At 68.2% G+C, this 56,319-nt stretch carries 52 protein-coding genes and 1 pseudogene (1 of these 53 only partly in view); 21 read left to right on the top strand and 32 right to left on the bottom strand.

All coding sequences use genetic code 11. The features are described from left to right. The 8 genes from ABD54_RS04795 to ABD54_RS04760 all read right to left on the bottom strand — a co-directional run. Positions 1-609, bottom strand: partial view of a phosphotransferase enzyme family protein gene (locus ABD54_RS04795; protein WP_047868198.1) — the 5' portion only. It extends 279 nt beyond the left edge of the window; the window shows 609 of its 888 coding nt (coding positions 1-609); the start codon lies at positions 607-609; the stop codon falls past the left edge of the window. A gap of 55 nt (positions 610-664) precedes the next feature. Next, positions 665-1,336 (bottom strand): HIT domain-containing protein, encoded by a 672-nt coding sequence (locus ABD54_RS04790; RefSeq protein ID WP_047868197.1) that lies wholly within the window; start codon positions 1,334-1,336, stop codon positions 665-667. A 29-nt stretch (positions 1,337-1,365) separates the two neighbouring features. Further along, the gene (locus ABD54_RS04785) at positions 1,366-2,298 is read right to left on the bottom strand and encodes a DUF2797 domain-containing protein (RefSeq protein WP_047868196.1); all 933 of its coding nucleotides are present in this window, start codon (positions 2,296-2,298) and stop codon (positions 1,366-1,368) included. Continuing rightward, positions 2,295-3,314 carry a hypothetical protein gene (locus ABD54_RS04780; protein WP_047868195.1) on the bottom strand — a complete coding sequence of 340 codons (1,020 nt, stop codon included), beginning with the start codon at positions 3,312-3,314 and terminating at the stop codon, positions 2,295-2,297. Before ABD54_RS04780 ends, ABD54_RS04785 begins: the two co-directional genes overlap by 4 nt. Further along, entirely contained in the window at positions 3,311-3,970 is a 660-nt protein-coding gene (locus ABD54_RS04775) for an AAA family ATPase (RefSeq protein WP_047868194.1), read from the bottom strand. Before ABD54_RS04775 ends, ABD54_RS04780 begins: the two co-directional genes overlap by 4 nt. Beyond that, positions 3,963-4,862 (bottom strand): hypothetical protein, encoded by a 900-nt coding sequence (locus ABD54_RS04770; protein ID WP_047868193.1) that lies wholly within the window; start codon positions 4,860-4,862, stop codon positions 3,963-3,965. Before ABD54_RS04770 ends, ABD54_RS04775 begins: the two co-directional genes overlap by 8 nt. Continuing rightward, positions 4,859-5,551, bottom strand: a complete 693-nt coding sequence (locus ABD54_RS04765; RefSeq protein ID WP_047868192.1) for a pyruvate, phosphate dikinase — start codon at positions 5,549-5,551, stop codon at positions 4,859-4,861. Before ABD54_RS04765 ends, ABD54_RS04770 begins: the two co-directional genes overlap by 4 nt. Positions 5,552-5,798: 247 nt before the next feature. Then, positions 5,799-6,761, bottom strand: coding sequence for an AraC family transcriptional regulator (locus ABD54_RS04760; protein WP_047868191.1), 963 nt, complete (start codon positions 6,759-6,761; stop codon positions 5,799-5,801). A gap of 44 nt (positions 6,762-6,805) precedes the next feature. Here ABD54_RS04760 and ABD54_RS04755 point away from each other — a divergent pair, with 44 nt between their 5' ends. The 4 genes from ABD54_RS04755 to ABD54_RS04740 all read left to right on the top strand — a co-directional run bounded on the left by ABD54_RS04755 (position 6,806) and on the right by ABD54_RS04740 (position 10,671). After that, positions 6,806-7,699 carry an NAD(P)H-binding protein gene (locus tag ABD54_RS04755; protein ID WP_327136499.1) on the top strand — a complete coding sequence of 298 codons (894 nt, stop codon included), beginning with the start codon at positions 6,806-6,808 and terminating at the stop codon, positions 7,697-7,699. Positions 7,700-7,825: 126 nt separating this feature from the next. Then, positions 7,826-9,352, top strand: a complete 1,527-nt coding sequence (locus ABD54_RS04750) for an MFS transporter (RefSeq protein WP_047868189.1) — start codon at positions 7,826-7,828, stop codon at positions 9,350-9,352. 28 nt (positions 9,353-9,380) lie between these two features. Continuing rightward, a complete protein-coding gene (locus ABD54_RS04745) occupies positions 9,381-10,103 on the top strand; it encodes a hypothetical protein (RefSeq protein WP_152692005.1) in 723 nt (240 codons plus the stop codon). Between the two features lie 10 nt (positions 10,104-10,113). Then, positions 10,114-10,671 (top strand): GNAT family N-acetyltransferase, encoded by a 558-nt coding sequence (locus tag ABD54_RS04740; protein WP_047868188.1) that lies wholly within the window; start codon positions 10,114-10,116, stop codon positions 10,669-10,671. 111 nt (positions 10,672-10,782) lie between these two features. On the opposite strand, the gene ABD54_RS04735 is transcribed toward ABD54_RS04740, so the two are convergent. The 13 genes and pseudogenes from ABD54_RS04735 to ABD54_RS04670 all read right to left on the bottom strand — a co-directional run bounded on the left by ABD54_RS04735 (position 10,783) and on the right by ABD54_RS04670 (position 28,634). Continuing rightward, complete coding sequence (locus ABD54_RS04735; protein ID WP_235431982.1) at positions 10,783-11,448, bottom strand: hypothetical protein; 666 nt, start codon at positions 11,446-11,448, stop codon at positions 10,783-10,785. 499 nt (positions 11,449-11,947) lie between these two features. Further along, complete coding sequence (locus tag ABD54_RS04730) at positions 11,948-13,669, bottom strand: PQQ-binding-like beta-propeller repeat protein (RefSeq protein WP_047868187.1); 1,722 nt, start codon at positions 13,667-13,669, stop codon at positions 11,948-11,950. Between the two features lie 38 nt (positions 13,670-13,707). Then, entirely contained in the window at positions 13,708-16,236 is a 2,529-nt protein-coding gene (locus ABD54_RS04725) for a hypothetical protein (RefSeq protein WP_053063541.1), read from the bottom strand. Between the two features lie 45 nt (positions 16,237-16,281). Continuing rightward, the gene (locus ABD54_RS04720; protein WP_047868186.1) at positions 16,282-16,623 is read right to left on the bottom strand and encodes a hypothetical protein; all 342 of its coding nucleotides are present in this window, start codon (positions 16,621-16,623) and stop codon (positions 16,282-16,284) included. A 323-nt stretch (positions 16,624-16,946) separates the two neighbouring features. Beyond that, a complete protein-coding gene (locus ABD54_RS04715) occupies positions 16,947-17,342 on the bottom strand; it encodes a hypothetical protein (protein ID WP_235431981.1) in 396 nt (131 codons plus the stop codon). A gap of 615 nt (positions 17,343-17,957) precedes the next feature. Then, positions 17,958-19,346 (bottom strand): FG-GAP and VCBS repeat-containing protein, encoded by a 1,389-nt coding sequence (locus ABD54_RS04710; protein WP_160313074.1) that lies wholly within the window; start codon positions 19,344-19,346, stop codon positions 17,958-17,960. Between the two features lie 668 nt (positions 19,347-20,014). Continuing rightward, positions 20,015-20,287 (bottom strand): hypothetical protein, encoded by a 273-nt coding sequence (locus ABD54_RS04700; RefSeq protein ID WP_047868184.1) that lies wholly within the window; start codon positions 20,285-20,287, stop codon positions 20,015-20,017. Between the two features lie 1,220 nt (positions 20,288-21,507). Next, entirely contained in the window at positions 21,508-21,834 is a 327-nt protein-coding gene (locus ABD54_RS27765) for a hypothetical protein (protein WP_152692004.1), read from the bottom strand. 83 nt (positions 21,835-21,917) lie between these two features. Continuing rightward, positions 21,918-25,160 carry an RHS repeat-associated core domain-containing protein gene (locus ABD54_RS29335; protein ID WP_082166691.1) on the bottom strand — a complete coding sequence of 1,081 codons (3,243 nt, stop codon included), beginning with the start codon at positions 25,158-25,160 and terminating at the stop codon, positions 21,918-21,920. A gap of 516 nt (positions 25,161-25,676) precedes the next feature. Then, positions 25,677-25,895, bottom strand: a pseudogene (locus ABD54_RS04685) (site-specific integrase); the annotation flags it as partial. Positions 25,896-26,070: 175 nt separating this feature from the next. Then, positions 26,071-26,631 (bottom strand): DUF4865 family protein, encoded by a 561-nt coding sequence (locus tag ABD54_RS04680; protein WP_047868181.1) that lies wholly within the window; start codon positions 26,629-26,631, stop codon positions 26,071-26,073. Positions 26,632-26,896: 265 nt separating this feature from the next. Further along, the gene (locus ABD54_RS04675) at positions 26,897-27,460 is read right to left on the bottom strand and encodes a TetR/AcrR family transcriptional regulator (protein ID WP_152692003.1); all 564 of its coding nucleotides are present in this window, start codon (positions 27,458-27,460) and stop codon (positions 26,897-26,899) included. A 286-nt stretch (positions 27,461-27,746) separates the two neighbouring features. Further along, entirely contained in the window at positions 27,747-28,634 is an 888-nt protein-coding gene (locus ABD54_RS04670; protein WP_200904043.1) for an aminoglycoside phosphotransferase family protein, read from the bottom strand. 258 nt (positions 28,635-28,892) lie between these two features. Here ABD54_RS04670 and ABD54_RS04665 point away from each other — a divergent pair, with 258 nt between their 5' ends. From ABD54_RS04665 to ABD54_RS04650, 4 genes are read left to right on the top strand one after another with little or no spacing between them, the layout of a single operon-like run. Then, positions 28,893-29,537 (top strand): HemK2/MTQ2 family protein methyltransferase, encoded by a 645-nt coding sequence (locus ABD54_RS04665; protein WP_047868203.1) that lies wholly within the window; start codon positions 28,893-28,895, stop codon positions 29,535-29,537. Then, positions 29,530-29,745: a CDGSH iron-sulfur domain-containing protein gene (locus tag ABD54_RS04660; protein ID WP_047868179.1), complete on the top strand. Its 216-nt coding sequence runs from the start codon at positions 29,530-29,532 to the stop codon at positions 29,743-29,745. The genes ABD54_RS04665 and ABD54_RS04660 overlap by 8 nt, the downstream gene beginning before the upstream one ends. Continuing rightward, positions 29,742-30,758: an iron-containing redox enzyme family protein gene (locus ABD54_RS04655; RefSeq protein WP_047868178.1), complete on the top strand. Its 1,017-nt coding sequence runs from the start codon at positions 29,742-29,744 to the stop codon at positions 30,756-30,758. The genes ABD54_RS04660 and ABD54_RS04655 overlap by 4 nt, the downstream gene beginning before the upstream one ends. Further along, a complete protein-coding gene (locus tag ABD54_RS04650) occupies positions 30,755-31,150 on the top strand; it encodes an L-histidine N(alpha)-methyltransferase (RefSeq protein ID WP_327136495.1) in 396 nt (131 codons plus the stop codon). The genes ABD54_RS04655 and ABD54_RS04650 overlap by 4 nt, the downstream gene beginning before the upstream one ends. 188 nt (positions 31,151-31,338) lie before the next feature. Here ABD54_RS04650 and ABD54_RS04645 read toward each other — a convergent pair whose 3' ends face one another. Beyond that, entirely contained in the window at positions 31,339-33,162 is a 1,824-nt protein-coding gene (locus tag ABD54_RS04645; protein WP_047868177.1) for a calcineurin-like phosphoesterase family protein, read from the bottom strand. 812 nt (positions 33,163-33,974) lie between these two features. Further along, positions 33,975-34,121: a hypothetical protein gene (locus ABD54_RS28280; RefSeq protein WP_160313073.1), complete on the bottom strand. Its 147-nt coding sequence runs from the start codon at positions 34,119-34,121 to the stop codon at positions 33,975-33,977. A 329-nt stretch (positions 34,122-34,450) separates the two neighbouring features. On the opposite strand from ABD54_RS28280, the gene ABD54_RS04635 reads away from it, so the two are divergent. The 7 genes from ABD54_RS04635 (at position 34,451) to ABD54_RS04605 (ending at position 42,298) form a co-directional block, all read left to right on the top strand. Further along, on the top strand, positions 34,451-34,975 hold the full coding sequence (locus tag ABD54_RS04635; RefSeq protein ID WP_047868175.1) for a PadR family transcriptional regulator: 525 nt from the start codon (positions 34,451-34,453) through the stop codon (positions 34,973-34,975). Further along, positions 34,972-35,685: an ABC transporter ATP-binding protein gene (locus ABD54_RS04630; protein ID WP_047868174.1), complete on the top strand. Its 714-nt coding sequence runs from the start codon at positions 34,972-34,974 to the stop codon at positions 35,683-35,685. Before ABD54_RS04635 ends, ABD54_RS04630 begins: the two co-directional genes overlap by 4 nt. Further along, positions 35,682-37,985, top strand: a complete 2,304-nt coding sequence (locus tag ABD54_RS04625) for an FtsX-like permease family protein (protein WP_047868173.1) — start codon at positions 35,682-35,684, stop codon at positions 37,983-37,985. The genes ABD54_RS04630 and ABD54_RS04625 overlap by 4 nt, the downstream gene beginning before the upstream one ends. A gap of 579 nt (positions 37,986-38,564) precedes the next feature. Further along, a complete protein-coding gene (locus tag ABD54_RS04620; RefSeq protein WP_047868202.1) occupies positions 38,565-38,849 on the top strand; it encodes a hypothetical protein in 285 nt (94 codons plus the stop codon). Next, a complete protein-coding gene (locus ABD54_RS04615; protein WP_047868172.1) occupies positions 38,842-39,894 on the top strand; it encodes a polyprenyl synthetase family protein in 1,053 nt (350 codons plus the stop codon). The genes ABD54_RS04620 and ABD54_RS04615 overlap by 8 nt, the downstream gene beginning before the upstream one ends. A gap of 17 nt (positions 39,895-39,911) precedes the next feature. After that, a complete protein-coding gene (locus ABD54_RS04610; protein WP_047868171.1) occupies positions 39,912-41,126 on the top strand; it encodes an oxygenase MpaB family protein in 1,215 nt (404 codons plus the stop codon). A 194-nt stretch (positions 41,127-41,320) separates the two neighbouring features. Beyond that, positions 41,321-42,298, top strand: a complete 978-nt coding sequence (locus ABD54_RS04605) for a PfkB family carbohydrate kinase (RefSeq protein WP_047868170.1) — start codon at positions 41,321-41,323, stop codon at positions 42,296-42,298. A gap of 228 nt (positions 42,299-42,526) precedes the next feature. Here ABD54_RS04605 and argG read toward each other — a convergent pair whose 3' ends face one another. Beyond that, the gene (gene argG, locus ABD54_RS04600) at positions 42,527-43,975 is read right to left on the bottom strand and encodes an argininosuccinate synthase (RefSeq protein ID WP_047868169.1); all 1,449 of its coding nucleotides are present in this window, start codon (positions 43,973-43,975) and stop codon (positions 42,527-42,529) included. A 345-nt stretch (positions 43,976-44,320) separates the two neighbouring features. On the opposite strand from argG, the gene ABD54_RS04595 reads away from it, so the two are divergent. After that, positions 44,321-44,728, top strand: a complete 408-nt coding sequence (locus tag ABD54_RS04595; protein WP_047868168.1) for a MerR family transcriptional regulator — start codon at positions 44,321-44,323, stop codon at positions 44,726-44,728. 337 nt (positions 44,729-45,065) lie between these two features. Beyond that, positions 45,066-46,565, top strand: a complete 1,500-nt coding sequence (locus ABD54_RS04590; protein WP_047868167.1) for a SulP family inorganic anion transporter — start codon at positions 45,066-45,068, stop codon at positions 46,563-46,565. 104 nt (positions 46,566-46,669) lie between these two features. Here the strand turns inward: ABD54_RS04590 and ABD54_RS04585 are convergent, their stop codons facing one another. From ABD54_RS04585 to ABD54_RS04575, 4 genes are all read right to left on the bottom strand, one after another. Further along, a complete protein-coding gene (locus ABD54_RS04585) occupies positions 46,670-46,870 on the bottom strand; it encodes a ferredoxin (RefSeq protein WP_047868166.1) in 201 nt (66 codons plus the stop codon). Further along, the gene (locus tag ABD54_RS27760) at positions 46,867-47,013 is read right to left on the bottom strand and encodes a hypothetical protein (protein ID WP_235431980.1); all 147 of its coding nucleotides are present in this window, start codon (positions 47,011-47,013) and stop codon (positions 46,867-46,869) included. Before ABD54_RS27760 ends, ABD54_RS04585 begins: the two co-directional genes overlap by 4 nt. After that, complete coding sequence (locus ABD54_RS04580; protein WP_082166690.1) at positions 47,007-48,227, bottom strand: cytochrome P450; 1,221 nt, start codon at positions 48,225-48,227, stop codon at positions 47,007-47,009. The genes ABD54_RS27760 and ABD54_RS04580 overlap by 7 nt, the downstream gene beginning before the upstream one ends. 112 nt (positions 48,228-48,339) lie before the next feature. Then, complete coding sequence (locus ABD54_RS04575; RefSeq protein WP_047868165.1) at positions 48,340-49,104, bottom strand: SDR family NAD(P)-dependent oxidoreductase; 765 nt, start codon at positions 49,102-49,104, stop codon at positions 48,340-48,342. 237 nt (positions 49,105-49,341) lie between these two features. Between ABD54_RS04575 and ABD54_RS04570 the strand changes: the two genes are divergently transcribed. Together ABD54_RS04570 and ABD54_RS04565 are read left to right on the top strand one after the other, a co-directional pair. Further along, positions 49,342-50,514 carry an RNA-guided endonuclease TnpB family protein gene (locus ABD54_RS04570; protein ID WP_047868164.1) on the top strand — a complete coding sequence of 391 codons (1,173 nt, stop codon included), beginning with the start codon at positions 49,342-49,344 and terminating at the stop codon, positions 50,512-50,514. Positions 50,515-50,707: 193 nt separating this feature from the next. Further along, positions 50,708-51,343, top strand: coding sequence for a TetR/AcrR family transcriptional regulator (locus ABD54_RS04565; RefSeq protein WP_047868163.1), 636 nt, complete (start codon positions 50,708-50,710; stop codon positions 51,341-51,343). A gap of 103 nt (positions 51,344-51,446) precedes the next feature. On the opposite strand, the gene ABD54_RS04560 is transcribed toward ABD54_RS04565, so the two are convergent. Together ABD54_RS04560 and ABD54_RS04555 are read right to left on the bottom strand one after the other, a co-directional pair. Further along, positions 51,447-51,947, bottom strand: coding sequence for a hypothetical protein (locus ABD54_RS04560; protein ID WP_047868162.1), 501 nt, complete (start codon positions 51,945-51,947; stop codon positions 51,447-51,449). A gap of 103 nt (positions 51,948-52,050) precedes the next feature. Further along, positions 52,051-52,608: an ATP-binding protein gene (locus ABD54_RS04555; RefSeq protein WP_047868161.1), complete on the bottom strand. Its 558-nt coding sequence runs from the start codon at positions 52,606-52,608 to the stop codon at positions 52,051-52,053. Positions 52,609-52,822: 214 nt separating this feature from the next. Here ABD54_RS04555 and ABD54_RS04550 point away from each other — a divergent pair, with 214 nt between their 5' ends. Beyond that, positions 52,823-53,686 (top strand): helix-turn-helix transcriptional regulator, encoded by an 864-nt coding sequence (locus tag ABD54_RS04550; RefSeq protein ID WP_013154508.1) that lies wholly within the window; start codon positions 52,823-52,825, stop codon positions 53,684-53,686. Continuing rightward, positions 53,683-53,922, top strand: a complete 240-nt coding sequence (locus ABD54_RS04545) for a DUF397 domain-containing protein (protein ID WP_047868160.1) — start codon at positions 53,683-53,685, stop codon at positions 53,920-53,922. Before ABD54_RS04550 ends, ABD54_RS04545 begins: the two co-directional genes overlap by 4 nt. 370 nt (positions 53,923-54,292) lie before the next feature. On the opposite strand, the gene ABD54_RS27755 is transcribed toward ABD54_RS04545, so the two are convergent. After that, complete coding sequence (locus tag ABD54_RS27755) at positions 54,293-54,841, bottom strand: hypothetical protein (RefSeq protein WP_152692002.1); 549 nt, start codon at positions 54,839-54,841, stop codon at positions 54,293-54,295. 75 nt (positions 54,842-54,916) lie between these two features. Next, positions 54,917-55,501 carry a hypothetical protein gene (locus ABD54_RS27750; protein ID WP_152692001.1) on the bottom strand — a complete coding sequence of 195 codons (585 nt, stop codon included), beginning with the start codon at positions 55,499-55,501 and terminating at the stop codon, positions 54,917-54,919. Positions 55,502-56,319: the final 818 nt, after the last annotated feature.

Below are 56,319 nucleotides of genomic sequence, written 5' to 3'. Positions count from 1 at the left end.
GCCGTCCAGGTCGAAGAGCACGACCCCGTGGTCGGTGGCCAGCACGTTGCCGATGTTCGCGTCGCCGTGGATGACACGTCGTCCCAGGACCGGGCGCACCGTGGGAAGGCGCTGGGCCAGGTCGTGGTGGACCCGGTGCAGTCGGTCGCGCTGGGGACCGGTGAGCCGGGGCGCGGTGTCGATGCGCTCGCGGATCCGGTCGAAGGGATCGAGGTCGGGCAGGTCCAGGTCGGACGGCGGAGTGAGCCGGTGCAGGGAGCGCAGGAGCACGGCCAGTTCCCGGGGGACGGTCCACTCCCCGTCCACGGCCTCCCAGAGGGTGACGACGGTGCCCTCGGCCGGGACGGGCTGCCCACCGGGGAGGGGGCGACTCACCGGTAGACCCTGGTCGGCGAGCCAGCGGGCGGCGCGCACCTCGCGGGCGGCCTCCGGGGACCTGTCGGCGGAGCGCTCGACGCGGGCGATCACCCTGCCGCCGTCGAGGCGGAACACGGCCCGCTCCCCCGCCCGGATCAGCTCGGGTTCCTGGGACGGGGTGAGGCCCATGGAGTCGGCGGCGGTGTGGACGGCGCGGGTCGCGCGCCGCACAAAGTCCTCGGTGTGAACCACGCGCCCCAGCCTACGCCGGGGCGCCGGTTCCTCCCTCATGGGCAGGGATTGGGTGTCAGCCCGCGGCAAGGAGACTGCTCATGCGCTGGACCCGGTCGGTCTGGGGGAAGGTAAGCCAGTCCCATTCACCTTCCTCGGCGCCCATCCAGGACGCCAGGCAACGGCGGAAGAACTGCGAGGGCGCTCCGGTGGCGGCGCCGATCCAGTCCTGTCCGGGTGTGCCCAGGGCGAGGTAGGAGCGCTGTCGGTCCTCCACCAGGTGGCGGGCGGCACCGATCCAGTCCGGGCAGGGCCGCATGGCGACGGGTGCGGGGATCTGATCGAGGAATGCCTGGGGATCGCGGTCGGTGGCCACGACGTGGATGTGGGTGTGGTCGTAGCAGGCGCCGCCCTTGTCGCGGAAGTCGAGGCTGCCATGTTCGAAGACGAGGCTCTCCAAGCCGCTGCGCCTGCGGACGAGGTCGGTGACCTGCGGGATGAGGGCGCGCAGGTCGGCGCGTTCGGCGTCGTCGAGCCAGCCCACGGACAGGGTGTGGCGCTTGGAGACGATGAGCAGGTACCAGTCGGTCAGGGCGCCGATGCAGGGCATGACGGCGAAGTGGTCGCTCTCGTGGACCACGTAGTCGGAGCGGGCGCGTGCCAGGCCCAGGTCGTAGAAGAGGTTGGAGTCGTCGCCGCCTTCGACTTCGCAGCAGAAGGTGCAGATCTCGCGCAGGGTGTCGTCCACGGATCTCCTTTTCACAGGCAGGGGCGGGTTCAGAACAGGGTCGGGGCGCTGGTGGGCGCGTCCTCGGGGGTGGTGGGGACGAGTCGGCGGCCGATGAGCGCGGTGAGGTCGGCGCAGTAGCGGGCGGCGCCGGTGCCGGGTTCGGTGGTGAACAGGGCGACGGGGCCGCTGGCTCCTGTGAGGCGCAGGTGGTGGGTGCCCTCGGTGAGGGCGGCGGGGTAGGCCAGGACCGGGGCGGTGTCGAAGACGGTTGTGGCGCACGCGGGGCGGACCCACGGTTCCGGGTCGGGGAACACCTCGGTGCCCGGCTGGTCCGCGGTGATCGTGGCCAGGTAGGCGGTGGCCTCGGCGGCGAGTTCGGTGAGCCGCATCGTGAGCGCGGCGGTGTCCACCCGGTCCTGGAGGCCGAGGACCTTGCGGCGGGTCGGTACCTGCTGGGGCAGGCCGAGGCGCTGGGAGACGGCGGCCTCCAGGGTTCGCACGGCGATGCCGTCGCAGGTGCGTGCGATGTAGACGGCGGCGACGGGGCCCTGTTCGGCCAGACGGCTGCGTCGGCGGGATGCGGCGGCGGTGCCGACCTTGGTCATCCCCTTGGCGAAGACGTCGAGGTAGAGCCAGTGCGGCTGCTGGAGGTAGTCGCGGATGTTGTCCGGCAGGGCGTGCGGGTTGTGGTGGGCCTGGTGGGCGGTGACGAAGCCTTCCTTGTACTGGCAGCGTCGGCACTGCCTTCCTCTGGTGACGGTCTCGTCGGTGCGGCACCGCACGTGCCTGCCCTCGGAGCCGGTGAGGTCGAACCAGCCGACGCAGTAGCGCTCGTTGCCGTCCACACGGAAGGTGTGCTCGCCCAGGAGGGGGAGGAGCTGGCTGCCGTCAGGGGCGACGGGGTCGGTGGTGCGCAGGCGCGGTGTGTCCGGCGCGCTCCAGTCCAGGCCGAGGACGGTGACGGGTGCGGTGATGGTCATGCCAGGCTCCGGTGCAGGATGGTCTCAATGTCGTGCAGGCAGCGACGGCGCCCGTTGGCCACGGGTGCGGCGCGCTCGCCGTAGAGGCCGTGTTCGTAGGTGCCGCACAGGTTGTCGGTGACGATGTGCAGGTAGTCGAAGGGAACGCCGGCGGTGGTGGCGGCGCGGGCCATGTGGCCGATCTCGGGGTCCACGACGTCGAAGTCTGCCCTGTTGGCCTCGAACCAGGTGCGGGTTTCGTCCAGCACGCTGGGAACGGTGGCGTGCCGTACGCCGGAGCGGAGGGTGGCGGGAGCCTGGGTGAGGTCCAGGGCGCTGTTCCAGGTGAGGCGGCGGCCCTCGATGCGGGTGGTGGTGCCGGTGACGACGAGGGTGTTGGGGGCCATGTCCGGCTGGAGCCCGCCGAGTTTGCCGACGTAGACCACTCCCCCGGTGTGCCCGCGTGCGGCCAGGGCGGTGACCAGGTCTCCGGCGAGGTCGCCCCAGAAGCTGAACTCGCAGCCCAGGAGGAGGACGGTGGCATCACCAACGCGGGCGGTGCGCCAGCCGAACCCGGGCCGGTAGGTCCAGTCGGTGCTGCGGTCGCGGAGGAGGGGTTCGACGTAGCCGAGGATCACCCGGTCATTGGCGGGCAGGTGCGCGGGAAGCCAGTGATCCATGAACTCCAGGCCCTGCCCGGGAGCCGGGGGTTCCGTAGTGACGTCGGCGGGGAGCCCGGTGAGTGCGCAGGCCTCACGGATGAGCTGGGTGTAGTGGTGGGCGTAGTCGCGGCCCGGCGGGACCACGCAGTGCAGGACCCGGTCGGCGACGGTGAAGTAGGGACGGCGCCAGTTGAACCGTTTCCCCTCGCGTTTGTCCCCGCCGAGGAGGAAGGACAGGGAGCGGTTGGGATAGACCCAGGCCCGGCCGTTCGTGGCGGCGAGCAGGTCGACCGGGACCTTGGGGAGAACATAGTCGGCCAACCGCTCCCCCATCGTGTGACCGGTGGGAACGGCCACGGGCGCGGTGGTGTTCATGATGCGGCCTTCTTGCGGAGAAGGGACAGCAGGTACTCGGCACCGGAGCCGCTGTCCACGGTGTGGACGGAGGCAGGGTGGGCGGCGAGGAGCGAGTCCAGGGCGAGGTCGGTGCGGGACTGGTAGTCGGTGAAGCTCCGCACGGACGTGGTCGCCTCGCCGGTGACGAAGGCTCCGTGTTCGGAGGGCTTGGAGTTTCCCTCGCGGCGGGCCGCGGCCAGGTGCGCTGGAGTGGACAGCTTGACAACGTGGTCCGGCTGGGGAAGAGCCGAGAACACCCGCGCGGCCAGGTCCTCCAGCCGTTCGTCGCCGGAGAGCGCCATCCGGGCCTGGTGCTTGAAATACCAGCCGTCGACCACCACGGAACGGCCGCAGGAGAGCGTGGGTGCCACGTGGACGTGGTGGAACAGCTCGTACCAGGCGGCGAGGATGTGCAGCCAGTAACGGGCCGGGTAGTGCCACACGGGTTCGGCGTGGTCGTAGCCCCAGGTGAGGCGATGCATCGCTGACAGACGCTCGTCCGCCCAGGGGTTGCCTGACGTGGGGAGGGCGTCCTTGCGGAGAACGACCGCTTCGCGTGTGCTGTCGGTGAGGCGGGACAGGAGGTGGCTCTTGCCCGCTCCGTCGATACCTTCGACCACCCAGAACTCACCCATGGGCGCTCCTCACGGTGATTCCGACCTCGCGGAGGTTGATGGCCAGGTGGGAGAGCAGGCCGGAACGCAGGTAGACCTCTCTGGTCCCCGCCTCCCGCAGGCGGTCAAGGAAGCGGGTGAGCTGGGCGTGCTGCTCACGTGCGAGGGACACGTCGAGCAGCAGCGGACCGCTGGGAATCGGTTCGTCCGTGGAGGCCAGGACCGCGACCGCGGGGCGTGGTGAGTTGTGCTTCCCCGTCCAGGTCTCGCAGTGGGGCACCGTGCTCCGCAGGTTCTGCGGGGAGAGTCCGAAGCGGGTGGAGTAGTGCAGCTTGAGCCCGAAGGAGTGGCCGAGATCCCGGCGCAGAGCGGCCAGGTCGCGGCGACGGCCGCGGATCCACTCCACGACCGTGGCGACCTGCCAGTCGTTCACCTGGGCGGGGCTCTCGTAGTGGCCACGGGCCAGGTCGTGGAACCTCGCCGTCTGAGCGGTTCCGACGTTGAGGGCCGTGAGGCCGACTCGATCACCTTGGACACCGACCACGACCGGGGTGAGCTGGTTGTCCAGCTCCCAGATACCGGGGATGATCTCGGCTATCTCCAGGCCGTCGTAGACGGCCAGCTCAATGGAGAACAGCACCTGGTCGTAGGGCTGAACCAACGCGGACAACGACGGCGGCAGTTCGTTGATCCACACCGCTACGGCCTCGGCGTCCGCGCCGACCAGACGCGGCAGGTTCCGCTCCTCGGTCTCGGATCCGGTCCGGACGACGAGGGCCTCGCCGGTACCCAATCCGCTACGGATCATCCGGGCCGTCACCCGTCTCGGGCGGCGGTAGACCTGGACAGGCATGCGCAGCAGCCCGTGGTTGCGCAGGACTGTCATGGTGTCGAGCTTGCTCATCGCGCTCATGCGGCGCGCTCCAGGAGGCTCCTGGTGATCGGACGGACCTGGAGCACGACAACCGACGCGCCGGTCCACGCCCACTCCACATCGACTCCGAAGCCGAAGTGCTCGTGCAGGAGACGACAGGTCTGGAGCAGACGACGGGTCAACAGCATCCCCGGAATGGGCAGCTCATGGGTCGTGATGTGACAGCGGTTCCCCTCCACCCGGGCACGTGCTTGAGGCGGACGGCCGGCAGTGATGCCGTCGGCATGACGGGCGGCCTCCACTGTCAGATGGTCATCCTCGTAGAAGGCCACGCCGTAGAGGGATGCCTCGACCTGCTCCTGCACCATGACGCAGGCCCCGTCGCCACCGCCGAGGTTCTCGGAGTTGAGGAGGTCCTGGTCGATGGTGCGCAACAGCGCCGAAGCGTCGGGAGGGCAGTTCAGCAGGGAGACGGTGCGGCCCGCCTGCGCGCTTTCCGCCAGGTCCTCGTGAGCGCTGGTCCGGAGCACCACACGGCGGGGCCGGTACAGGCGGAGCCAGGTCCTGGTCGCGTTCACCGCCTCGGCCGTCGCTCGCGACAGGTCCTCGGCTCGGAGGCACAGCGTGGGCGGCACCGGAAGCCCGAGTTGGGCGACCTCGCTCAGCCGGGCGGCTTTGAAACCCCAGTGGCCAGCGTCCAGCCGTTGGGTCAGAAGGTCAGCCGCCATCGGCGCACCCGCCCGAGCTGAGCCGCGTCAGGGCGCGGGGTTTTTCTTCGAGTCCATCCATGCGCCTACTGTGGCCAGGCCACACGCAGAAGGCCATGACCAGCCAGTCATAGCTTCCATGACGAGCCGGTCATGACTCGACGCACCCACCGCTCAGCCGAGTGACGGGAAGCGATCCCGGCACACACCACAGCCTCCAACACGCCCGGCGCGAGACGTGCGAGTGTCAGGTTGGGGTTGGCAGGGATTAGGACAGTTGCCCGCGCCCGGGACTGTCCTTCAATGCCTTGCGGTACTCGGTCGGAGTCACGCCCCGCAGGCGTTTGAAGGCGACGCTCAGCGCGAAGGCGTTGGCGTAGCCGACGCGCTGGGCGATCGCCTCGACAGTCGCCCTGCCGTTGCGCAGATGTTCGGCAGCCCGGGTGATGCGCCACTCGGTGAGGTAGGTCATCGGCGGCTCTCCGACGAGCGCGGTGAAGCGACGCGCCAGTGAGGCTCGGGAGACCCCGCATCCCTGTGCCAGGGACGCGATCGTCCACGGTCGGGCGGGTGCTTCGTGCATGAGGCGCAGCGCACGGCCCACCACCGGGTCGGCCATCGCCGAGTACCAGCTGGGAGTCCGCGTGTCGGGGCGGTCGAACCAGTACCGGAGCGTGGAGATGAGCACGAGGTCGAGGAGGCGGTCGAGGACGACCTGCTGACCCGGTTGCTCCTTGGTGCTCTCCTGCGCCACCAGGTCCATGGCCGGACACCGGTACTCGGCGTTAGAGACCACGAAGGCGCGGGGCAGCGCAGACAGGAGTCGTTGGCTGATCTCTCCTCCGAGTTCGTAGGAGCCGCTGAGCAGCAGGTCGGGGCCGTCCGGACTGTCACCGCACAGGCGCGGTCCCAGAGTCAGTTCGTCCAGGAGCGGTGTCCCGTCGGGCGTGGTGCACAGGTCGGCGCCCTGGACCACGTACTGCGCGGGGGTGTCGGGGTGGTCGGCCACGCTGTGGGCTCCGTGGCCGCGCACGATAGCGATGTCCCCAGCCTTTAGGGGGAGGGGGGCTCCCTCGTCCGTGATGACCCAGCCGTGTCCTCTGACCATGGTGGCCACGGTCAGCAGGGTCGGGTTGGCGAACCGCAGGGCCCAGGGAGGGCGTAGGACCGTCTGGCTGAACAGGGATCCGCGCGCCCTGACCCCGTCCAACAGATCCGCAAGAGCGTCCATGCCCCCAATGTAGACGTACAGACAGGCAAGTGAGCTTCTCAGCTATGGAGCGTCTCACAAGAACAGGATTGACTCGAGGTATGGCAGAGATGACAACCCAGAGCACATTCCTGGTCACAGCGGGTCGGGGTACCACAGGGCGGCGGGTCGTTCGGATCCTGCGTGAACAGGGTTTCACCGTACGTGCCGCTTCCCGATCGTCCGAGCAGTACTTCGACTGGCTCGACCAGAGTTCCTGGGGGCCTGCTTTGAAGGGTGTCGATGCCGTGTACCTGGTGCCCTTCGACCCCGAGCCCCTCACACCGGTATTCGTCCGGTCGGCGGTGGAGGCGGGCGTGCGCCGTATCGTTCTGCTCTCCGGACGGGGCGTCGACGTTCCCGACTACGGCGGTGAGGGCAACGACGCGGTGGCCCACCACCTCGCTGGGGAGGAGGCGGTGCGCGCGAGCGGCGTGGAGTGGACGATCGTGCGCCCTGGCTGGTTCGCCCAGAACTTCAGCGAGGGTTTCCTTCGCGGGGACGTGCTCAGCGGGGAACTCCGGTTGTCCGCGGCCGATGTGCCCGCGAGCTTCGTCGACGCCGAGGACATCGCGGCCGTGGTGGCCGCGGCCCTGACCGGCGCCGACCACTCCGGTCAGGTCTACGAACTGTCCGGTCCGCGCTCGCTGACCATGGGCGAGGTCGCCTCGGAGATCTCCGGGGGCACCGGGCGCGACGTGCGCTACGTCCCGCTGCCCCCGGAGGAGTTCGTGGCCGAACTCATCCGGCAGGGCTATGCGGAGGAGGACGCGCGTTCCTTCGAACGGACGCTGTCGCCCATCCGGCTCGGGTTGGACAGCCACCTCTCCGACGGGGTGCGGCGGGCCCTGGGACGCGGGCCCCGCGATTTCACCGACTTCGTCCGAGACGCCGAGACCTCAGGCGCCTGGGACAACTGAACCCACGGGGCCGTACACACTGCGGCCCCATCCGATTGCACGGCAACAAGGAAACACATGACCGCGTCGCCCGACTCCGCGAAGGCCTCCGGTGGCCCCCAGACACGCGCCAGTGCCAGGGAATGAATGGGACTGGCCGTCCTGGCACTTCCCACCACACTGCTCACACTCGACATCACCGTCCTCAACCTGGCGCTCCCACACTTGAGCGCCGATCTTGATCCCAGCAGTACACAACAGCTGTGGATCATCGACGTCTACGGCTTCATGATCGCCGCGTTCCTGGTCACCATGGGAACGCTCGGTGACAGGATCGGGCGGCGCAGACTCCTGGTGCTGGGTGCAGCCTCCTTCGGCGTGGCCTCCGTCGTCGCGGCCTACGCGGCGACCCCCGCGATGCTGATCGCCGCCCGTGCGGCACTCGGTATCGCGGGAGCCACCTTGATGCCCTCGACCCTGGCCTTGATCAGCAACATGTTCCACGACGTCCGACAGCGGGGCATGGCCATCGGTATCTGGGCCACCTGCTTCTCCGTGGGAGCGGCAGCCGGACCGCTCGTCGGAGGACTCCTCCTGGAGTACTTCTGGTGGGGATCGGTCTTCCTACTGGGGGTGCCAGTGATGGCGCTGCTGCTGGTGTGCGCCCCACTGCTCTTGCCCGAGTACCGCGACCCACAGGCAGGTCGGCTGGATCTGACCAGTGTGTTCCTGTCCTTGGTCGCGATCCTGGCGTTCGTCTACGGCCTGAAGGAGATGGCCGCCTACGGAGTGCGTCCGCAGTACCTGGCCGTTCTGGCCGCCAGCCTCGCCTTCGGGGTCCTGTTCGTTCGCAGGCAGCGGCGCCTGGCCGATCCCCTGCTGGATCTGGCGTTGTTCTCCGACCGGGCTTTCCGTTCCGCGCTCGTGGTGTTGCTGCTGGGGCTGGCCGCCCTGGGTGGCCTGTATCTGCTGGTCTCCCAGTACCTGCAACTGGTCCGGGATCTTTCCCCTTTCCAGGCGGGGCTGTGGCTGCTGCCCTCGGCTCTGGGGACCGTTGCCGCCTCCCTCCTGGCGCCGGTGCTGGCCCGCCGTATCCGGCCGGGACACGTGCTGGGAGGGAGCATGGCTCTGTCTGCCCTGGGTTGTGTCCTGCTGGCACAGGTGCCCTACGTCGATCCTGTGCTGGCGATGACGGGTTTCACGCTCTTCTACATCGGCACGGGACCGTTGACGGTTCTGGCCACCGACCTGGTGGTGGGGTCAGCTCCACCGGAGAAGGCTGGATCGGCGTCGTCGATGTCCGAGACGAGTATGGAGATCGGGTTCGCACTGGGCATCGCCGCTCTGGGCAGCATGGGCACCGCCGTCTACAGGTCTGAGTTGGTGCACGGAGCACCGGGCGGGCTGTCGGCCGAGGCGGTGAGCACCTCAGCCGATTCGCTCGCCGGATCCTACTCCATCGCCGAGAACCTGAACTCTGAACTCGGGCGGCAGTTGATCGACACGGCGGCACCGGCCTTCACCACCGGCATCGCCGCGGCGGCGTGGGTGTGCGCCGTAGTGACTACGATGCTCAGCGTCCTGGCCTTCGTCGCCCTGCGACGGATACCTCCTACCAACTCGGCCTCACCGGTGGCCGACACGTTCCCTGAGCGCGCTCAGCACGAGGACTGACTAAACAAGGTACGTAACACTGTTGGATATGGTCGGCAAGAGTGGCTATCAGTTAGCGAAGGACAATGGTGAGGACGACGGACTGCGTGTCCGGGTGCGCGCCCAGCAGAGCCTGATGGCCTACTGGGCGGGGTGGCCTACCGAAGCCGCCCGGTACGCAGAACTGGCTCGCGATCTGGCCACCGAGCGCACCGGCACGGCCGCCATCTGGCTGATGTCCCAAAGCGCCCGCACGTGGGCCTCGCTGGGCAGCGCGGAACGCGCGCTCGACGACCTCCAGGCGGCCACGGCCCTGCGCGAAGGACTGCGCGGCGACGACCTGGACGAGCTCGGCGGTCTGATGCGCTTCGCGCACTGCCGCCAGCTCTACTACGGAGCCGAGACGCAGATCTGGATTCCTGGGCGTGAGGAACAGGCCCAGCAGGTCGCGCAGGAGGCCATGGGTCTCTACGAGACCGCCGCCGCGGAAGGGTCGGACGACTGGGCCTACCAGGACGAGGCCGGGGCACGCGCCGACCTCGGCTATGCCCGGGTCTCCCTGGGAGAGATCGAGGGTGCCGCGCAGGCCCTTGAACCGGTCCTGGGCCTACCCGCCACGAAGCGGGTGTCCGGCGTGGTGAACAGCGTCATGCGCGTACACGGCGCCCTACGCGGCCCGGACTACACCAGAAGCAAGGCCGTAGCTCGACTCCGCCAGGAGATCGAGGCCTACAGCCGCACTCCCGCCTCGGCGCTGACCTCGGGGCGCTAGCCTGCCGGACATGCACCCAGTCGAACTCTCCAGCGCCAGGCTCAGCCTTCGGGAACTGCGCCTCACCGACATCGACGACCTGCTCCGGGTCTACGGAGACGCGGAGGCGGTGCGGCACCTGTCCTTCACACCGCGCACCAGACAGCAGTGCGCGGCCATCGTGGAGGCAGCGATGACCGATTCCGAGCAGGAGGGCAGGGGCGTCTACATGCTCGCTGTCGCGCGGCAGGAGGAGCTTGTCGGCGCCGCGCGCCTGGCCGTGGACGAGCGCCCGCACAGCGCGCAGATCGGGTTCGCCCTGCGTCCGGACCTGTGGGGGCAGGGGTTCGGTAGTGAACTCGTCCAGCTCCTGCTCCGGTTCGGCTTCGACGAGTTGGGGCTCAAGCGGATATGGGGTGCCCGCTCTCCGGAGAACCGGGCCTCCGAGCACGTCATGCTCCGGGCCGGGATGGTAGAGGAGGGACGGATCCGGCGGCACCTGTGGACCCGGGACGCCTGGCGCGACTCCATCGTCCACTCGATCCTGGACGACGAGTGGACTCCCAACTCGGTGACGCACAAGCCATAGGTCCCGCCCGAAGTCCAAGTCACGGTCCGGGTGACGGGAGGCGATCCCGACACGTGCCACAGGATCCGAAAACACGGCCCCACAAGACCCGGTACATGCCACTTGCAAGGGTCAGGTCAGCGGGAAGAGAACGGCCACGGGAAGGTCGCCGGCTTCGACCGCGGCCCGGTCGATGGATAGTCCGCAGTAGGACTCCACCGCAGAAAACACCGCCGCCGGGAGCTCTTCGATATGCCACTCCCAGTACAGTTCAACCTCGTCTCTTGGCATGTCTCGCACGGACGGGAAGACCGCCCCGGCCGCTTGCAGTGCGTCATCCAGCATTGATCCGCAGCCCGTGTCTTCCCCGAACTCTGCGCCAACGATGCGGCCTTCGGGAGTGGTGAGAGCAATGCGGGGGGGTGGGTCATGACTGTTAATGCTCAGGCAGACAGTTTCCACCCCGGCAAGCACGGGCGTCAGTGGGCCGCCGTAACGGTGCAGGTGCCAGGTCGCCATGCCCCAGTCCTCCAGCACGTACACCCAATCCTTGCACGAGCCGTACATGGCATATTTGACGCTCCTGGAGTCCACCCCGTCAGGAAGAGTCACTGATCTCCGGTCCTTGAACAGATAACCTTCATCGAGTTGTAGGGGCTCCGCACCGAGCAAGGTGAGAAAGTCTTCTGCATCGATGTCACGGGCTGCGGTGAGGGATATACCGCCGAGCATCCCCGGGACGCGCGTGTTCGGGCGCTGGCTGCTGTGTTCGCCGATCCATCGGATTCCATCGCTCATACGGCCACGGTAATCGGCGATCAGCTCGCCTCGCGGCTTGTCCACAACCGAGCTTCCCCAATTCGGAGCGCACCACTTCCGCATCCTGATGAAGAACGAAGTCCACTGACCCCTACGAGCCGGGAGAACCCCGCAGGCTTCCAAAGATCACCTTCGACAGCTACCCGGTTCACAGGAGTGACGGAAGGCGAACCCGCCAGACGCACCCAGTGCCTCCCGCCCGGAGCGCACTCCAGGTCCACCGAGAAGTACCAGCTCCCATGCCCCCGCCGCGACAGCCCAGGACACCGACCCTCCCAAGCTTTCGCCCCCTTGGTGCCGCGGCACCCGCACCGCTTGTACACCGAACCCGATCCAGGCATGACCAACACCCCTGACACCAGTTCTTCCCCGAGAGGAGGTAAGGAGCAGCCGGTGTGGAGCGGAACCGATCGGGCCACCCCCCAGCAGGTCTGAGGATTACCCGGTGATGAGAGGTGGTACAGATGCACGCCGGGACTCAGGTCACCGCCACTGCGGCGGTGATCCTGCCAGAGTCGACCGCGTACACGATGACGCCCCCCGGAACCACACGGACCCCGGCCCCCTCCTCCTCGGACAGCTCCCGGCCCAGGACGTTCTCGACCGTGTGGGAAGCCGCGCCGTCCCAAGGGTGGATCGTCAGTTCCACCTCCCGGTCACCACTGCCCGGCCATCGGACCGCGTAGAGTTCCTCGTCCGTGACGGCGAGCCTTCGCTGCCCGTCCGTCGCGGGAAGCTCCAGCGTGTGCTCGGGTACTCCATAGCTGTCGGTGAGGGTCAAGGTCGGATCCGACCCCAGAAGCACTCCGGCCCCGGTTACGTTCTCCCAGAGGTCCTCCTCCATCTGTTCCCCGCTTGGACGGGGGTCCTGCCACATTCCGGAGGCGAGTTCCTCACCGTTGCGGGTGTCGACGGTGGAGTACGCGTCGGAATGGACGTCGTAGCGGTAGAGCAACGAGCCGTCGGAGGAGACCGTGAGTGCGCTGCCTGCGAGGCCGTCCGCATTCCCGGCCTCGTGCGTCCACACCAGGTCACCGGTAACCGCGTCGAAGGCGTGCACCATCGGAACGGCCTTGTCCCGGCAGAGGAGCGCCGCGAGGACCAACTCTTGGGTGACCTCGAGGTCGAGAACAGAATCCTCTCCGTCTGGGACACAGTCCGGGGTTTCCTGGAACTTCCACAGCAGGGCGCCCGAGGACGCCCCGTACACCTCCAGCGGAACCTGCGCCTGCGTCCGCACGACGACGCTCTCGCCCTCCAGGGGTTTCGCGTTCTGGGAGTCGTGTGCCACCGGGGAGACCTCGTCGGCCAAGAGCCTCTGGTTATCCTCCGAACGGTGCAGGATCCGGCCGCTCGTCGCGTCCAGGGTGACCCGCACCGTCGTGGGATCGGGATCGTCATCGGTCGGGGCAGGGTACTCCTCCACGACAAGCGAGCCCCCGTCCGCGGCGACCAGGGTCCGGGTGTCCGATCCGGGCGAACGGTACCGCCACAGCTCGTCACCGGTGACGGGGTCCACCACCATCACCCCGTCGCTGAGCTCGAACAACACACCCGGGGCGATGGCCTCCACCTCCCAGACCGCACCGAGAGGAAGATCCAGGACACGCGGCACCCCCTCGACCCCGGCGGGAACCTCCCGGGGCGCGGGCTCAGTGCCTGCGACCAGATGCTCCACTCCCAGATGCGGGGGCCGGAGCGCCCTCTCGGCCACTACGCCCGCTCCGGCGGGAACCACTAGTGCCACCACCACCGCCACGGACACCGCCACCGTCCCACCGGGAACGGCGTGTTCCCTGCGGTCGAGCAGGATCGCGGCCGCCGCGAGAAGCACCTGGAGCCCGCCCACCGCGACGGTGGCCACCACGGTCGGCATGAGCCGGTACCGCTCTCCGGGGAAGAGTTCGACCTCCGCGTAGCCGCTCATGTGGGAGAGTGCGACGGCCACGACCAGGACCGCGGTCCCCAGGGTCGTCCAGAGCAGGACGGATCTCATCGTCGAGGCCTCATCGGCTTTCGATCGCACGTCCCGGAGCCAGGCGACCACGAACAGCACCGTGGCGGCCAAGGGCCCGTAGAGCACATACGACGGAGCCGACACATGAGGCGTTCCGACCCATGTGAGGACCAGATGGAGGAGCAGGGGCAGGAGGCCGATCAGGCCTCCCGACACGAGCAGGGATCTACGGACAGTCTTCATGGTTCTACGGATTCATCCTCGGGCTCCGACATGCCATGTCAGTTTCGACGTTCGGGGTTGATGTGAGTGTCGTACTCAGTGGTGTCGTCCGCCCGAAGGTTCCCTCCTGCGAACGAGCTGTTTCCATCATCGAACTGCTCGGCGTATTCCCTGGCCAGCTTCTCACTGTCCCCATCGAGAACCTCGTCGGCCACGAGCTCGTTGAAGGAAGAGGGGCTGCTCCCACGGGCGTCCACCTCCTCGTAGGATCGGGCCACAGAACCGTCCTCCCTGAGAATTTCCTCAGGGAGACTCGACGGGTCGATCTCACCACGCTCGACCATATCGTTCACGAGCTGAAGTTGAATGTCGAGATGAAGCACATCTCTGCTGTATTGAGGGATGTCTTCCCCGGACACTTCCCCCTCGACATCGGAGAGGCTGGAATATATATCGGCGTTGCTTTCGATCAGGTGGTTGGCGATCTCTTTTCCGCCATCACCGACCAGACCGCCGGCGTAAGGAATGGGGCCGGCCACGGAACCGATCACGACACCCCATCCTCTCTTCTTGATGTCGATCTCCTGCTGGTAAGCTTCCTCTCCGAGCCCGTATCTCCCCGTGGCATAGTTGTCGAAAGCGGACTCGAAGAGGTTCGTGAGCCGACCTCCGGAGCGAACGGTCTCCTCGGAGAACTCCCCGTTCTCCAGAGCGTCGTTGAGGACGATGGCGTTCCTGCCCTCGATGGAGGCGTACATGTTGGACGCCGCCTCGGTGTCGCCCATGACCAGTTCCATGAACCTGACCCGGTTCATGTCACCGACCAGGAGGACATTCCCGTCCGGAGCGAAAGCGAACTGGTTCGGACTGGCATCGGTGTGGAATTGGGCGCCTTCGGACTCCTGAGTGCCCACACCGAAATCGTCCACGTAGGCGTGGAACACCTCTGCCATGCTCAGCGCGACGTCGGGGTTCACCTCCCCCATGGGGATGTCTGCTCCACCGTCGGTATTCTCCACACCAGTGAAGGCCGCGAAGAGTTCCGGGCGCGTGACCGTCTCGATGAACCCCGCCGCAGCATGTCCAGCTCGCTCCTGCTCTTCCGGGGTGCCGTTCATCGTGTCCTCGGCGATCCAGTCGAAGAGCCCGCTCGCCGATTCGCCATCGTCGTTCCAGTCGTAGGTGAACAACCCCTCGAGCACGTGGTCGATCATGCCCTGAGGCGTATCGAACCCGTTCGCTTCCAGGGTCGGGTAGGTCGTCTCCCCGTCCACCTTCTCCGTGTCGGCGAACAAAGGATGTACGTATTCGCCCGTGAGCAGGTCGTGGTTGGCGTCTCTGTTCCGAGTGGACACGTCGAGGAGGGCGGTGATGTCATCCTCTGAGTGGTTCATGCCCTCGACCGCGTCGGATGCCGCGAACATGCCCATCGACATCGTCAGTGTGTTGGACAGCCCGTATCCGGCCTCCATATCGTCGCTGGTGTATCGGAGCAGTTCGGCAAGGCTGTTCGTTCCGTATCCGGAGGCGCCGCCTCCGGAGGCCATGAGGAATCCTTCTTCCGCCGCGAATTGCACGCTTTCGGGAAGGTCGTAGTACCCTCCTCCGAGCCGGTGATCGGACAGCGCCAGAAGCCCGTCTCCCAGGATCCCGAGGGCATGTTCACGGTTGTCCTGGGAAAATTGTCCCAGCTCCATCTGATCGGGGATCCCGATGACCCCGTTGTGATTTCCCTCTTCCAGTTCCGCGTAGAACGTTTTGAGGAAGTCCATCTCCTCTTCGCGATACCCTGTGCCCCCCTGTTGGGCTTGCATCGCGTTGGTGGTGATCATGCCCAGCATGATCATGAGTTCGTGGTACCGGTCATCGATGGGTTTGTCCCCGGACCAGTATTCCGACAACTCGCCCGCCCACTCCTGGGCGTTCTCCTCGGTCAACTCCCGACCATCAACCAGCATCGTGTAGTGGTTCGGGTCGAGGTTGTAGTACGCCCAGTTAGCATGCCCGCCGTCGATGAGTTTCTGGACGTTGACCTTGGTGGCGCCCTCCTCCAGCATGTCGCCGATCTCCTCGACGTGCTCCTGGTAGGTGGTCCACAGGGTGTCGAATCGCCCCTGGATGCTGGTGCGCTTCTCGACCAGTTCGTCGTACAGGTCCCTGCACGTGTTCTCGTCGCTCCAGAACCCTTTGCGTTCGGGGAAGGTCAGTGTGATGTGGCTGGAGGCGTACTCTCCCGGAACCCGACCTTCACGGTCAGTGACTGCCGAGTGCCACTCCTCCAGCAGTTCCTCGCGACCGTCGCGAAACTCCTCCACGTAGTCGGCCCACATGTCACTGACATCAGCGGCGTAGGTCAGCGCCACGGCGGCGTCCACCCACAATTGCTGGTCCTCGGCGGCCAAAGTGCTGATGTCCCACGCCAGAATGCTCGTGAACTGCCCGGCCGCGCCGTCCAGGCTGGCCTGCAGGTTCTCGGAATCACCTAGGACCCGGGCGTCCAGCTCCTCGAAGTCGGTGGTGCGGGCTCGGATCAGTGCGGGGATCGCATCAGTGGTGCGCAGGGTGAGGGAGAGGTCGAAAGAAGCCACGGGGGTTCCTCATCGGGGAAGCGGATACGGGGAACGGGCTGGGTCTCAGTAGAAGTTGACGTTGCCCAGACCGGGCGGCACGTCCTGCGCGGCGCTGGACAGATCCTCGGAGCTCTCCAGGTCGTTGAGAGCGACCTCGCTCGCTCCCGCCTGGATGTTGTCGGCCAACTGCAACCCGTGCCCCTGCACGTCCACGAACCCCTGAAGGTGGCGCTCGCGGAAGGAACGCCACCCGGCCTCGACGTCCTCCTCCCCCGCCACCCGGATCGCATCATCGACTGTCAGGTCGAACGCGTCGGCCAGCCCGGCCATCGCCGTGGCCAGAGCCTCGGCGTCCTGACCTCCCTGGCGCGCCTCGTTCGGATTCGCACCGGTTCCGCCGCTCATGTGAAACGTGACCTTCCTCTGAGGCGATACGGCTTCCGTGAACCGTGTGTCGCAAGCGTTCCTTTTATTGCTAAAAGTTACCTCCCCGTACCAGACGCGATGCGTCTTCCCTGGCTGTGACAGCTCGCGACCTGGATCTCCGAAGGAATCCATGACCGCTTTCGGCCAACCACGAGCGCCTGGGGCAGGAGCGACTACCGATCCCTTACAAGGCGGAGGGGCAGGATGAGAGAGTTCCCCGCACCAGGTTCGGTGGCGATCTTGGTGTACCACGTGTTGGGAGGCGATCCTGCCCCCACTGGAGTCTGAGCCGAAGTAGGCATCTAACGGGAGTCCGCAGGAGACAGGTGAATATTCACCCATCGGGCTTCGTCCGACCGGCGGGGGTCCAGATCGACCTGCAGTAGCCAACGCCCGGGACGAAGGAACACCTCGTCGAAACGGTCGGCGTCGCCGAGCACAAGAACCCCTGAAGGCAGGACGATCACGGACGCGTGGTCGGACGAGGGCACGGGAGCAGCATGGACGTACACGTTCAGCTCGACAGCGGCGTCCTGGGAGTCCACCATGCGGCTGTCGACCACCTGAACGGTGACTTGGTCGTCCGCGGCGAAGAAGGGGCCGTCACCGGCGAGGTGGTCGTAGCCTTCGCAGTCCTCGCACAGGATGCAGTCCCAGTAGTAGTCGCGCACGCGGTGGAGCACGGGTTGGGTCACCATGTTCACCAACTGTGCGATACCGCGAAGACACTTCCCCGCGCACAGCCGTGACCGGAGCGAAGACGCAGGGGCCCGGGCGCAAGAGCTACGTCGGGACGGCACTCGATATGGTCCCCACGAATGAGCGGCCGGCGAGGACCTCGCGAGGTGCCATCGGACGCCGCTAGCCGGCCCTTCGTGCTCCGTTTGCGCTCTTCAGTTCCGTACTGACACGACAGCAGGCGGCATCGCACGGTCTCAGACGGCATGGCGGATCGGGTGGGGTGGCATAAAACGGTAAGTAGCAACACACCACGGCACGTAACCAGCGAACTTCTAATCCGATGGTCGCAGGTTCGAATCCTGCCGGGTGCGCCACAAAACCCCAGGTCAGACGGGGTGCGCGAGGACCTCGAAGGAGGTCCTCGTCGTGTTTCGGGCCCTGAAATGCTCCCCGTGTGCTCCGCAGTGCAGGGTCCAGTACAGGTGGAGGCCCACCTCGCGGAGCACTTTGTCGTCCCGTAACCTTGGTGACCCTGGGCGGGGACGTGTTCGCGTGCCCCCGGCCCACCACGACCAGCGCGGTGGGCTGGGCCATGCCGGGACCACAGCCCACCGCACATCGACGATGGACACCTACCGGGACAGCCCCCGACCGAACTCAGCCTCGGTCCCGTCCAGGCCCAGGGTGGCCCCGCCGAAGGTCAGCGAGCCCTGCCCGGTCAGGCCGTCGGCGGTGGCGTAGAGCAGGGTGACGGCGCCGTTGCCGTCGTTCTCGCCCGGCACCCCCGCCACCAGGTCCCGGTACCCGTCACCGTTGACGTCGATCAACGTCACCTCCGCACCCATCTCGTCCCCGGCCTCGGAGACCCCCGCCACGTCCGGGGAGTCCTGGGTCAGGGACTGCTCACGTCCGTCCAACCAGTCCGGGCCGCCGTAGAGCATGTCCACCCCGCCCGCATCGGCCCCGCCATCGGAGGCCTGCACGGTGACATCGCCCAACACGATGTCGGCGTAGCCGTCGTTGTCGATGTCTCCCACCGCGACCGAGTCCGATCCCCACTCCTCGTCCAGTTCGGCGCCCTGTTCGGTCAGGCCCGCGGCCGAGCCCGCCAGGACCTGGGTGGTATGACCGTTACCGGGGACGGCCACCACGTCGGCGTAGCCGTCCGCGTTGACGTCTCCGGACGCGATCACTGCGGTGGAGTCCTCCAGGGTGAGGGGTTCGTTGAGCGGTCGGGTGGTCAGGCCATCGGCCGAACCGGAGAACACCGACACGTCCCCGGCCCCGTCCTCGCCCTGGCGGGAGCTGGAGACCACCAGGTCCAGATGTCCGTCACCGTCGATGTCGGCGACTTCCAGCGCCTGGACGGTGTCGCCGGGGCTGGGGGCGGCCAAGAACGCGCTCACCGAAGGGTCGTCGGCCTCGCTCAGGTCGGCGCGGCCCGACAGGACCACGACGTGGTCCCGGGCGCTGATGACCACGTCGGCGTAACCGTCGCCGTCGAGGTCACCGACCGCCAGAGCGTGGCCGAAGCCGGTGTCGCCCCGCTCCTGACGGGGCGAGTGCAAACCGATCGCGGTCTCGGACAGCCCGTCCGCGGAGCCAAAGACGACCTGAACCAGGCCGGCGTCGGTGTGCTCCTCGACGTCCTCGTCCGGGGCGGCCACGATCAGGTCGGCGTAGCCGTCGCCGTCCATGTCGGCCGAGCGCAGTACCTGCCCGAACCGGTCCCCCGCTTCCGGGGTGCCGGGAACACCAGCCGAGGCCTGGTCGACCTGGGAACCCGCACCGGTGTCCACACCGCCCGACCCACCGGGAACCACCGCGACGTAGCCACCGCGTACACCGTTGCCGCCCACTCCTTCGGGGGCACCGGCGAGCAGGTCCGCGTAACCATCCCCGTCCACATCATTGGGGAGGGTGGTTCCAGCATGCGCGACGCTGACGGCCAAGGGGAGGATCAGTGCGGCACCAGCGGCCGCGGTGGAGACCGCTACAGCAGAAGGAAGAACTTTCCTCATTGCATTCCTTAATGAAGACACGAGAACTCGAATACAGAAAATCCCAATACGCCGAAAACCAGAGCGCACCACAAAGTCATCACCCAACCAAGGCAGCCAATCCAGCACCCAAAAGAAAGACAGGAAAAATTGCGCTAGAAAGTCGCACAACCACTTCCCCTGGCACCCCTGAAGGCACATCCAGGCTTGCACCAGAGCGGAGGTCAGGTTTTTCATCTACTTGGCAATTTAGTTTCCTTGCCCGCGGTTGCGCATACGCAACCAGAGAATGACTTTTGGAAGTATCCAAAGGACAGAGAAGACAGTAGCCATAACGGTGAATCCGAACGCCGGGCCCTCCTGGCCGGACAGCCCGGTCCACACAGCCACCGCAAGCATCATCAACGGAACCAAGCCCAGACCGGTGATGAGAGTTCGCCAGTCGTGACTGGTGGGGCTGTCCGGGAACTCCTTGTACCCCATTGGAAGGAGAAACCTGGCCTTGGCCAACCGTTCGATGAGATCAGGTGATGACCGATGAGACACGCTTCCCTCCGTTCGCGTCTCTGGCTTTAGCCAGTGACCTTTGTCTCGACTTTCTCATGAGGACGAGGCATGCGCCCCCTTGGGCGACCACCCAGGATTCGCCATGCCGATCCTGAAAGCAGGAACCCTCCAAGCCCCAGTCATCATCTCCTACTTCTCTTCATCTCAAAAAGGAGATACCACTTCGGAGCGGACATCAAGAGAACGCAGAATACAATAAGGATGACACTCAGAGCTCCGCCTGCGATGCCATCCCTCCAGTAGACAGACATCAGTCCAAGCGCGGCGAGCGGGGGCACGGCCATCAAGGGGATGATAGCCATGTTTCGCACGTCTTTGATAGAGGACTTCTCGGTCAGGCGCCCACCAGTAGCTTTCGGCGTGAGAAACGGACTGGTAGCGAGCACGATCATCATACGACCGAAACTTGATCGCTCTTGTCTCATATACCCATCCATTTGAGGTCTGCAGTGGGGAGGCCGGTGTTCGAGTGAGTCTTCTAGCAGCCCCCAACACAAAAGACGGCCAAGATTTCCCACTCGACCACCAGAGGCATGTCAGGACTAGTGCCGCGACAGGAAACCGCCGACCCCGAGGCCGACCATCAGCCACCTGAATCACACCGAGAACGGTTGCCAGAAATAGAATGGACACAAAAACACCAAGTCGCACCCCAACTTCAAAAATAAGAGAAATACAGCCCCGCCAACCTCCCGTCACTCACCCCCGTTCACCGACTCCTTTCTCTTCTTTCTCCATTTCAGGATCACAGGAAAGGCGAACGCGAAGAAAAGAACAAGAACGACAATGCAATAGTATATTGCAAAAGTATAGCCCTGGTTGAACCCCCTCCAGATTCCATACAAGATCAGACCAAAAATCGATCCGGACTTGGCGATCGCCATTCGGCGGAGCTGCTTCTCCGTGGGATCCTCTGGATATGGAATCATTTTGACTTCACTTTCTGAAAATTCTTTCCATGCATTCTATCAGTCAGCGTCCCACATGAATACTGCACTTGAGGCGCGGGGCCGCCCAACCCGGCTTGAGCGCTGGACGGCCCCGCGGCTTCAGATAAATCAGAGCCATGGCTATGAACTTGGTGGAACGCTGCTGTGCATACCGATCAGAGTTCCCCAAGGCCCCAGAGGGGCCAGCAGGCTTCCTTCAACAAGCCCTGACCACATGGCGCTTTCAGCGTCCTGAGCGGAACCACCAGCTATCGAAAGCCCTCCAATAAATGCCCACCAGTCGGATCGCGTGGGGTTTTCGGGAAAACTTTTATACCCTATCGGAAGAAGTGCGCCACTTTTGGCAACTCGAGAGATGAAATCTTCTTTCGACTCACGCGACATACAACAAACCACCTTGCGCTCAAATTTTCCAAGCAAGCGCCACTCCACCCAGTACACCACCTCGCACACAGACACTCCATGCCGCAAACCCGAAAAGTGGCAAGACTGGAATAACCGAGTAAGCAGCAACGCTTCTCGCCTCACTTGGGGGCATTTATTTGGCGAGGCGTTCATCTTCGAACACCGGAGCCACAGCGAAGGGGCTTGTGGTAAATATGATCATGAAACAAACAAATCGAGGCAATCTTTTTGCGCGAGCCAAAGGTGCGGCCGTGGTTCATTCATTCCCCACGGGGCCCTTCCTTCTCATCTCGACGCATACGGCGGAGCAGGATAATTTTTGGCAGAACAGCAAAAAGGAAGTGGCACGCTGCGAATACAAAAAACAACACGGCCCCTCCGGCCATGCCACGACTCACATACCATGCAGCCACAATGAGCATCAAAACAGACGGAAGACTGTAGCCCCACCCTAGCGCAAAGCGGTCAATTTTAGTTGGGTGCTCAGGGAATTCCTTATACGCCGCCAGCAGGAGAGGCTTTGCCTTGGCTAGCTTTTCCACAAAATCAACCTCAGATTTTTTTCCGCTTGACACAAAAACCTCCATAGCCCCATACTTACGTACTTCCCTCCCCTTGAATCATACACAGTGGGGTGAAGATATTTTTCACCCCACTGTGCATTTTAGGTTCAGGCTGAGTCCGAGGTTAGATAACCTCCAGTTGCGAGACCGAAGGAGAAGGAGTAGGCAGGAGGCATCGGCCCGGTGATCGCGCCACCAATGAGGCCAGCGGTTGCTGCTTGTTGAACTTCGGCTTGCGACCCTCCCGCCACACTGGCTCCAAGCAACCCGCCCATGCCTCCAGCAGCCGCACCGGCGACCGCGCCCCCTAGGAGGCAGCCGATTCCTCCGGTCAACGCGCACACCCCCACACCGGCTGCTGTGCCAAGAGCAGCTGCTCCGATATCACCTGCCACAATCGCTGCGGACTTCAATCCGAGTGGGTCGGTGTTGTTGATCGGGTCGCCCATGCCGTAGGCGTAGTTGTTCATCTCCTGCCGGGACGGATCCGGCTGGGTGAAGTTGAGCGTGTTCGTGTCATAGAACCGGTATCCCAGATGCACCGTCCCGTCCTGGAACTGGTAGGCGCCCGTGAACCCGAACGGGTTCAACGACGCCGCCCCGCTCTGGCCGGAGGCGTCCACCGATCGCTCACCGAAGGGTGTGTAGTCATAGACCACGTCCGGACTCTCGGCTTCGGAACCCTCGGCGGTGATCGCGAGCACCGTGTTCTGGTGGTCGGTGGTGAAGTGGAACCGCTCCTGTCCGTCCCAGGCCACCATCGAGATCAGCTCACCGTTGGCGTCGCGCACGAAACTGGTGCGCTCACCCTCGGAGGCGACGTTGGTGACCCCGAGCGCGGTGTTGGACAACTGACGGTCGACCCGCTCGCCCTCGTGCACGTCGGTGATGCCGCGCATCTGGGTCTGGTTGGTGGTGTCGTAGCTGATGCTGGTGGCCAGGTCCGCGTCATCGTCCGCGGTCAGGAACTGGTTGGTGAGGCTGTACTCCAGCACCCGGCCGCCCCGGGAGGTCATGTTCCCGGCCTCGTCGTGACCCACCTCTTCGCCGCGGGCGTCGGTGACCTGGTCGGCGCCGTTGTAGACCAACTCCTCCCCGTCCGCGCTGGTCAGGTTCCCGGCGTCGTCGTAGGCGTAGTCGATCTCGCCGTTGCTGGTCAGGCGGTCCAGCCCGTCGTAGGTGAAGGTCTCGGTCTCACCGTCGATGGTGCGGGACTGCAACTGGTCGCTGTCGGAGCCCTCGCTGGTCGTCCAGGAATAGGAGGCCTCCAGCAACGTCTGCTCGGCCGCGCCGGTGGTGGTGATGGACGTCAGGCGCCCGGAGTCGTCGTAGGCGCGGTCCTCGCTGGCCCCGTCGGGATGGGTGGTATTGGTGCGCTGGTTGTTCTCGTCGTGGTCGAAGGTGGTCTCGGCACCGGTGTGGTCGACCAGTGAGGTCAGCCGGAACGCGGCGTCGTAGGTGTAGGTCGTGGTCTTGCCGTGCTCGGTGAACGCGGTCAGGTTCCCCGCTGTGTCATAGCCGTAGGAGGTGGTCTCGCTTCCGCTGGAGTCGGTGCGCACGCTCTGGAGCAGGCCGCCGCGGCCGTCGTAGGCGAACTCCACACTGACCTGGTCGGTGTGGGTCGCCACCTGGCGGCCATTGCCGTCGTAGACGATCGACTGCAACACATCGCCGTCGTGGGAGACGGACACGACCCGGTCCAGGCGGTCGTAGCCGTACTCCAACCTCACACCATTGCCGTCAGTGACCGAGGTGAGGCGCGACAGCGAGTCGTAGGTGTAGGACGTCTCACCCACGGGACCCGGCTCGGACATGCCGGTCATGTTGCCCACGTCGTCGTAGGAGTAGGTAGTGCGGTTGCCGCGCGCGTCGGTGGCCGAGGAGACGGTGCCGTTGTGGTGGTAGTTCATCGCGGCGACCGTGATGTCCTCGGCCTCGGAGCGGGCCCGCACCATGTTCCCGGCCTCGTCGTAGGTGAAGGAGAGCTCGTTGCCGTCCGGGCCGGTGAAGGAGGTGGGTTTGGCCGGGTTGATGGCGTCGCCGTAGCCGACCGACGTTGAAGCTCCGGTGGGCAGTTCGGTGCCGATGAGGTTGTTGGCGTCGTCGTAGTCGTAGGTGACCGAGGCTTCCAACGCGTCGGTGGTGGTGGCGATGTCGGAGTTGGCCGTCCAGGTCTGGGAGCGGGTGTTGTCGACCTGGTCGGTCGCCGAGGTCTGGCGGCCGGAGTCGTCGAATTCCAGGGTGGACTCGCCGCCGCCCGGGTCGGTGACGGTGGTCTGGCCGTCTTCGTGGTCGTAGGACCAGGTCGCGCCGTTCTCGCCGTGGGGTTCGGTGAAGGAGGTCACCCGGCCCTGGGCGTCGTAGGACAGCTTCCAGGTGGCGCCTTCGGCGTCGGTGATGGAGGTGAGGTAGCCGCCGGTGTAGCCGAAGGCGATCTCGTTGCCGGCCCGGTCGGTCAGGCCGCTGGGGTGGCGGGTGGAGTCGTTGGCGTAGGTGTAGGCCACCGCGGTCTCGCCGGTGGGGTCGGTGATCTGGGTGGGTCGGTGCTCGTCCCAGGACAGGGAGGTGGTGCGGCCCTGGGAGTCGTTCACCGCGGCCAGGTCACCGCCTGTGGTGTAGCGGAAGTTGTTGGTGTTGCCGTTGCGGTCGGCGTGGGTGATGGCCCACCCGTTGGCGTCGAAGTGCCAGACCTCGTCGGCGAATTCACCGCGGGTGTAGGTCAGCGCGTAGTGGCCGTTGGACAGCTCGGTCAAGGTGGCGTTGAGTCCGGCGGGGGTGTCGAACTCACCGTCCTCGTTCTCCATGAACTCGTCGCACGATCCGGTGGGGCCGTGGAAGGCGACCCGGTCGGACTCGAACTTGAGCCCGATGTCGCGCCCGTAGGAGAGCTTCCACTGGGTGTTGAGGTCACGGGAGTTGTAGACGCTGTTGAGTCCCATGTGCACACCGGTGCCGCGGATGGTCATGTCGCGGTGGCGGATGACGGCGTTGCCTGATTCCAGGTTGATGTCCACGTCCAGGCGGTCGCTGATCTGGTGGCGCTCCATCGGATACCACGAGGCCAGACCCAGGTTCTCCCCGCCCGAGGAGCAGGACCAGTCCGGGCTGCGCCGGTTCTCGGCCCCGCCGTCGTCGGTTCCGGGTGGGGTCCAGGGCTCGGCGGGCGGGTCCTGGCCCACCGGTTCGGTGGAGGCCTCACCGGGTTGCCAGGTATCGGGGATGGCGACGGTGCGATCACGAGGCGAGTGGGGGTCGGTATCGGCCAGGGCCGTGGGCGCGGACAGCAGCCCCAAAAGGAGGGTAGAGGCGGCCGTCGCGGCCGCCAAAGACCAGGGGATGTGTCTTCTCACGAGGGGAATCGCTCCCAGGGTAGGGACGTGCACGGGTGCTACCCGAACATGACGGCCCTGGGGTGCGGGGACCGTCTCCGGGGGCTCAGGCACCCGGTACGTTACGAAACCCCACCCCGCGAGCACCATGAGCCCAGGGTGAAGAGCGTGACCCTGGGTGAGAGGGACCTTCGGCAAGTTTGACCACGGGAGCAACGGACAGTGACCGCGTTCGCGCACGTGAACACGCACGCCCGTAGAAACGGAGCACGGCCTTCGCCAGATGCTGTCCCTGAGTCCTACTGGGCTCAGTGGCCGGAACCGGCCCCGACGACAACAGTTGCCAGGCGACAACATGGTGCGAAAGGCACGATGCTCACCGGGGTGAGCACTTCCCTGAAGCCGTCTCCAGGGGACCTTTGATCCTGTGGGTTACCGGACCCAGGCATGAGGTAACCCCAGACCAGCGCGGGTGAGCCCGTGCGCTGGCCTGGGGTTGGTGGTGCCGTATGGCTCCTGGTGTGCTCGGCGGTTCGGCTACCCGGCCGTCACGGGAGTCGGGCCTCGTAGCAGGGCGGCGGTGGCCTCGGCCGCCGCTTTGGCCACGTCCGGGAACACCGTCTGGTAGGTGTCCTGGGTGAAGTGCGTGGTCGCGTGCCCCAGCTCGCTGGACACGATCTTCACGTCCGTGCCCGCGGCCAGCGCCAGCGAGGCGGCTCCGTGGCGGAGCCCGTGCAACGTGATCTGTTTCGTGCCGGGTGTGATGGAGGCTGGTGTGTCCTGCGTTTTTCGGAGTCGGATTCCTGGATTCTGGGACCACGTGCCCCTTGAAGGAGGGCATCACGGAACGTCGTGGATACCCCGCCGAGTTCCGCCGCAAGGTGCTGGACCTGATCGAAGCAGGGCGCAGCGTCCCGGACGAGGTCACGACTCAGCTCTCGGGTCCGGGTGAAACGTGCAACACCTCGTAACTGCTCGCCTCTCCGTCGACCGTCGGCTGGTCGGCGCCCAGTTCGGCCAGCAGCAGGGTCCAGGTCGTGACATCGACTGCCGCCACCCTGCGCACGGTCGACGAACCGGCCGAGGAGAGGAAGCCGCCGGTAAGGTCCTGGACCACGTGGGCGGGGGCGACGCCGGCAGGCAGCGGCCTCGTCGAGATCGACATCGACCGGGCTTCGTCAAGGCGGCGAGGGCCGCTGACGAGGCCGATGAGGGTCCAGTCCTGGATCGGGCGTCGCCCGAAGTCACGCACGATCGCGGAGTATCCGGGCTCGCCCCAGCAGAACGCCCTCATCCCGTCGATGTCGTTCCATACGTAGAACGGGGCGTACTCGTTGACCGGCGCGCCGTTCGCCTTCTCCCGGATCAGGTACGCCTTGAAATCCAAGCCTGAGAAGCCGTCGAGCAGATGGCCGGTTCGAGCGACGCGATCGCGGATGGTTCGCATGTCGTAGTCAACTGGCAGCGGGACCGAATACTGCATGGCATACATCGGAGAGTTCCCTCCCCCATCATTGTCTGGTAACCGTCGTAGGCAGCATCCGAGACGGGTGCGTTCCAGACCGCGGTGCCGCCGTCGGCCGCGGCTTCCCGCTTGGCGGCATGCGCCATCGGTCCCCGTGCTCCGGACCCGCGCCAGTGGGTGCGGACGTCCGCTGCGGAGATGACCTCGTACACGACCGGCCTCGAACCCTCGTCTGCGGAGCGCGCTACCTTCGCGCTAACGCGGCCCGTGAACGCCGCCTGGCCGGGGAGGCTCACGCCGCGGCGCGTTCCAGCAGGCCCACAGCGCCTTCGACGGCCGCGTCGAAGCGCGAGGCGCTGCCGTGGGCTCTCGCGAGAACGTAACCGCCCTGCACGACCGCGGCGATGGTGCAGGCCAGAGCCGCCGGGTCGATGTCGTCGAGCAGCTCACCGTTCTCGATGCCTTGACGGACGACAGCGGCGACGGCGTCCACCAGCCAGTCCAGTGTCGTCGTCACAGGAGCCATCAACGGCGGGGACGCCAGCACGTCGGCGTCGTAGGTCATCCGCCCCATCCGGCAACCGCGAAGGCTGTCCCGCTGGCGGAGCAGATAGCCCTCCAGCCTCTCCAGTGCGGTTCCCGGTCCGGACAGCAAAGCCTCAGCGTCGCGTCGCATGCGTCGGGCGCTCTCCTCAAGCGCCGCGACCGCCAGGTCCTCCTTGCCCTGGAAGTGGTGATACATACTGCCCTGGCCAGCCGAGGCCGCCTTCTGGATGTCCTTCGGACTGGTCGCCGCGTAGCCGCGCGCCCACAACAGCTCCTGGGCCGCGGCTATCAAGCGCTCTCGAGTCTCCATGACCAAATTGTACCTATCAGTATGTACAGCCATCGACCGGAGGCCTCCCCGCCCGGGGGACACGACCAGACCGACCGGGACGAGGCCGCGCCGCTGCGGCCGCCTTCCTGGCCGCGCCCGGGAACACCGTCTGGCAGGTCTCCCCGAAGCGGGCGGCCCAGAGAACGCCATCCTCCGCGAGACGTTCTACGCCGCAGGCTTCTTCAGTCCAGACGTGGTCTCCTCCCCGCCCCGAGGCGTGTGGTCCGGGCAGTGAAAATCCTCGCCGTCCGGTTCCTCGCCGCCTTCACGTGACCTTCGGCGGCTTCTCCAGGCCGCCCAGCCGCTTGCTCATCGTTTCGAGTGTCGGCCAGGGAGGACCGCCGCGCAGCGCGCGCAGGAGCTCTTCTCCGAAACGCCTCCCGTTCGGGAATTCGTCGCCGCGGTCCCAGCGCCACGCCGCGACCATCGCGAGGACGAGCTGTCGGCACTCGTCCAGCAGATCCTGGTCGATGTTCGGGTAGTGCTCGCAGACCGCCTCGGGAACATGGGCGAGGTCGAACTCGACGGGTCCGCGGCAGCACGTCTCCAGGTCGATGAACAACGGTCCGATCCGCGTGCTGAGCACGTTGCCCGGATGCGGCTCCCCGTGGAGGAGCTGCTCGACGGCGCCGCGCTCCCCGATCGTCCGTCGCAGGTCCGCCAGCCTGCCGCTGAGGAAGACGCGGTCCGCCTCGGCCAGCTCCGGTGAGCGGTCCGGGTCGGCCACGATGTCCTCCGCCTGCGTGATCCGGTCCGTGAACCGCGGGCTCGGCACCTCGACCCGGCGCATGCCGACGTGCAGCAGTTCCAGCGCCTCGGCGCACTCGACCGGTGGGATGCGGGGCGTCGCGGGCTCGTAGTAGGTCCACAGCGTCACCGTGAAGCCGTCGCGTGTGTACACGCGCGGATCCGCCCGGGGCTCCAGAGGGCACACCGGGCTCCCCACAGCGGCGAGCCGCTGGGCCAGCTCCACTTCGAACCGCGCGACCTCCTGTCCCACGGGGGCGACCCGGGCGAAGACGTCGCACGGGGTCAGCCGCAGCGCCAGCTTGTTCGAGTTGTGGAGCACGGTCGCGCCGCTGGTCGGCAGGCCGAGCGACGCGGCGACCCGGGTCGCGGCCGCCGTCGCGCGAGTGACGTCGGACATTTCCATTCTCAGATCTTGGCGTACCGGCCGCCGGTGGTCTCCCCCTTTTTCGTGTCGGGCACGGGGCGGGTCAGTTGTCCTGCGCTTCGACGTACCACTGGAAGTCCGAGAAGCTCCGCCCGGGCCCGGGCGGGGACCACGGGCCGCCCACCCGGCGAACACCACTCCCGAAAGCTCGTCACTCAAGGTCACAGGCCATCACGCGCAGGACCCGCGCGGCGGTTGGAGGGTTCGGGACCGGGTAGTGGCTGCCCCATGCTGCTGATGAGGCCACCGGGTGTTTACCCAGCTCAGGAGGACACCTCCCTGCTCCGCGCCGTGCTGCGCCAGCACGGCCGGGTCGCCGGGCGCTCCGTCCTCGACGTCGGTTCGGGCACAGGGGCACTGGGCATCGAGGCCTTCCGCGCCGGTGCGGCCAGCCTCACCTCGATCGACCTGTCGCGCCGCTCTGTGCTGGCGAGCTGGCTCAACAGCCGACTGCACGGGGTCCCGGCCAAGGTCCGGCGCGGCGACCTGTTCGCTCCCGTGGCCCCGCACCGCTTCGACCTCGTGCTGGCCAACCCGCCCTACATGCCCGCTCCCGGTCGGCGGCTGCCCCGCCATCGGATGGCCAGGTGCTGGGACGCCGGGCCGGACGGGCGGATCCTGCTGGACCGCATCTGCGCGGGGGCGTCCTCGGTGCTCAGCGAGGACGGCGCTCTGCTGCTCGTGCAGTCCGAACTCGCGGACGAGCAGGCCACGTTGGAACAGCTCGGGAAGGCCGGACTGGTGCCAGAGGTCCTCGCCAGGACCCGCGTCCCGTTCGGTCCGGTGCTGCGCGCGCGTGCCGCGGCGCTGCGCGTACGCGGACTGCTCGGCCCCGACCAGACGGAGGAGGAACTCTTGGTCATCGAGGCGCGCCATGGCTGAGGACCGCCGCCGGATCGTCGTCACCGACGACGGCCCGGTCCTCGTCTACGGCCCGGTCGACGTGGAGACGCCCGACGGAACGCGCGTGCGCAGCGACCGGGCGGTCACCGCGCTGTGCGTGTGCGGCCGCAGCAGGCGCCGCCCGTTCTGCGACACCAGCCACCGTCGGCGTGTACGCGGCGACGCAGGGAAGGAGCACGGCCCATGACCATGACGACACCGCAGGCGCCGACGCTGCCCACCCCCCGCGGCGCGGTCTCCGAGGCGGTCCTGGAAGCGCTGCGCGGGAAACGGACCGGGCTCCCCCCGGTGGACGGCTCCCCGCCCTACGGTGAGGACCTCCAACTCGCCCTCTACTGCTGCTACGAGCTCCACTACCGCGGGTTCCGGGGAGTCGACGCCGACCGCGAGTGGGATCCGGCGCTGCTGGCGTTGCGCGCCGAGCTGGAGAGGGCCTTCCTCCGCGCGCTCCGGGACGGGGTGGATCCCGGAGCGGACGTCGAGAGCGAGATCGGCGCGCTCCTGGTCGAGCGCGTCGACGCGTTCGGTGTCTCCCACCACCTGCGCCGCCACGGGCAGCTTTGGCAGTTGCGCGAGTACGTCGCCCTCCGCTCGCTCTACCACCTGAAGGAGGCCGACCCGCAGACCTTCGTCATCCCGCGCCTGCACGGCCCCGCCAAGGCGGCCCTCGTGACCGTGCAGCACGACGAGTACGGCGCGGGAGACCCCGAGCGGACGCACTCCACGCTCTTCGCCGACATGATGGCCGAACTGGGCCTGTGCGCGGACTACGGCGCCTACCTCGACTCCGCCCCCGCCGAGATGCTGGCCGAGGTCAACTTCATGTCGCTGTGCGGTCTGCACCGCGGGTTGCGCGGAGCGCTGATCGGGCAGTTCGCCACCGTCGAGCTCACCTCCTCCCCCGGCTCGGACCGGCTGGTCAAGGCCATGCGGAGGCTGGACTGCGGTCCGGCCGCCATCCGGTTCTACGCCGAGCACGTCGAGGCCGACGCGGTGCACGAGCAGCTCCTGCGGCGCGAGGTGATCGCACCGCTGCTGAGCACCGAACCCGAGCTGGCCTCCGACATCGTGTTCGGCATCCGCGCCGGCACTCTCCTGGCCACCCGGCTGGAGGAGTACCTCCTGCACCGGTGGAGCCGGGGCGAGTCGAGCTTGCGCGAAGCGACGGGGCGGGACGGGACGGGCCTGAGGAGAACGTGAGAACACCTGGAGCGGCGGTGCGGGCCCGTGTCCTCCCGCTCGCCGACAGGGGCGACGCGGTGCCGGGCGAGGTCGCCCGGACCCTGCGCCCGGGCGAGTCCTTCGTGGTCTCCGCCGACCTGGGCAAGGGCCGCGAAGCCCTGGAGACCTGCTGCAACGATCCCGCCGGGCACTCGGCCTTCGCCGACTTCCGGCTCAACCACCTCACCCGGTTGAACCGCCTCCACGGCGCCGACTTCGTGCTCGACGACCTCGTCCCGGAGGCGTGTTACGACGCGGACACCACCACCGTGGAGGGGCGCCTTCGCGCCCGGGCCGACCGGGCGGTGCCCGTACCGGGTCTGGAGCTGACCGTGCGGGTGCCGCGCGGGCGGTCCGTCAACGTCGGCTGATCGGTGAAGTTCGACGTGCGGGGGCCGGCCGACGAGGTGGGGGCCCACGGTTTCGGTCTGAGGGCCCGGTGGCTGGACCACGGGGCGCGGTACGGACTGTTCCTCTTCCGCCGCGACGGGGGCTGGACGGCAGAGGCGAAGGGCCGCCGCCCGTGCGGGGCGGCGGCCCTCCTGCCGCGAAGACGCGACTACCTCCGGCCGACGACCTCGAACTCGAGGACGTCGGTGAACTCCCGGCCGTAGGCGTCGGTCGCGGTCACCTCGGCGGTGTGCTCACCGGTGCGCAGATTCCTGGGCAGGTCGAACCGCCACAGGTGCATCGTCCGGTCGGCGAGGCTGCCTCCGTGGACGAGCTGCTGCGCGACCGCGTACGGGTCGGAGTACTCGACGCCGACGTTGACGGCCTCGCCCTCCATCTGCTGGGTGCGGGTGGCCTCCCGGGCCGGTTCGCCGTCGATGCTGACCTCCACCGTCGAGCCGGTGGAGCCGAAGAAGAAGTTGGTCGTCAGCCAGCTTCCGTGGGCCAGGTCCCTGCGGTCGACCACCAGGGGCTCCTCCAGCTCGGGTGCCTCGCCCACCGGGTTGCCGTTCCACTCCCGGCGGGCCGCGACCCACTCGCGGTAGGTCGGGCTGTTGACGCCCAGCTGCGTCTGCACGTCGTCGGACTCGCCGGTGACGGTGTAGCGCTCCTGGAACTCGCTGCCCTGGATGTCCAGCGTGACCACGCCGGGGCGTCCGCCGTCGCGGCCGATCGCCGTCGGGTATCCCTCATCCCCGATCGCGCCGGAGTACCAGTCGCCCGAGATAGCGCCCGCGGTGATGTGCGGGAACGGCAGGCCCTCGACACCGAACAGGTCGTTCCAGCCCTTGGCGCCGTCACCGGTCTTGAGGTTCTCGATGCTGTGGCTGTGGCCGGACACCGCCACGGCGCTGCGGCCCTCCAGCAGCTCGTGCACGCGCCGGACCTGGTCGGTCTGGTGCACCGGGGAGGTGGAGTCGGCGTAGTTGAGCAGGCCGATGTGGCCGGCGACGACGACGAGCTTGCCGGGGTCGACGTTGGCCAGGTCGCGTTCGAGCCAGGCGAGCTGGTCCTCGTCGAGGCGGCCGTTGTAGGACGGGTCGCCCTCCGGGTCGGCGCAGTGCGCCTCGATGCCCTCGGGGCTGTCCTGAGCCGCGACGCACGGGTACTCGACGGTGTTGAGCGCGATGATGTGCGTGTCGCCGACGTCGTAGGAGTAGTACTCCGGTGCCAACTGCGCGCGGTAGGTGTCGAAGGAGTGCTCGGAGTTCGGGGCGTCGAAGTCGAGGTCGTGGTTGCCGGGGAGGAAGCGGGCCGGGCCGTTGGTCTCGGCGACCAGGTCCTTGATCTCGGGGTAGAGCGAGAGGTCGTCGCCGACGACGTCACCGATGAACAGCGTGCCGCAGCCGGCGTAGTCGTGGCGCTCTGCCAGGTCGGCGATGGCGCCCTCGCGCGCGTACCCGATCTCCTGCCGGTCGTAGGTCTGCAGGTCTCCGGCCATGACGCAGCTCTGCGTGCCGGTGGCGGTCAGCTCGCTCTCCACCAGCGGGAAGTTGACCGCGGACGGCAGGGGTCCGGTCGGCTCGATCCCGCCGTAGCGCAGTTCCGGCGACCCCTGGGGCAGGTGGTTGTAGTGGAACTGCGGGATGTTGTGCTCGTCCATCGGCACCTGGTAGCCCGACGGCTGCGTGATGGAGACCGTCATGTTGTCGAACGCGGGCAGTTCGTAACGGCCCTCGCCGTCGGTCAGCACCACGTCGCGGCCGTTGGTGACCATGACGCCGGACAGGCCGGCCTCCTCGCCGTCGCTGGCGCTGTCCCGGTCGGCGTCGACGAACACCCGGCCGGTCAGCAGCGCGTCGTCGGCGGCTCCGGTCGGGGTGCGGACCACCTCGATCCCACCGCGGTAGGCGGTGTCGTCGAAGTTCTCCGACGGCGCCGCCGCGGCGGGGGCGGACACCGCGGTCAGGGAACCGGCGATGACGGCGGCCATCGAGGCCGCCAGCGCCGCGCGAGAGTGACGGCGTGTCCGCGGAGCACTCGGCGTTCGCGCACGTCGTGAATGTGTCGTTGGCATGCAGTTGCCTCCGGTCTGCGGGGGAGGGGGAGCAAAACCGGCCAGGGGGACCGGCGGGAAGCAACCTTTCTAGATATGGCTGAACAAAGGCCCAGTCGTCGGCCAACAGTCGGCCACCAGGCGGTGACCACTGGCGCGGCACACTGATTATTCTCAGCCAGTTCTATCCCCATACGTTGCGAATGGCTAGGGCCGCCCGGGCGTTCTCTCCCGTTTCCTCCCGGACTGGCTCGGGTCCTGATTTCGTGAGGGACGCGAGGTTCACCCGGCTTCCTGGCGCACTTGTCTCGGAGAAAGTTCCGAAGCCGGGAGCCAGGCGTCGCCGACAAATGTCCGCGCACGTCAGCCAATGTCTACGCACGTCGGCCCGGGAAGCAAGGCGCAACTCCGTACACGCCGAAAAACCTCGCGGGGCGGCGTCGGACAGCACCCCTGGGCCGCCCCGGACGACACACTCCTCCGGTGACGAAACCGGCAAGGTTCGGCACAAACCCAGGTGAACGGCGCGTTTCCCGATTCGGGTTCCGGCTCCGTCACCGGGTTCCGGCCCCTTACCCGCGGCCCTCGGCGGCCCAGTCGCCCGCGGCGGCACCACGACCGGTGACGCCCTCGCGCGCCGCACCCCTTTCCGGTACCCTCTCCGTGGTCGCTTTTCGGATAAGCGGGAAGGTGCGAGCGAAGATCAAGGCACTGGCTCCGATCATTCTGGCTTCGTCTTTCCGGGGCCGTTACCCCTGGCGGAGCATGCCCGAGAACTCGCGCTCCAACTCGGCCCCGCGGAACTCCTGCAGTTCCTTCTCGCGATCGCCGCGGGCCTGTTCACCTGCAAAGTCGCCTCGGGTACCGCTGATCTGCTCGTGAGAATCCTCAGGCACAAGGCCGCGCAACGGTGGCCGGGTCTGGTGGTGGAGAAGCCGCGTCGCGGTTCGGCCGGAACGGGGGAACCGGCTCGGGGACCGGCGACAGTCCGCAACGGGGTCCACGGCGACGCGGCGGGCGTCGTCGTCCAGGCCGGGCGCGTGGACCGGCTCCACATCCACCCCCTCGGTTGCGAGGCCCCGAAGGACCGCCCGGGTCCGGCGGCCGCCGGACCGCCGGAGAACGACCCCGCCTGAGCGGACTCCCGGAGGCGCGGACCGAGCCCGGGAACGGGACGCACCTCCTCTTCTCCACCCATCTATACACATTGTGTATAGTCGCCGCCATGTCTATCGGCAACACGCTGCTCGGCCTGCTCGAATCGGGCCCCCGCCACGGGTACGACCTCAAACGCCTCTTCGACGAGCGGTTCGGGCACGACCGGCCGCTGCACTACGGACAGGTCTACTCGACGATGTCGCGCCTGCTCAGGAACGGCCTGGTCGAGGTGGACGGCGTGGAGACCGGCGGCGGCCCCGAGCGCAAGCGCTACGCCGTCACCGACGCCGGTGTCACCGACGTCGGCCGCTGGCTCTCCACTCCGGAGAGCCCCGAGCCCTACCTCCAGAGCACCCTGTACACCAAGGTCGTGCTGGCGCTGCTGACCGGCCGTGACGCCGCCGGACTGCTGGACGTCCAGCGGGCCGAGCACCTGCGCCTGATGCGTGAGCTCACCCGCCGCAAGACGGGCGGCGACCTCGCGGACCAGCTCGTCTGCGACCACGCCCTGTTCCACCTGGAGGCAGACGTCCGGTGGCTGGAGCTGACCGCCAGCCGCCTGGACCGGCTCGCCGGAGAGGTCTGCGAGTGAGCGGCACCTCCGCGGCGGAGGGCGCGGGTGCCCTGCTCACCGCCACCAGGCTCCGCAAGTACTTCGGTTCGACCGCCGCGTTGAACGGAACGGACTTCAGCATCGACTCCGGCGAGGTCGTCGCCGTCATGGGCCCGTCCGGCTCCGGCAAGTCCACGCTGCTGCACTGCCTGGCGGGCATCCTCGACCTCGACGGCGGCACCGTGCACTACGACGGGCGTGAGCTGTCGGCCCTGTCCGACTCCCAGCGCAGCAGGCTCAGACGCAGCGACTTCGGCTTCGTCTTCCAGTTCGGCCAGCTCGTCCCCGAACTGACCTGTGTGGAGAACGTGGCGCTCTCCCTGCGCCTGACCGGCGTCGCCCGCAGGCGCGCGGAGGCCTCCGCGACGGAGTGGATGGCCCGCCTGGAGGTGGACGACGTGCGCGACAAGCGTCCCGGCCAGGTGTCCGGCGGGCAGAGGCAGCGGGTGGCCATCGCGCGGGCGCTGGTGGCCGGGCCCCGGCTGGTCTTCGCCGACGAGCCCACCGGCGCGCTGGACTCGCTCAACGGGGAGCGCGCCATGGAGCTGCTCACGGGCGCGGCCCGCGACACCGGGGCCGCGGTCGTCCTGGTCACCCACGACGTCCGGGTGGCCGCCTACTCCGACCGCGAGGTCGTCGTCCGCGACGGCCAGGTCCTGGGCTCCGTCTGGCCCACGGGGGCGGCGTGATCGGCCGGTGGTACCGCGACCTGGTCATGGGCGCCGGGCTCACCCTGGGCGGCGGGCGGGTCGGCTGGACGGGGACGCTGCTCACCGCGCTGGGCGTGGGCCTGGGGGTGATGGTGCTCCTGCTGGCCGCCGCGGCGCCCTCGGCGCGCGCGGCGGGCCAGGAACGGATGGACGCGCGGGAACCGGTGTACCTGGAGCGGGGCGCGCAGAACGCCGACGCCGCGGTCCTCGCGGACCCCCGGGTCGTCGTGTACCGGGGCGACATCTTCACGGGCATGCTGCTCGAAGCGCCCGCGGGCCCGGGTCCGCACGTGCGCCCGCCGGGGATCGACCGGCTGCCGGAGGCGGGCGAACTCCACGTCTCCCCCGCCCTGCGCGACCTCCTGGACTCCCCGGAGGGCGCCCTGCTCGCCGAGCGGTTCGACGGTGCCGCGGTCACCGGCCTGATCGGCGCCGAGGGGCTGCGGGGGCCGCACGAGCTCTACTTCTACCTGGGCACGGACTCCCTCTCCCGGTCCCCGGTCCCGCACGCCGCCTCCGGCTTCGGCGCGGACCTGCGGGACGACGGCATGTCCGCGGTCCTCGTCCTGCTCATCGTCGTCGTCATCGTGGTGCTGCTGCTGCCGATCGCCGTGTTCGTCCTCACCGCGACGCGCTTCGGGGCCGAGCGGCGCGACCAGCGACTGGCCGCGCTGCGGCTGGTGGGCGCGGACAGGGCGACGACGCGCAGGATCGCCGCGGGCGAGTCCCTGGTCGGCGCGGTCCTGGGCCTGGTCATGGGCGCCGGGTTCTTCCTGGTGGCGCGTACCTTCGCCGACGACGTGCGGCTCCCGGGCCCGGGCGTGCTGCCCGCGGACCTCACACCGGTGCCGCCGCTGGCCGTCCTCGTCGTGGTGCTCGTCCCGGCCAGCGCCGTCCTGGCGGCGCTCCTGGCGCTGCGCGGGGTCGAGGTGGGTCCGCTGGGCGTCTTGCGGGAGGGCGCCGACCGGGGTCGGCGGCTGTGGTGGCGCGTGGCGGTCCTGGCCGTCGGCTGCGCCGTCCTGGCCGCGCTCGGGCGGGGAGGAGGCGCCGAGGGTACGGAGTGGGCCGTCGCCGTCGGTGTGGCGGTGGCCCTGACGGGGTTCACCCTGCTGCTGCCGTGGGTCGTCGAGGCCGTGGTGGGTCGGCTGCGCGGCGGTCCGCCGTCGTGGCAGATGGCCACACGGCGCCTCCAGTTGAACGGCGGGATCGCGGCCCGCACCGTCAGCGGAGTCACCCTGGCCGTGGCCGGGGCGATCGCGCTCCAGATGCTGTTCTCCGCGATGGACGCCCAGGTCCCCTCCGACGGCGGCCGGGTGGGGATGATCGCCTCGGCCACGGTGGGAAGCGGCGCCGAGGCCGCGGAGTTCGCCCGCGATCTCGACCGCGCCAGGGGCGTGGAGTCCTCCTACCCCTTCCTGCTGGCCCACCTCCCCCCGGCGGACGCCCCGCCCGGCGCCGGCGACCCACCGCGGACGCAGGCGGTGGTCGTCGCCGACTGCGCGACCCTGGGCGGGCTGATCGCGTTCTCCTCGTGCGCCGACGGCGACGCCTTCGTCGCGGCTGAGGGGGCCTCCGCCGTGCGTGCGGGGGACCGCCTGGACCTGGACAACGCCCCTCAAGGCGGCTCGGCCTCCGGGACCCGCCCCTGGACCGTCCCGCCGCTGCGCGAGGCCGAGGCCGCGGACGACCTGGTCGGGCAGGAGTACCGGGGGCTGTTCGTCACTCCGTCCGCCCTTCCGGTCGAGGAGGTCGAGTACCTCCAGTCCACGGTGTTCGTCACCCTGGACGGGAGCGACCCGGACGCGGTCGAGCACGTGCGCAACCACGTCGGGATCGACAGCGCTGGTACCTATCTGCGCGTGCTGGGCCAGGAGGGCGGCGGCACCCTGTTGGCGTCCATCGGCGACGCGCTCCGGGCCGGTGCGGTCCTCACCGTGCTGGTGATCGGGGCGAGCATGGTCGTCTCCACTGTGGAGCAGCTTCGGGAGCGCAGGCGGCAGCTCGCGGTGCTGGTCGCCTCCGGGACGAGCCGTGCCACGCTCGCCGCGTCGGTGCTGTGGCAGACCGCGATCCCGATGGTGCTCGGCCTGGTGATCGCCGTCGGGGGCGGGACCGGGCTCGGGCTCCTCCTGCTGCGGCTGGCCGGCCTCCAGGTCACCGACTGGCTGGGGTTCCTGCCGCTCACGGGCGCCGGATTCGGCGTGATAGCGCTGGTGACGCTGGCGAGCCTGCCCTACCTGTGGCGGATGACGAGCCCCGAGGGCCTGCGCACAGAGTGAGGCCGGGGAGTGCGGCGGGGTCGTGGGACCGGTGTCCGCGGCCCCGCCGGGCGTTCGGGGGCCGGTAGCGCCGGAGGCCCCGCTTGGGCAGGACCGCGGAAAAACCCGGATCATCCATATCACCTTTTGTCACAAATAGAGACGAACACGTTTTCCAAGACCCCCGGACACGAATCCCCCCCAGGATTCACCGGACCCCGGGAGCATCCCCGAAACCCGGGGGAGCGCGCCTGGTACCGAGCTGGATTCGGGCGTTCCGGACCGCCCCCTTCGGAGCTCGACCCGACCCCCAAACCCGAAGAACACCGTGGCGGCAACCTGCGAGAACACGGACAATCCGTACGACCCCACCGGCTTTCATCCACCCGTGTCCGTTTGCTCCTCTTCCTTGTTCCCGCCGACTTTCACCAAAACAGACCGGGTCACACCATTGCGTTGACAAAAACCGCGATAACCGAAGATGATCACTCCACAAGGACCGCGGCGGGCCTCCGCCCGCCCGGACGGTGTTCTTCCGCGGGCGCCGCCGTTTGCGGCCGCCGTCCTTTCCGAGCCGATCGGGGACAGGGGGTGTACGCCGTGGCGCACACCGACGACGAAACGGGCGCCGACCGCGCGCGGGAGCCGCTGCTGGTCGCGGCCGGAGCGGCCGACCTGGCATGGAGCGGGATCGGCGCGGCCCTGCGGGGAGCGCGGTCGCTGCTGGACCGGTCGGACCTGGCCGAGCTGGCCCGGAACGGTCGGCGGGACCTGCGCGAGCGCGGCGAACTGGCGCTGCGGCGGTACGTTCCGACGGCCGAGTCCCACATGGAGCTGCTCGCCCGGCGGGCCGCCGCCTCCCGCCCCGGTCGCGGCGATGGCTGAGACCGGGGAGCAGGCCCTGCTCCGGACGCGGGTGGACGCCGAACTCCGGGAGTTCGCGCGCCGGGAGACGGATCGGCTCCTCGCCGTCGACGCCGACCTGCTGCCGGTGGCCGAGCAGCTGGGCGTGGCGGTGACCGGGGGCAAGCGCCTGCGCGCGTCGTTCTGCTACTGGGGGTGGCGCGCGGCCGGGCAGCCGGACAGCGACGCGCTGGTCAGGGCGGCCGCCGCGATGGAGCTGGTGCACGCCGCGGCCGTCGTCCACGACGACCTCATCGACGAGAGCCCGATGCGGCACGGCGTGCCGAGCGCCCACGTCGCCCTGCGCGCGGCGTTCGCCGGCAGGCCCAGGCCCCACGCCGGGAGCCGCGCCCTGGCCCTGCTGACCGGCGACCTGCTCATGTCGTGGGCCGCGGAGCTGTTCCTGTGCTGCGGCCTCCCCTCGGCCTACCTCTCCCGCGCCCGTGAGCTGTGGCTGGTCATGGCCCGGGAGCTGATCGCCGGAGAGTGCCTGGAGGTCCTGCGCACCGGCTCGCCGCCCGACACGGGCCGCTCGCTCCAGGTGATCCGGTACAAGACGGCCAAGTACACCGTCGAGCACCCCCTGCGCATCGGCGGCGCGCTGGCGGGCGCCCCGGGAGCGGTGATGGAGGCCTTCACCGCCTACGGGCTCCCCCTGGGCGAGGCCTTCCAACTGCGGGACGACCTGCTGGGGCTGTTCGGCGACCCGGAGCTCACCGGCAAGTCGAACCTGGACGACGTCCGGGGCAACCGGCCCACCGTCCTGCTCGCCGAGACCTGGTCGGCCGCCACCGCGGCCGAGCGCCGGGAGCTGCGCGGCCTGCTCGGCCGCCGAGGCCTGGACGGCGAGGGCCTGTCCAGGGTCCGGTCGATCACGCGGCGCACCGGGGCCCCCGAACGCGTCGAGGAGATGATCGGCGAGCGCGTCCGGGCCGCCACCGCCGCCCTCGACCGCGCCGACCTGCCGGACGGGGCCGCCGCCGCCCTGTCGCGGATGGTGGCCTCGGCCGCGGCCCGACACTCCTGACCCCGGGAAGGGATCCCATGTCCTACACACCGGAGTCCATGGACGCGCTGCGCCTCATGGGCGACGAACTCGCCGACGCGACGGTGCAGACGCTCTTCGAACGCGGGGAGGTCGGCAAGTTCAACACGCTCATGCGCTACTTCTCCACCGCCGCACAGGACCTGCCCGACGGGCTGCCCGACGTCGCCCGCGAGTACCTGCACGCCACGGCCGCGCCGCCCTCCTGGGTCGACTGGGACGAGATGGAGAGGGCCCGCCTGTTCTTCATCGACAACAACGTGCACATCTCCACCGCCCTGGCCTTCTCGTCGATGCCCGCCTGCTACGTCGTCCCGCACGTGGCCAGACTGCTCAGCGCCACCCACGCCCTGGAGTACCCCTCGCGGCGCATGGCCGAGACCGGGCAGTTCACCGCGTACCTGATGCGGCCCGACGCGTTCGAGGCGGGGAGCCGGTTCGTCCCCTCGGCCCAGAAGGTGCGCCTGCTGCACGCCTCCATCCGCTACCACATGCGCCGCGAGGGCCGCTGGGACGTGGACGCGCTCGGCACGCCGATCTGCCAGGAGGACATGATCGGCGGCCAGATGATCTTCTCCATCCAGGTCTTGGACGCCCTGCACCGGCTGGGCGTGCACATGACGGCCGAGGGCGCGGAGTCCTACTACTACGCATGGCGCATCGTCGGCGCCATGCTCGGCGTCAGCACCGAACACGCTCCGGCCGACGTGGCCGGTGCCCGCGAGTTCTCCGACCTGTACATGACCCGGTACATGGGCCCCTCCGAGGAGGGGGCGCACCTGACCCGCCAGCTCATCGACCTCTACGAGGAGGTCGTGCCCGGAACCCTCCTGGACCCGGTGGTCGCCGCCCTCATCCGCTACCTCATCGGCGACACCTGCGCCGACTGGCTCCGGGTCCCGCGCAGCGCCTGGGACACGGCCGTCAGGGCCTCCCCCGCCCTGCTGGGAATCCTCGAACGCGTCGAGGACGGCTCCCCGCTGGGCGCGTGGGCCCTGGACCGCCTCGGCCACGTCGCCACCCGCCTGGAGCTGAGTTCCCTCACCCGCGGCCGGGTCATGCAGTACGCCATCCCCGAACGGCTCAGGGACGAGTACGGCGTCCCCTCCCGCGCCCCCCGCACCCGGCGCTGGACCCCGCCGCCCCCGGTTCCCCAGCTCCAGGGACGGTCGGCCGGTCCCGCGCGCCGGTCACCGGGCTCCGGTGACCCCTGAGGACGCGGTGGCCCCTGCGACCCCTGTGATCACGGCGGCCCGGGATGCCTTCGCCGGGAGGGCCCCGAATGCGGCGGAGGCCGCCGGGGACACGCCCCCCGGCAGCGGCCCACCCGGTGGAACCCGCACGCGGTCGCCGCTGGGATGATCGCGGGGCCGACGCCACGGTCGGCGCAGTCGAGGGGAGCCCTGCCGTGACCGGACGCCTTGTGCACGTGGGGCCGGTGATCATCGACGTCGTGATGGCGGTCGACGCCCTTCCCCGGGCCGGGGAGGGCGTGTTCGCCTCCTCCGCCCGGACCCTGGTCGGGGGCGGTTTCAACGTCGTCGCCGCCGCGGCGCGCGCGGGTATGGAGGTGGTCTACGCGGGGGCGCACGGAACCGGGCCCCACGGGGACCTGGCCCGGTCCGCGCTGCGCTCCGAAGGGGTGGCGGTGGCGCACGCCCCCTCCCCCGACGCGGACACCGGCTTCTGTGTGGCCCTGGTGGACGGCGACGCCGAACGCACCTTCGTCACCCGGCTGGGCGCCGAGATGGACCTGTCCCTGGACCGGCTGCGCACCCTCCGGCCCGAACAGGGGGACTTCGTCTACACGGTGGGGTACTCGCTGCTGCCCGGGCCGCGCGCCGACGACCTGCTCACCTGGATCGGCGGGCTCCCGGAGGGGGTGCGCCTGGTCCTGGACCCGGCTCCGGTCGTGGGCGACGTCCCCGGGCCGACCCTGGACCGGGTCCTGGCCCGCGTGGACCTGCTCAGCCTCAGCGCCGCCGAGGCCGCGACCGTGACCGGGCGCTCCGTCCCCGAGGAGGCCGCCGCGCTCCTGCTTCCCCGCATCCGCCCCGGCGGCACGGTGGTCGTACGCGACTCCGCGCGGGGCTGCGCGGTGGCCGGTGGCGGGGACGGGGCCGTGTCCGGGGGCGCCGCCGCCCGGCGCGTACCCGGTTTCCCCGTGCGCGCCGTGGACACCAACGGCGCGGGCGACGCGCACGTGGGCGTGTTCACCGCCGCTGTGGCCGACGGCCTGGACCCGCTGGCGGCCGCCCGCCGGGCCAACGCGGCCGCCGCCCTGGCCGTCACCCGCCGCGGCCCGGCCACCTGCCCCACCGCCAAGGAGACGGACGTCTTCCTGGAGGAGTCCGAGGGCGACGGGGTCCCCGGCCGGGGCCGGTGAGCCGACCGGGAGCGCGGCCGGTGCGCGGTGCGGGTGCGGCGCCGCACCCGCCCCCACCCGCCGGAAGGCAGCAACCGGACCGACGGGCGCCGCCGGGGCGGGAACGCCGCAGGAGCGTTCCCGCCCCGGCGGCGGGTCGGTACGGCGGGCCCCACTGCCCGATGCGGACCGGTTCCGGACCGGAGCCCGACCGCCACCGCGCGTCGGCGCGGGGACCGGAGCCCGACCTCAGTCGTTGCCGGACTCCATCGCGGCGTGGTCGAGCAGGTCGTCGCTCTCGGGAGCCTGGCCCCGGGAGGCGATCGCCTCGGCACCGCCCTCGGGCATCGCGCCGATCAGCCCGGTAGAGGCCGCCTGGGCGGCGCCGATCGACGTCGGGTGCGAGGTGCCGACCATGCCGACCCTGGAGTACTCCTCCAGCTTGGCGCGGGAGTCGGCGATGTCGAGGTTGCGCATGGTCAGCTGGCCGATGCGGTCGACCGGGCCGAACGCGGAGTCCTCGGTCCGCTCCATGGACAGCTTGTCCGGGTGGTAGCTGAACGCCGCCCCGGTGGTGTCCATGAGGGAGTAGTCCTCGCCGCGCCGCAGCCGCAGGGTCACCTCGCCGGTGACCGCCGTGCCCACCCAGCGCTGGAGGGCCTCGCGCAGCATCAGCGCCTGGGGCTCCAGCCAGCGGCCCTCGTAGAGCAGCCTGCCGAGCCGACGGCCGTCGTTGTGGTAGCTGGCGAGGGTGTCCTCGTTGTGGACCGCGTTGACCAGCCGCTCGTAGGCCGCGTGCAGCAGCGCCATGCCCGGGGCCTCGTAGATGCCGCGGCTCTTGGCCTCGATGACGCGGTTCTCGATCTGGTCCGACATGCCCAGGCCGTGTCGGCCGCCGATGGCGTTGACCTCGTTGACCAGGTCCACGGCGGTGGCGAAGGTCTTGCCGTTGACGCTCACCGGGCGGCCCTGCTCGAAGCCGATCGTGACGTCCTCGGGGGTGATCTCCACCTCGGGGTCCCAGAACCGCACGCCCATGATGGGCTCGACGATCTCGATGCCGGTGTCGAGGTGTTCGAGCGCCTTGGCCTCGTGCGTGGCGCCCCAGATGTTGGCGTCGGTGGAGTAGGCCTTCTCGGTGCTGTCCCGGTAGGGCAGGCCGTGGGCCAGCAGCCACTCCGACATCTCCTTGCGGCCGCCGAGCTCGTTGACGAAGTCGGCGTCCAGCCAAGGCTTGTAGATCCGCAGGGAGGGGTTGGCGAGCAGGCCGTAGCGGTAGAACCGCTCGATGTCGTTGCCCTTGAAGGTGGACCCGTCGCCCCAGATCTGCACGCCGTCCTCGAGCATCGCGCGCACCAGCAGGGTGCCCGTGACGGCCCGCCCGAGGGGGGTGGTGTTGAAGTAGGTGCGGCCGCCGGAGCGGATGTGGAAGGCTCCGCAGGCCAGCGCCGCGAAACCCTCCTCCACCAGCGCCTCCCGGCCGTCCACCAGGCGGGCGCCCTCGGCGCCGTAGGCGGTGGCGCGGCCGGGGACCGAGGCGATGTCGGGTTCGTCGTACTGGCCGATGTCGGCGGTGTAGGCGTACGGGACGGCGCCCTTGTCGCGCATCCACGCGACCGCCACCGAGGTGTCGAGGCCACCGGAGAAGGCGATACCGACGCGCTCGCCGACGGGGAGGGAAGTGAGTACCTTGGACATGGAAATAAGTATGCGCCCTTATGAATGAGCATGCAATCTGGGGAGGCGCATGTCGGTGTGGGATACATCCCCGACCTGCCCTGCGGGGGCCGCTCCCCCACCCTGCCCGGAGGCGGGACCGTCCGACCGGCGGCGCGCCGGACGCTCCCGGGCGGTCGCGCCCGCGGGGCCGCGGGAGAACCGCGGGCGCACCGCGGGCTCCCGGTGCGCCCGGCGGACCGGCAACGGCTCTACGGAGGGGGCGCCTCACGTGGGTTCGGCTCCGCGGGGGCCTCCCCTCCCGACGGCGGGCCGCGCCCCGCCGGAACCGGCGTTAGAGTCGGGTGGACGAGAGGGGGTGCCGCGATGTCCGGGGCGCAGCACATGCAGATCGGCGAGGTCGCCGAGCGGACCGGCCTGTCCCTGCGCACGATCCGCTACTACGGCGAGGTCGGCCTGGTCGAGCCCTCCGCGCGCTCCCGAGGCGGCTTCCGGCTCTACACCGAGACGGACGTGGACCGCCTGAACCTCATCAAGCGGATGAAGCCGCTGGAGTTCAGTCTGGAGGAGACCCGCGAACTGCTGGAGGCCGTCGACCGGTTGGGTTCGGCCGAGACCGGGCCCGACGAGCGGCGGGCCCTGAGCGAGAGGCTCGACGCCTTCGAGGCGGCCATCGTCGCCCGCTGCCAGACCCTGCGCGACCAGTTGGCGATGGCCGAGGAGTTCGCCGAGCGGCTGCGCGAGCAGCGCGCCCGCGACAACGCCACCGCCTAGCGCCCGCCGGGGCCGGGCGCCCTCCCCGCCTGGAGGAACAGCCGCACCCTTGCGTCGTGTGAGGGTTGTCTCAGCCGCCGAACGCGAACCAGACTCTCACGTGAGAGTAGAGTTTCTCCGGGTCCTCACCCGTCCACGAGCGGGTGACCATCGCGCTCTCCTCCCGGCCCTGTCAGGGGCACGGCCGGGCCCGCGGCGACGAAGCCGCACCGGGGCCGACACCGCCCCGGATCCCCGTGCGCGCCGGCGCACCCCCGCCGCACCGGCGCGCGTCCGCGCCGTACACGAACGCCCGACCCGAACACCGCGGTCCTCGTTGTGGGCTGCCCGAAACCCGATGGGTGCCATGAAACTGCCCGTGAAGACCCCCAGGTCCCTCAAGGCCCGGATCCCCGCCGCCGCGCAGCTGCGCGCCGACGTGCTGGCCGGGCTGGTCGTCGCCCTGGCCCTGATCCCCGAGGCCATCGCCTTCTCCCTCATCGCCGGGGTCGACCCCCGCGTGGGCCTGTACGCCTCCTTCGTGATGGCCGTGTCCATCGCCTTCCTGGGAGGGCGGCCCGCGATGATCTCCGCCGCCACCGGCGCGATGGCCCTGGTCGCGGCGCCGCTGTCGATGGAGCACGGCGTCGACCACCTGATCGCCGCCACCGTCCTGGCCGGGCTCATCCAGGTCGCCCTGGGCCTGCTCGGGGTGGCCAGGCTGATGCGGTTCGTGCCGCCCAGCGTCATGACCGGGTTCATCAACGCCCTGGCCGTCCTCATCTTCACGGCCCAACTGCCCTACCTGGAGGGCGTGGGCTTGCCGATCTACGCCATGGTGGCCGTGGGCCTGGTCATCGTCTTCGGTCTGCCCCGCCTGACCAAGGCGATTCCCGCGCCGCTGGTGGCCATCGTCGTGCTCACCGTCGCCGCGCTGGCCCTGGGCATCCCGGCGCAGACGGTCGGGGACATGGGCGAACTGCCCGACACCCTGCCCGTGCCGCTGATCCCGGACGTGCCCTACACGCTGGACACGCTGGTCCTGATCGCCCCCTACTCGCTGACCCTGGCCCTGGTGGGGCTGATGGAGTCGCTGATGACCGCCAAGGTCGTCGACGACCAGACCGAGACCGCCTCGAACCACGGCCGCGAGGCACGCGGACAGGGCATCGCCAACGTGCTGGTCGGGTTCTTCGGCGGCATGGCCGGGTGCGCGATGATCGGCCAGACCATGATCAACGTCAAGTCCGGGGCCCGCACCCGCGTCTCGACCTTCCTGGCCGGTGCGTTCCTGATCATCCTGTGCGTGGCCCTGGGCGACCTGGTGGGCATGATCCCGGTCGCCGCGCTGGTCGCGGTGATGTTCTTCGTGGCCGTCGTGACCTTCGACTGGCACAGCGTCGCCCCGGCCACCCTGAGGCGGATGCCCTGGACCGAGACCCTGGTCATGGTCATCACCGTCGCCGTGGTCGTGGCCACCCACAACCTGGCCCTGGGCGTGATCGTCGGGGTCGTGGTGTCCATGGTGCTCTTCGCCCGCCGTGCCGCCATGCAGGCCGACGTCACCAGCGTGCTCGACCCCGAGGGCGGCACCCGCGTGTACTCGGTCAACGGAGAGGTGTTCTTCGCCTCCACCGGCGAGCTGGTCAACCGGTTCGACTACACCGAACAGGGCCTGGAGAGGGTGGTGGTGGACATGTCCAACGCGCACGTGTGGGACTCCTCGGCCGTGGCCGCCCTGGACCAGGTCACCGAGCACTTCCGCGGGCACGGGGTGCGGGTGGAGATCACCGGCCTCAACGGGCCCAGCGCGCACCTGCACCGGGAGCTGTCCGGGACCCTGACCGGCGGCCACTGACCCCGGGCGACGGAGGGCGGCCCGCCGGAAGCATGGCGGCCGCCCCCGGGTTTCCTCGAACTGTGCCCCGGCCGTGAGGCGCGCTCTCCGCCTACCCCGCGCGGTCAGGCCTCCTCGTCCACACGGATCGCCCCGGTGGGACACACCTGCCCCGCCTCGCGCACCACCGGGTACAGGTTCTGCGGCGGCCGTTCGGTGAGCAGTTCGACGATGCCGTCCTCCTCACGCTGGTCGAACACCTCCGGGGCGAGCAGCACGCACTGACCGGCGCCGCAGCACCAGTCCTGGTCGACGGTCACCCTCATGGTCGCTCCTCCTCCTTCGTCCTCGCGGCGCGGTCGGACACCGCGGACAGGCCGTGTTCGGCGAACGCGCGCTCGGCGGCGGACGGGATCGGTTCCCGGGTGGCGCCGACCGGTCCGGCCACGGCCCGCGACACGGTCACCACCGGACCGGGACCTCACGCAGCCCGCCCACGATCAGGCCGTCCAGCCGCCGCAGCTCCGCCGCGGGAACGGCGAGCTCCAGCGTGGGGAGTCTGCGCAGCAGCACGTCGAGGACTGCCTGGAGTTCGGTGCGGGCCAGCGCCTGCCCCAGGCACGAGTGCGCCCCGGCCCCGAAGCCCAGGTGCGGGTTGGGCACGCGCCCCAGATCCATCTCGTCGGCGTTCTCGAACGCGCCCTCGTCCCGGTTGGCCGCGCCCATGCTGCACATGACGGTGGTTCCGGCCGTGACGGTGGCGCCGCCGATCCGGGTCTCCTCGGTGATGTAGCGCGGCAGGCCGAGCCCGGAGTTTGCGTCGAAGCGCAGCGCCTCCTCCACGGCGGAGCGCACGAGCGTACGGTCGTCCAGCAGCCTCTCCCAGCGGCTCCGGTCGTCCAGCAGCATCGCCACCATCTTGCCGATCATGTTGGCGGTGGTCTCGTGCCCGGCGACCAGCAGGCCCATGCTGGTGGCGACCAGCGCGGAGGTGGGCAGGTCGTACCCGGCCCCGGCGGTCTCGGTGACCAGGGAGCTGATCAGGTCCTCGCGCGGCTCCGCCCGCTTGGCCTCGACGTGGCCGCTCATGTAGGCGAGGAACTCGGCCAGGGCCCGGTCCATCTCCTCCTGGGTGTAGCGGGTGAGGTTGAGCAGCGCGTCCGACCAGCGCGAGAAGCGGTCGCGGTCGGAGTCGGGCACGCCGAGCATGTCGCAGATGACCCACACCGGCAGGGGAAAGCCCAGGGCGGCCCCGAGGTCCGCCGGTCGGCCGCGCTCGACCATGCCGTCGACGAGCCGGTCGGCCATGGCCTCGATACCGGGCCGCAGCGCGTTCATGCGCCTGGCGGTGAACCACTTGCCGACCAGCCGCCGCCACTGCCGGTGCTCCTCCCCGCTGTCGGGGACCGCCGAGGCCAGGTCGCCGCTGAACACTCCGCCCGTCGCGTCGGCAGAGACCCGGGCCGCGTCCTCGGCGTCGAGCCGCCGGGTGAAGCGCGGGTCGGAGAGCACCCGCCTGACGTCCTCGTAGCGGGTGACCACCTCCGCCCGGTCACCGCTGGGCAGCCGCACCCCGGCGACGGGGCGCCGCCGCCTCAGCTCGGCCCACTCCTCGGGCGGCTCCAGCGCCCCGGGGCAGGAAAACGGGTAGTCCATCAGCGGTTCGGTCCCGTCGGCGGCCACAGCCCTCACTCCTCCGCGTCATCGGAACGTACACGTAAAGCGAACGTCCGCCGTGGCGTTGAGTCAAGCGACTGGCCCAGGAGGGCGGTGGGGTGTAAGCGCGCTCGCCTCCTCAGACCGCCGACCAGCCGTTGTCCACCGGCAGCACCGCGCCGCTGATGCTGCTCGCCGCGTCGGAGGCCAGGAAGACGACGGCGGCGGCCAGTTCCTCGGCCCGGGCCACGCGGCCCATGTTGGACATGAAGGCGCCGAGGGTGGTCGGGCCGTGGGGCGCGGAGGCGACGTCAACGGTGATCGAGGTGGCGGTGCCGCCCGGGGCGACGGCGTTGACCCTGATCCCCTTGTCGCGGTACATGACCGCGGTGGACTTGACCAGGCCGACCACACCGTGCTTGGAGGCGGTGTAGGCGGCCCCGGCGGCGCTGCCGCGCAGGGAGGCCTCCGATGCGGTGAAGACGATGGATCCGGCTCCCCGCTCGACCATGTGCGGCAGGACGGCGCGGGTGAGCAGGAAGGGCGCGGTCAGGTTGACCCGCAGGAGCCGCTCCCAGACCGCGTCGGTGACGTCGGCGGTGGCGGACATGTCGTCCATGATCCCGGCGTTGTTGACCAGGACGTCGACACCGCCGAGGCGTTCGACGGCCGTGGCGACGACCCGGTCCACGACCTCCTGGCTGCTGAGGTCGCCGACCACGGTCTCGGCGGTGCCCCCGGCCGCGCGGATCGCCTCGGCCGCCTCACGCGCCGTGTCGGCGTTGAGGTCGGCGATCAGGACCCCGGCACCCTCCCCCGCGAAGCGCAGCGCGCTCGCGCGGCCGATGCCGGAGCCGCCTCCGGTGACGATGACGCTCTTGTCCTTCAGGCCCAGGCCGGTCATGGGAAGCCCTCTCGTTGCCGCTGGCGGCGGCCACGGCGGCCGCTTTTGTCACTGTAGGACTTTTTGTCGCTCAGAGACAAATATTGTTCTGCCTGGTCCGGACGTCAACCTTGCCTTGGCGATGAACCCCAGGGCCTCAGCCCCAGGAGGAACCGCCGCGTAGACCAAACCGACCTGTTAGTGGCAGGGGACACATCGGACTGCTTTGGCTGCGTTCTGTCACTGGCCGGGTGCACGATGGTGGGCGTGTCGAAGATCGTCGCGTGGGTCAAGCTCACGCCGTCGCCTGAGCAGGCGGCGGTGCTGGCCTCGACCCTGCGCACACTCAACGACCACGCCACCCGGGTGGCGAAGGTGGCCCACGAGCAGGGCGTGATGCGCAACTACGAGCTGCGCAAGCACACCTACCAGCAGTTGCGCGAGGCTGGAGTGGGCTCGCAGGCGGCCCAACACGTGATCAAGAAGGTGCGCGACGCTTACCGTACCCGCCAGTCCAACCCGGACAACGGCAACTACGGGACGAAGGGGTCGGCCCGCCGCACGCGGATGGAGTCCATGCCCATCACCTTCCGCCCGGAGTCGGCGCACCCCTACGACGCGCGCAATCTGTCCTTCGCGATGGATGCGCGCACAATCTCGCTGTGGACCTTCCAGGGCCGGTTGAAGGACGTGCCATTCGTCGGCTCTGTCGACCAGGTGAAGATGTTGGCCGAGCACAAGCGCGGTGAGGCCGACCTGCTCCGCCGCAACGGCACCTGGTTCCTCGCGGTGACCGTCGAGGTGCCCGACGCCCCCGAGATCGACCCCGCCTCCTTTCTCGGGGTGGACCTGGGGATCATCAACATCGCCACCACCAGCGACGGCCAGGTGATGGCCGGGCGCCAGCTCAACCGGTACCGCCGCCGCCAGCTCAGGCTGCGCCAGAAGTTACAGGCCAAGGGCACCGGGTCCGCCAAGCGCTTACTCAAGAAGCGGCGCAAGCGTGAGGCCAGGCATGCCAGAAACACCAATCATCAGATCTCGAAGCGCATCGTGGCCGAGGCCGAACGCACCGGGCGCGGTATCTCCCTGGAAGACCTGACGGGGATCCGCATCCGGGTACGGCAACGCAGGCCCCAACGGGTCACGCTGCACTCCTGGTCCTTCCACCAACTGGGTGCCTTCATCGCCTACAAGGCGCGCCGCGCGGGGGTGCCGGTGGTCTTCGTCGACCCGGCCTACACCTCACAGACGTGCGCGGAATGTGGCCACGTGGACCACAGGAACCGGGTCGATCAGGCCATCTTCATCTGCCGGGGCTGCGGTGTCGTTGCGCACGCGGACCGGAACGCTTCCGCCAACATCGCCGCTCGCGGTCGTGTGGTGTGGAACGCGGGGCGGAAGTCACACGTCCCACCCGACCACCCCTAGGTTGTCGGGTCAGACGCGGTGGGCTCTTCCGCATCCAGCGGGGTGGTCCAACCACACGCTCGATCCCTTCAGGACCGAGAAGCTGACTAGAGTGGACCCGCCCAGACGCCTCGGACACGGGAGGGGGACGGTCGTGCCGGGAACACCGTCCGCGAAGACGCCCCGCGCACCCTCGGGGCGGGGCCGCCCGCCCATGACCGAGCGGCGCAGGGAGATCGTGCGCACGGAGATCGCGCGCGCGGCCGTGCGGCTGTTCACCGAGAACGGGGTGTCGGGCACCACGGGTGACGACATCGCGCACGCGCTCGGCATCTCCACCAGGACGCTGTGGCGCTACTTCCCCAGCAAGGAGAGCTGCGTCCGGCCGCTGCTGACGACGGGCCTGGAGCACATGGCCGAGCGCCTGCGCGCCTGCCCTCCCGGGGTCCCCCTCCTGGAGTACCTGGAGCGGGAGCGGTTCTTCGACGGCGAGCCGCAGGTCGTGGAGGGGTCCGTCGCGGACCTCATCCGGATGACCCGCACCGAACCGGCGCTCATGGCGGTGTGGCTGGAGGTCCACCACGCAGCCGAGTCGGTCTTCGCGGGGATCATCGCCGACCGCACCGGGGAGCCCGCCGACAGCCTGCCCGTCCGCGTCCAGGCGGCCGCCCTCAACTCGGCGCTGCGCCTGGCCGCCGAGGAGCGGGCACGCCTGGGGGACGACGGGCGCGGCGTTCCCTCGGAGGGCGTGGGGCCGCTGCTGCGCACCGCGCTGACCACTGTGGCCCGCGGCCTGCCCGCCTTCGGGCACGAGGGAGGGGACGAGCGCGGGGACGCGCCCTCGGACTGAGGGACTCCGCGCCGCCCCGGCCGCCGCTGCCAGCGCGGGAGCGAAGGCGGGCCGGGACCGCTGGTGGCGGTTCCGGCCCGTGCGCGGTGATGGTAGTGACCGGTCAGGCCGTTACGGGGGTGAGGGCCTCGACGGCCGGGGCGGGCGGCATGAACGGGGCGTTGTGCGGCCACAGGGCCAGGAGGAGGGCGTCAGCGTTCGCGGCTTCGAGAAGTCCGGCGGGGGTAACCGCCCAGAAGGACTGGGTGGCCTCGCCGTAGTAGACGATCAGGTGGCGGTTGGAATCAGGGCTGCGCCGAAGGCGTCCATTGAGGGTGGTGGAGGGCGACGGGTGGGACTGGATCGCGGCGGCCTGGGCGTGTGCCGCGGAGAAACTGCGCCGGAGGCGTCCGTTGAGGGTGGTGGAGGGCGACGGGCGGGAGAACTCGGAGCGGTGGCCGCCCAGGCGGGGCAGGCGCTGGGCGCGGCGGACGCGGCACGAGGGGTGCTCACAGTGCGGGCAGACCGGGCCGACGAGCGTGGTGCGGCGCGGGAGCGGGGGGACGAGCCGGGGCCTCGGTCGAACGCCGTCCGAACGGCGGGGCGAGGGGATAGGGTTCTGCATCAGATCCTCTTTTCTTGCCTATGTCTGGGTTGGTTTCTGGGGGTTCAGGGCCCGGGAGAAGCGCTGCAACGCTTTCCTGGGCCCGTCTCATGTCGGCGGCATGTCAGAGGTCGGTGTGGGTGTTCCACCGGCTTCCGGTGAGGTCGTAGGCCAGCGAGAACCACACCGTGCGGTAGTGGGCGTTGCCGTTGTCGCCCCAGGCGGTGGCGAAGGCGTTGACCATGGCCAGGCCCCGGCCCGATTCGGCGTCCAGGTTCAGGCCGTTCTTCTTGGGCTCCAGGCGGGAGTCCTTGTCACGCAGGCCGCCCCGGTCGCGGCAGGCCAGGTGCAGCCCGGTGCGGTGGCGGTGAACCAGGAGGGTGTAGCTGCCGCCGGGGCGGCCGGAGAGACTGTGCCGGATCGCGTTGTTCGCGAGTTCGCTGCCCAGCAGCGTGAACAGGTAGCGGTAGTCGGTGTCCCGTTCGGCGGCGCAGGTGTCCAGGAACGCGCGGACCAGCGGCATCACGGCCGGAGTTCCGGCGAAGTCGTAGCGACGCGTGCGGTAGTTGGGCCGCTCGGGCTGCCGGGTGAAGTAGTGGCGGTGGACCGGCCGGATGAAGCTGGCCAGCGGGACCGTGGCTTCTCCCAGCGCGGGCATCGGGGCGTGGGTTTTCGCGGGCATGACGAACACACTCCTTGGCGTGAGCCGGGGTTTCGTGGTGCCCGTCGGAGGAGTCTCACGGATGCCGTGATGCGCGGAACGGGCAGGGCGTAGCCTGACCGACGTGAACTCTGTGTGATCGCTCAGTCACTTGCTACACCCCCATATTGGAACCGCGAATCTCAGTTGTCAACCATGAACTGAGATTCGCGGCAGCTTTTGCTAGGTTGGTCCCATGCAACGGCCCTACAGCCCCACCATCCGTCGCAGGCGTCTCGGCTTCGAGCTGCGGCGCCTGCGTGAAGAGCACGGCTTCACGCTCGATGACGCCGCCAAGAGGTCAGGCGTGCCGCGCGCGACCATCGGCAAGATCGAGACCGCAGAGTCCCGGCGTACCCGTGCTCGGGACCTGGATGCCCTGGCCGACCTCTACAACCTTGATGAAGAGGGTCGTGCAGGACTGCACCAGCTATCGCGTGAGTCCAAGGAGAAGGGCTGGTGGTCCCGTTACAAGGACGTCTTCAGCGAGCGTGCCCTTCCCGATTTCGAAGCCGAGGCATCCGCCCTACGGACCTACGAAGCCCAGGTGCTCCCTGGTCTGTTTCAGACACCGGACTACGCAGCGGAGGTCTTCAGAGGAGGGCGTGCGACAGACGACCCTGACATCGCTCGCAAAGTGGAAGCTCGGCTCGCCCGTCAGCAGATCCTGTCACGGGTCAAAGCACCTCATATGACAGCGGTCATCGACGAGGGCGCCCTACGCAGAAGCGTCGGTACCCCGACGATCATGGTTGAGCAGTTGGAGCACCTTGAGAATCTGGCGTTGCGGCACAACATCGACATCCAGGTTCTACCTTTTTCGAGTGGTGCTCACCTGGGCATGGCTGGGTCCTTCACCATCATGGAGTTTCCCGAGGCCAGGGACTCTCCCATCATCTACGTCGGCACACCTTCTGATGACCTGTACCTGGAACAGCTGAGCGACATCGAACGCTATAACCTGACATTCAGCAACGTACAGGGCTCTGCACTGTCGGTGACCGCATCCGCGCAGTTCATCGCCAGTCTGCGAGCATCCATGGAGGGTGAGCAGGCATGATCCTCAAGTTCCGGAAAAGCAGCTACAGCGCCCAGAACCAGAACTGTGTAGAGGTCGCCCACATCCCCGCAGGCTTCCGGAAGAGCACCCACAGCGGCCGGGACCAGGACTGCGTCGAAGTAGCTGACCTCCCCTGTGGCGCGGCCGTCCGTGACTCCAAGCGCCCCGGCGCCGGGCATCTCCCCTTTCCCGCCGCCGAGTGGAGCGGCTTCCTGAGAACCGCCCTCTCGCGCTGACACCTGGAACCACCCACGCCCGGCCGCCTCCCCCGAGGACCACGGCCGGGCGTCGCTGTTCCCAGGGAGCAGGCGTCCCAGCCGCCTCGTCCGTCTCCCGTCTCACCCCAGGGAGTTGAGGATGAACAGAAGCAGGGCGGTCAGCGCTACCGAGACCACCAGCGACATGACACAGCCCAGACGGTTGCTGAAGAAGACGAACACGGCACTCCCTCCACTCTCAGCCACTCCCGAAGGACTGAGCACGGTTGCCGATCCCCTACCCCGCTTGCCCCGCCCCAGTACGGGCGTCTCCGGCCGCATCTTCAGGGCGAGCCAATCTCAAACCCGCAGCCAACAGAGAAGAACCGAGCGTGGTGTGCTCGTCCTCCTAGGGTATTAGATAAGCCACGAGGAAGGCAAAAAAATAGAAAGCAGAGATAGAAAGAAGAGCTTTCGCATTCCAGCAGGTTCTCTCAAACGCCCACATTTCACTCCCCCCACCACCTTCCCCAATCCTTTCATTCACCAATTTCTTCACAGAAGCAGCAACACCCCTGAAGTTCCTGTATCCAATCAAGAGCGAGTACAGGGAATCAGGGAAAGCGGTGCATTTGATCCTATTTCCGTTTTTCAGCCTGACCTGAACGCCTCCGACGTACTCTACTCCAGAAACACCCCCAAGTGAGATCTCAACCTCTCCCAAGAACTTCTTCACAACAAGCCTGTCCTCCCCGACTTCAATGCCGGAAAGCACACCGAGACTGAAAGCGAACCAAACAATCAGAGAGCTCGATAGATAAATAAGCAGGAGGGTGATCACATTCCAAAATATGTACCCATCAACCCCCGGCCACACTGCGCCGATTGCAAAAATCCCGAGGCCAAAAAAGAGGAAAAGGAGCCAAGAGACCACGAAAGACGACCATCTCTTGAACACCACTCTTCCATTAAGCTCAAGACCCAAAGAAACCTCTCAAGCCCACTCACCCGACGGGATTTTTCCAGGATAGCCCTAATACAGGAGGCTCAGGAGATAAAAAAGGATTAGGGAAGCAAGTGATGCACAAGCAAGGAAAGACAGATTGAGGTGCAGTGAAGTTACGACGCCAGAACCCTCCACAGTCACAGGTTCAACCTTACTTCTTTCCACAAAATTCTCGATCTCCCTGGCGCACCTCCGGTTTGTCGGATAGCCAGCGAGCTGACCAACCAGAGATCCTCCCAGGTTGAGACACCACCACTTAGTCCCATCCTTAAGAATAATATCCACACCTCCTTCCCAAAGAACCCTAGAAACGAGCCGAGCAGGAATCACATGCTTCACCAGGAAGTTTTTGACGACAACAACATCATCCCGAAGCTCAATACGAGTGAAAAAAGAAGCCTTCAGAATAAACCAATACACAATGGGGTGAAAAATCGAGTAGAAGAGCCACTCCCATTGGTAAACTCCACTCTCAGAACCGAGTGCTTGCGTTACACCACCAAGCCAAAAAAGCCCCATGAGAAAGCTTGCCGAGATGCCAAAGGAAGCCGTCCAATGATTCCGAAGAGTCTTAAAATTTCTTTTCCGACGAGCCTTCTGAAATACACCCAAGAGATCACCCTAATACTGTTCCTTCAATGCAGTGCCCATCCACTGTGGAACAACCCACTGCGTAGCGTTCGCACCATAGACGAACACTGTACTGCCAATATCACGCTGCCCTGGCCTGCGCTCCAGAGGCCTTCTCTGGTAGTGGCCAATACGAGAAGCCCCAAAGTCTCTCCAGAACCTTCGAGTACTTCCCGCGAGGCTTCTCCCAACTACACCTCCAGCTCCAAGGAACACTGCGTCCGTCGCATGATCTGCCCACGAAACTTGGCTGAGATCGTTTCGGTTCCGGCCAACATCCACTGCCGCGTTAGCGCCCAGCAAAATACTTCCAGCAACCAGACAAGCCCCTGCGGTAGTGAATACACAGACACCTAGGCCAACAGCTGTCCCAACACCATAAATAGTCTCCCAGTTATCGTCAATCCAGTCGACTGAACTGTCCCACGCATCAGAAGCCCAGTTTCCTGCACTCTCCCAGAAGGTGGGAGGGACGTGCTTTGGAGCAGATGCTTCTCTAAGGGCTTCGTCCTTTGACGAAACCACATAATTATTGAATCTCCTATAATTAGCGCCTGGCGAAGACACCGTGGCGCTGAACGCCCTCTGCACGCTCTGCGGAGGCGGTGCGTAACCGCGTGCCGGGTGCCAAGAGGGCTTGCTACCGTAATCCGGCAAGGGAGCGTAACCCCGCGCCGGGTGCCAAGAAGGCTTGCTACCGTAATCCGGCAACGGAGCATAGCCCCGAGCTGGATGCCAGTCCAAACCACTCGGATCCGTGAGCGAGGCAGGGTTGTTGTTCGAGTACAGGTACCCGTTCA

This window comes from Nocardiopsis sp. RV163, assembly GCF_001029525.1.
Classification (GTDB): Bacteria; Actinomycetota; Actinomycetes; order Streptosporangiales; family Streptosporangiaceae; genus Nocardiopsis; species Nocardiopsis dassonvillei.
Note: the sequence above shows the minus strand (reverse complement) of the source record. Positions and strands in the feature narration are given on the sequence as shown.

Excerpts from the sequence above, each read along its gene's own strand:
- ABD54_RS04700 (WP_047868184.1), bottom strand. The coding sequence starts at position 20,287 with ATGATGATCGTGCTCGCTACCAGTCCGTTTCTCACGCCGAAAGCTACT.
- ABD54_RS04610 (WP_047868171.1), top strand. The coding sequence starts at position 39,912 with ATGTCCTACACACCGGAGTCCATGGACGCGCTGCGCCTCATGGGCGAC.
- ABD54_RS04550 (WP_013154508.1), top strand. The coding sequence starts at position 52,823 with ATGCAACGGCCCTACAGCCCCACCATCCGTCGCAGGCGTCTCGGCTTC.
- ABD54_RS04730 (WP_047868187.1), bottom strand. The coding sequence starts at position 13,669 with ATGAAGACTGTCCGTAGATCCCTGCTCGTGTCGGGAGGCCTGATCGGC.
- ABD54_RS04760 (WP_047868191.1), bottom strand. The coding sequence starts at position 6,761 with ATGGACGCTCTTGCGGATCTGTTGGACGGGGTCAGGGCGCGCGGATCC.
- ABD54_RS04745 (WP_152692005.1), top strand. The coding sequence starts at position 9,381 with ATGGTCGGCAAGAGTGGCTATCAGTTAGCGAAGGACAATGGTGAGGAC.
- ABD54_RS04575 (WP_047868165.1), bottom strand. The coding sequence starts at position 49,104 with ATGACCGGCCTGGGCCTGAAGGACAAGAGCGTCATCGTCACCGGAGGC.
- ABD54_RS04595 (WP_047868168.1), top strand. The coding sequence starts at position 44,321 with ATGTCCGGGGCGCAGCACATGCAGATCGGCGAGGTCGCCGAGCGGACC.
- ABD54_RS04780 (WP_047868195.1), bottom strand. The coding sequence starts at position 3,314 with ATGAACACCACCGCGCCCGTGGCCGTTCCCACCGGTCACACGATGGGG.
- ABD54_RS04615 (WP_047868172.1), top strand. The coding sequence starts at position 38,842 with ATGGCTGAGACCGGGGAGCAGGCCCTGCTCCGGACGCGGGTGGACGCC.
- ABD54_RS04785 (WP_047868196.1), bottom strand. The coding sequence starts at position 2,298 with ATGACCATCACCGCACCCGTCACCGTCCTCGGCCTGGACTGGAGCGCG.
- ABD54_RS04660 (WP_047868179.1), top strand. The coding sequence starts at position 29,530 with ATGGCTGAGGACCGCCGCCGGATCGTCGTCACCGACGACGGCCCGGTC.
- ABD54_RS04715 (WP_235431981.1), bottom strand. The coding sequence starts at position 17,342 with ATGGTGACCCAACCCGTGCTCCACCGCGTGCGCGACTACTACTGGGAC.
- ABD54_RS04770 (WP_047868193.1), bottom strand. The coding sequence starts at position 4,862 with ATGAGCGCGATGAGCAAGCTCGACACCATGACAGTCCTGCGCAACCAC.
- ABD54_RS04720 (WP_047868186.1), bottom strand. The coding sequence starts at position 16,623 with ATGAGCGGCGGAACCGGTGCGAATCCGAACGAGGCGCGCCAGGGAGGT.
- ABD54_RS04645 (WP_047868177.1), bottom strand. The coding sequence starts at position 33,162 with ATGGCCGCCGTCATCGCCGGTTCCCTGACCGCGGTGTCCGCCCCCGCC.
- ABD54_RS04675 (WP_152692003.1), bottom strand. The coding sequence starts at position 27,460 with ATGGAGACTCGAGAGCGCTTGATAGCCGCGGCCCAGGAGCTGTTGTGG.
- ABD54_RS04765 (WP_047868192.1), bottom strand. The coding sequence starts at position 5,551 with ATGGCGGCTGACCTTCTGACCCAACGGCTGGACGCTGGCCACTGGGGT.
- ABD54_RS04635 (WP_047868175.1), top strand. The coding sequence starts at position 34,451 with ATGTCTATCGGCAACACGCTGCTCGGCCTGCTCGAATCGGGCCCCCGC.
- ABD54_RS04750 (WP_047868189.1), top strand. The coding sequence starts at position 7,826 with ATGGGACTGGCCGTCCTGGCACTTCCCACCACACTGCTCACACTCGAC.
- ABD54_RS27765 (WP_152692004.1), bottom strand. The coding sequence starts at position 21,834 with ATGGAGGTTTTTGTGTCAAGCGGAAAAAAATCTGAGGTTGATTTTGTG.
- ABD54_RS04560 (WP_047868162.1), bottom strand. The coding sequence starts at position 51,947 with ATGCAGAACCCTATCCCCTCGCCCCGCCGTTCGGACGGCGTTCGACCG.
- argG (WP_047868169.1), bottom strand. The coding sequence starts at position 43,975 with ATGTCCAAGGTACTCACTTCCCTCCCCGTCGGCGAGCGCGTCGGTATC.
- ABD54_RS04565 (WP_047868163.1), top strand. The coding sequence starts at position 50,708 with ATGACCGAGCGGCGCAGGGAGATCGTGCGCACGGAGATCGCGCGCGCG.
- ABD54_RS04670 (WP_200904043.1), bottom strand. The coding sequence starts at position 28,634 with ATGGAAATGTCCGACGTCACTCGCGCGACGGCGGCCGCGACCCGGGTC.
- ABD54_RS04755 (WP_327136499.1), top strand. The coding sequence starts at position 6,806 with ATGGAGCGTCTCACAAGAACAGGATTGACTCGAGGTATGGCAGAGATG.
- ABD54_RS04555 (WP_047868161.1), bottom strand. The coding sequence starts at position 52,608 with ATGCCCGCGAAAACCCACGCCCCGATGCCCGCGCTGGGAGAAGCCACG.
- ABD54_RS04590 (WP_047868167.1), top strand. The coding sequence starts at position 45,066 with ATGGGTGCCATGAAACTGCCCGTGAAGACCCCCAGGTCCCTCAAGGCC.
- ABD54_RS04570 (WP_047868164.1), top strand. The coding sequence starts at position 49,342 with ATGGTGGGCGTGTCGAAGATCGTCGCGTGGGTCAAGCTCACGCCGTCG.
- ABD54_RS04545 (WP_047868160.1), top strand. The coding sequence starts at position 53,683 with ATGATCCTCAAGTTCCGGAAAAGCAGCTACAGCGCCCAGAACCAGAAC.
- ABD54_RS04775 (WP_047868194.1), bottom strand. The coding sequence starts at position 3,970 with ATGGGTGAGTTCTGGGTGGTCGAAGGTATCGACGGAGCGGGCAAGAGC.
- ABD54_RS04740 (WP_047868188.1), top strand. The coding sequence starts at position 10,114 with ATGCACCCAGTCGAACTCTCCAGCGCCAGGCTCAGCCTTCGGGAACTG.
- ABD54_RS04710 (WP_160313074.1), bottom strand. The coding sequence starts at position 19,346 with ATGAGGAAAGTTCTTCCTTCTGCTGTAGCGGTCTCCACCGCGGCCGCT.
- ABD54_RS04735 (WP_235431982.1), bottom strand. The coding sequence starts at position 11,448 with ATGAGCGATGGAATCCGATGGATCGGCGAACACAGCAGCCAGCGCCCG.
- ABD54_RS04665 (WP_047868203.1), top strand. The coding sequence starts at position 28,893 with ATGAGGCCACCGGGTGTTTACCCAGCTCAGGAGGACACCTCCCTGCTC.
- ABD54_RS04585 (WP_047868166.1), bottom strand. The coding sequence starts at position 46,870 with ATGAGGGTGACCGTCGACCAGGACTGGTGCTGCGGCGCCGGTCAGTGC.
- ABD54_RS04680 (WP_047868181.1), bottom strand. The coding sequence starts at position 26,631 with ATGTATGCCATGCAGTATTCGGTCCCGCTGCCAGTTGACTACGACATG.
- ABD54_RS04655 (WP_047868178.1), top strand. The coding sequence starts at position 29,742 with ATGACCATGACGACACCGCAGGCGCCGACGCTGCCCACCCCCCGCGGC.